This window comes from Mesorhizobium caraganae, assembly GCF_016836705.1.
In the GTDB taxonomy this organism is placed as follows: domain Bacteria; phylum Pseudomonadota; class Alphaproteobacteria; order Rhizobiales; family Rhizobiaceae; genus Mesorhizobium; species Mesorhizobium caraganae.
This window is the reverse complement of record NZ_JAFCGY010000001.1, coordinates 500,300-557,970: the sequence shown is the minus strand read 5'-3', so window position 1 is coordinate 557,970 and position 57,671 is coordinate 500,300. Positions and strand designations below refer to the sequence as shown.

General features: G+C 63.0%; 46 protein-coding genes and 2 pseudogenes (2 of these 48 running past the window's edge). 13 read left to right on the top strand and 35 right to left on the bottom strand.

From position 1 onward, the window contains the following. The 4 genes from JQK88_RS02655 to JQK88_RS02640 all read right to left on the bottom strand — a co-directional run. On the bottom strand, positions 1-850 hold the 5' portion of the coding sequence (locus JQK88_RS02655) for an ABC transporter permease (RefSeq protein WP_192259492.1). It extends 284 nt beyond the left edge of the window; 850 of the gene's 1,134 nt are visible here — the first part of the coding sequence; its start codon is at positions 848-850; its stop codon lies beyond the left edge, outside the window. Next, positions 851-1,858 (bottom strand): ABC transporter permease, encoded by a 1,008-nt coding sequence (locus JQK88_RS02650; RefSeq protein WP_203277360.1) that lies wholly within the window; start codon positions 1,856-1,858, stop codon positions 851-853. 102 nt (positions 1,859-1,960) lie between these two features. Further along, positions 1,961-4,072, bottom strand: a complete 2,112-nt coding sequence (locus JQK88_RS02645) for an ABC transporter substrate-binding protein (RefSeq protein WP_203277359.1) — start codon at positions 4,070-4,072, stop codon at positions 1,961-1,963. A gap of 97 nt (positions 4,073-4,169) precedes the next feature. After that, positions 4,170-5,636, bottom strand: coding sequence for an alpha-glucosidase/alpha-galactosidase (locus tag JQK88_RS02640; protein WP_203277358.1), 1,467 nt, complete (start codon positions 5,634-5,636; stop codon positions 4,170-4,172). Positions 5,637-5,884: 248 nt separating this feature from the next. Between JQK88_RS02640 and JQK88_RS02635 the strand changes: the two genes are divergently transcribed. After that, positions 5,885-6,727, top strand: coding sequence for an AraC family transcriptional regulator (locus JQK88_RS02635; protein ID WP_210388229.1), 843 nt, complete (start codon positions 5,885-5,887; stop codon positions 6,725-6,727). A 19-nt stretch (positions 6,728-6,746) separates the two neighbouring features. Here JQK88_RS02635 and JQK88_RS02630 read toward each other — a convergent pair whose 3' ends face one another. From JQK88_RS02630 to JQK88_RS02600, 7 genes are all read right to left on the bottom strand, one after another. Next, complete coding sequence (locus JQK88_RS02630) at positions 6,747-7,814, bottom strand: ABC transporter ATP-binding protein (protein WP_192259502.1); 1,068 nt, start codon at positions 7,812-7,814, stop codon at positions 6,747-6,749. Positions 7,815-7,817: 3 nt separating this feature from the next. Continuing rightward, positions 7,818-8,666, bottom strand: coding sequence for a carbohydrate ABC transporter permease (locus JQK88_RS02625; RefSeq protein ID WP_112562064.1), 849 nt, complete (start codon positions 8,664-8,666; stop codon positions 7,818-7,820). Beyond that, positions 8,666-9,589, bottom strand: a complete 924-nt coding sequence (locus JQK88_RS02620) for a carbohydrate ABC transporter permease (protein ID WP_203277356.1) — start codon at positions 9,587-9,589, stop codon at positions 8,666-8,668. Before JQK88_RS02620 ends, JQK88_RS02625 begins: the two co-directional genes overlap by 1 nt. 179 nt (positions 9,590-9,768) lie before the next feature. Further along, positions 9,769-11,046: an ABC transporter substrate-binding protein gene (locus tag JQK88_RS02615; protein WP_203277355.1), complete on the bottom strand. Its 1,278-nt coding sequence runs from the start codon at positions 11,044-11,046 to the stop codon at positions 9,769-9,771. A gap of 26 nt (positions 11,047-11,072) precedes the next feature. Further along, the gene (locus tag JQK88_RS02610; protein WP_203277354.1) at positions 11,073-12,269 is read right to left on the bottom strand and encodes a PLP-dependent transferase; all 1,197 of its coding nucleotides are present in this window, start codon (positions 12,267-12,269) and stop codon (positions 11,073-11,075) included. Beyond that, a complete protein-coding gene (locus tag JQK88_RS02605) occupies positions 12,266-13,000 on the bottom strand; it encodes a FadR/GntR family transcriptional regulator (RefSeq protein ID WP_203277353.1) in 735 nt (244 codons plus the stop codon). The genes JQK88_RS02610 and JQK88_RS02605 overlap by 4 nt, the downstream gene beginning before the upstream one ends. Positions 13,001-13,125: 125 nt before the next feature. Next, entirely contained in the window at positions 13,126-13,833 is a 708-nt protein-coding gene (locus JQK88_RS02600) for a DJ-1/PfpI family protein (RefSeq protein ID WP_192259514.1), read from the bottom strand. An 87-nt stretch (positions 13,834-13,920) separates the two neighbouring features. On the opposite strand from JQK88_RS02600, the gene JQK88_RS02595 reads away from it, so the two are divergent. Then, a complete protein-coding gene (locus JQK88_RS02595) occupies positions 13,921-14,868 on the top strand; it encodes a GlxA family transcriptional regulator (protein ID WP_203277352.1) in 948 nt (315 codons plus the stop codon). A 289-nt stretch (positions 14,869-15,157) separates the two neighbouring features. Here JQK88_RS02595 and JQK88_RS02590 read toward each other — a convergent pair. Both JQK88_RS02590 and JQK88_RS02585 read right to left on the bottom strand, forming a co-directional pair. Continuing rightward, positions 15,158-15,963: pseudogene (locus tag JQK88_RS02590) on the bottom strand (family 1 encapsulin nanocompartment shell protein). Then, complete coding sequence (locus tag JQK88_RS02585) at positions 15,960-17,012, bottom strand: Dyp-type peroxidase (protein ID WP_203277351.1); 1,053 nt, start codon at positions 17,010-17,012, stop codon at positions 15,960-15,962. Before JQK88_RS02585 ends, JQK88_RS02590 begins: the two are co-directional and overlap by 4 nt. A gap of 740 nt (positions 17,013-17,752) precedes the next feature. Here JQK88_RS02585 and JQK88_RS02580 point away from each other — a divergent pair. Further along, complete coding sequence (locus JQK88_RS02580) at positions 17,753-18,658, top strand: WecB/TagA/CpsF family glycosyltransferase (RefSeq protein ID WP_192259522.1); 906 nt, start codon at positions 17,753-17,755, stop codon at positions 18,656-18,658. After that, positions 18,655-19,881, top strand: coding sequence for an FAD-dependent oxidoreductase (locus JQK88_RS02575; protein WP_192259524.1), 1,227 nt, complete (start codon positions 18,655-18,657; stop codon positions 19,879-19,881). Before JQK88_RS02580 ends, JQK88_RS02575 begins: the two co-directional genes overlap by 4 nt. A gap of 93 nt (positions 19,882-19,974) precedes the next feature. Here JQK88_RS02575 and JQK88_RS02570 read toward each other — a convergent pair whose 3' ends face one another. Further along, the gene (locus JQK88_RS02570; RefSeq protein WP_192259526.1) at positions 19,975-21,123 is read right to left on the bottom strand and encodes a GNAT family N-acetyltransferase; all 1,149 of its coding nucleotides are present in this window, start codon (positions 21,121-21,123) and stop codon (positions 19,975-19,977) included. Between the two features lie 258 nt (positions 21,124-21,381). Between JQK88_RS02570 and JQK88_RS02565 the strand changes: the two genes are divergently transcribed. Beyond that, complete coding sequence (locus tag JQK88_RS02565) at positions 21,382-22,884, top strand: glucosamine inositolphosphorylceramide transferase family protein (RefSeq protein ID WP_246749724.1); 1,503 nt, start codon at positions 21,382-21,384, stop codon at positions 22,882-22,884. A gap of 110 nt (positions 22,885-22,994) precedes the next feature. On the opposite strand, the gene JQK88_RS02560 is transcribed toward JQK88_RS02565, so the two are convergent. Beyond that, positions 22,995-24,089, bottom strand: a complete 1,095-nt coding sequence (locus JQK88_RS02560) for a glycosyltransferase family 4 protein (RefSeq protein WP_192259528.1) — start codon at positions 24,087-24,089, stop codon at positions 22,995-22,997. After that, positions 24,086-25,498 carry a lipopolysaccharide biosynthesis protein gene (locus JQK88_RS02555; protein ID WP_192259529.1) on the bottom strand — a complete coding sequence of 471 codons (1,413 nt, stop codon included), beginning with the start codon at positions 25,496-25,498 and terminating at the stop codon, positions 24,086-24,088. The genes JQK88_RS02560 and JQK88_RS02555 overlap by 4 nt, the downstream gene beginning before the upstream one ends. Before the next feature lie 235 nt (positions 25,499-25,733). On the opposite strand from JQK88_RS02555, the gene JQK88_RS02550 reads away from it, so the two are divergent. Genes JQK88_RS02550 through JQK88_RS02540 form a run of 3 tightly spaced genes read left to right on the top strand, consistent with a single transcriptional unit; the run spans position 25,734 to position 30,547 of the window. Then, positions 25,734-27,878, top strand: coding sequence for a GumC family protein (locus JQK88_RS02550; protein ID WP_192259531.1), 2,145 nt, complete (start codon positions 25,734-25,736; stop codon positions 27,876-27,878). Positions 27,879-27,881: 3 nt separating this feature from the next. Then, positions 27,882-29,009, top strand: coding sequence for a glycoside hydrolase family 5 protein (locus JQK88_RS02545; protein ID WP_312037222.1), 1,128 nt, complete (start codon positions 27,882-27,884; stop codon positions 29,007-29,009). Further along, positions 29,006-30,547 carry a hypothetical protein gene (locus JQK88_RS02540; protein ID WP_203277350.1) on the top strand — a complete coding sequence of 514 codons (1,542 nt, stop codon included), beginning with the start codon at positions 29,006-29,008 and terminating at the stop codon, positions 30,545-30,547. Before JQK88_RS02545 ends, JQK88_RS02540 begins: the two co-directional genes overlap by 4 nt. Here JQK88_RS02540 and JQK88_RS02535 read toward each other — a convergent pair. The 5 genes from JQK88_RS02535 to JQK88_RS02515 form a co-directional block, all read right to left on the bottom strand. After that, positions 30,519-31,283, bottom strand: a complete 765-nt coding sequence (locus JQK88_RS02535; protein WP_192259535.1) for a hypothetical protein — start codon at positions 31,281-31,283, stop codon at positions 30,519-30,521. The genes JQK88_RS02540 and JQK88_RS02535 overlap by 29 nt on opposite strands. Positions 31,284-31,566: 283 nt before the next feature. Beyond that, complete coding sequence (locus JQK88_RS02530) at positions 31,567-33,219, bottom strand: FAD-binding dehydrogenase (RefSeq protein WP_192259537.1); 1,653 nt, start codon at positions 33,217-33,219, stop codon at positions 31,567-31,569. A 61-nt stretch (positions 33,220-33,280) separates the two neighbouring features. Beyond that, complete coding sequence (locus JQK88_RS02525) at positions 33,281-34,993, bottom strand: aldehyde dehydrogenase family protein (RefSeq protein WP_203277349.1); 1,713 nt, start codon at positions 34,991-34,993, stop codon at positions 33,281-33,283. 22 nt (positions 34,994-35,015) lie between these two features. Continuing rightward, positions 35,016-36,188 (bottom strand): alanine racemase, encoded by a 1,173-nt coding sequence (locus JQK88_RS02520; RefSeq protein WP_203277348.1) that lies wholly within the window; start codon positions 36,186-36,188, stop codon positions 35,016-35,018. Then, positions 36,185-37,474, bottom strand: a complete 1,290-nt coding sequence (locus JQK88_RS02515; RefSeq protein WP_312037221.1) for a D-arabinono-1,4-lactone oxidase — start codon at positions 37,472-37,474, stop codon at positions 36,185-36,187. Before JQK88_RS02515 ends, JQK88_RS02520 begins: the two co-directional genes overlap by 4 nt. 310 nt (positions 37,475-37,784) lie before the next feature. On the opposite strand from JQK88_RS02515, the pseudogene JQK88_RS02510 reads away from it, so the two are divergent. Continuing rightward, positions 37,785-38,899, top strand: a pseudogene (locus tag JQK88_RS02510) (alpha-D-ribose 1-methylphosphonate 5-triphosphate diphosphatase). A 19-nt stretch (positions 38,900-38,918) separates the two neighbouring features. On the opposite strand, the gene uxuA reads toward JQK88_RS02510, so the two are convergent. Next, positions 38,919-40,103: a mannonate dehydratase gene (gene uxuA / locus JQK88_RS02505; RefSeq protein WP_192259543.1), complete on the bottom strand. Its 1,185-nt coding sequence runs from the start codon at positions 40,101-40,103 to the stop codon at positions 38,919-38,921. A gap of 83 nt (positions 40,104-40,186) precedes the next feature. Here uxuA and JQK88_RS02500 point away from each other — a divergent pair, with 83 nt between their 5' ends. Further along, positions 40,187-40,972, top strand: a complete 786-nt coding sequence (locus JQK88_RS02500) for an SDR family NAD(P)-dependent oxidoreductase (protein WP_192259545.1) — start codon at positions 40,187-40,189, stop codon at positions 40,970-40,972. Positions 40,973-41,027: 55 nt separating this feature from the next. Here JQK88_RS02500 and JQK88_RS02495 read toward each other — a convergent pair whose 3' ends face one another. The 13 genes from JQK88_RS02495 to JQK88_RS02435 all read right to left on the bottom strand — a co-directional run bounded on the left by JQK88_RS02495 (position 41,028) and on the right by JQK88_RS02435 (position 54,058). After that, positions 41,028-41,864, bottom strand: coding sequence for an amidohydrolase family protein (locus tag JQK88_RS02495; RefSeq protein WP_112562090.1), 837 nt, complete (start codon positions 41,862-41,864; stop codon positions 41,028-41,030). Positions 41,865-41,915: 51 nt separating this feature from the next. Continuing rightward, the gene (locus tag JQK88_RS02490) at positions 41,916-43,445 is read right to left on the bottom strand and encodes an MDR family MFS transporter (RefSeq protein ID WP_203277347.1); all 1,530 of its coding nucleotides are present in this window, start codon (positions 43,443-43,445) and stop codon (positions 41,916-41,918) included. A 208-nt stretch (positions 43,446-43,653) separates the two neighbouring features. Further along, entirely contained in the window at positions 43,654-44,499 is an 846-nt protein-coding gene (locus tag JQK88_RS02485; protein WP_192259549.1) for an ABC transporter ATP-binding protein, read from the bottom strand. Beyond that, a complete protein-coding gene (locus JQK88_RS02480; RefSeq protein ID WP_192259551.1) occupies positions 44,496-45,419 on the bottom strand; it encodes an ABC transporter permease in 924 nt (307 codons plus the stop codon). Before JQK88_RS02480 ends, JQK88_RS02485 begins: the two co-directional genes overlap by 4 nt. Positions 45,420-45,516: 97 nt before the next feature. After that, positions 45,517-46,452, bottom strand: a complete 936-nt coding sequence (locus JQK88_RS02475; protein ID WP_192260113.1) for an ABC transporter substrate-binding protein — start codon at positions 46,450-46,452, stop codon at positions 45,517-45,519. Positions 46,453-46,788: 336 nt separating this feature from the next. Continuing rightward, entirely contained in the window at positions 46,789-47,025 is a 237-nt protein-coding gene (locus JQK88_RS02470) for a tautomerase family protein (protein WP_192259553.1), read from the bottom strand. A gap of 13 nt (positions 47,026-47,038) precedes the next feature. Continuing rightward, positions 47,039-47,749: an SDR family NAD(P)-dependent oxidoreductase gene (locus JQK88_RS02465; protein ID WP_192259555.1), complete on the bottom strand. Its 711-nt coding sequence runs from the start codon at positions 47,747-47,749 to the stop codon at positions 47,039-47,041. Positions 47,750-47,901: 152 nt separating this feature from the next. Then, a complete protein-coding gene (locus JQK88_RS02460) occupies positions 47,902-48,837 on the bottom strand; it encodes a LysR family transcriptional regulator (protein ID WP_192259557.1) in 936 nt (311 codons plus the stop codon). 226 nt (positions 48,838-49,063) lie between these two features. After that, entirely contained in the window at positions 49,064-50,263 is a 1,200-nt protein-coding gene (locus JQK88_RS02455; protein ID WP_192259559.1) for a mandelate racemase/muconate lactonizing enzyme family protein, read from the bottom strand. Positions 50,264-50,271: 8 nt separating this feature from the next. Further along, positions 50,272-50,598 (bottom strand): NIPSNAP family protein, encoded by a 327-nt coding sequence (locus JQK88_RS02450; protein ID WP_192259561.1) that lies wholly within the window; start codon positions 50,596-50,598, stop codon positions 50,272-50,274. A gap of 105 nt (positions 50,599-50,703) precedes the next feature. After that, the gene (locus tag JQK88_RS02445; RefSeq protein WP_203277346.1) at positions 50,704-52,062 is read right to left on the bottom strand and encodes a mandelate racemase/muconate lactonizing enzyme family protein; all 1,359 of its coding nucleotides are present in this window, start codon (positions 52,060-52,062) and stop codon (positions 50,704-50,706) included. Between the two features lie 64 nt (positions 52,063-52,126). Further along, the gene (locus tag JQK88_RS02440) at positions 52,127-53,293 is read right to left on the bottom strand and encodes a mandelate racemase/muconate lactonizing enzyme family protein (RefSeq protein ID WP_203277345.1); all 1,167 of its coding nucleotides are present in this window, start codon (positions 53,291-53,293) and stop codon (positions 52,127-52,129) included. 54 nt (positions 53,294-53,347) lie between these two features. After that, positions 53,348-54,058 (bottom strand): GntR family transcriptional regulator, encoded by a 711-nt coding sequence (locus JQK88_RS02435; RefSeq protein WP_203277344.1) that lies wholly within the window; start codon positions 54,056-54,058, stop codon positions 53,348-53,350. 208 nt (positions 54,059-54,266) lie between these two features. Here JQK88_RS02435 and JQK88_RS02430 point away from each other — a divergent pair, with 208 nt between their 5' ends. From JQK88_RS02430 to JQK88_RS02420, 3 genes are all read left to right on the top strand, one after another. Then, on the top strand, positions 54,267-55,745 hold the full coding sequence (locus JQK88_RS02430; protein WP_192259566.1) for an ABC transporter substrate-binding protein: 1,479 nt from the start codon (positions 54,267-54,269) through the stop codon (positions 55,743-55,745). A gap of 123 nt (positions 55,746-55,868) precedes the next feature. Beyond that, positions 55,869-56,828 (top strand): carbohydrate ABC transporter permease, encoded by a 960-nt coding sequence (locus tag JQK88_RS02425; RefSeq protein ID WP_192259568.1) that lies wholly within the window; start codon positions 55,869-55,871, stop codon positions 56,826-56,828. Beyond that, positions 56,825-57,671, top strand: partial view of a carbohydrate ABC transporter permease gene (locus JQK88_RS02420; RefSeq protein ID WP_203277343.1) — the 5' portion only. 44 nt of this gene lie beyond the right edge of the window; only the first 847 of its 891 coding nucleotides appear in the window; its start codon is at positions 56,825-56,827; its stop codon lies beyond the right edge, outside the window. Before JQK88_RS02425 ends, JQK88_RS02420 begins: the two co-directional genes overlap by 4 nt.

The window sequence follows — 57,671 nt, the reverse complement described above, 5'->3', positions numbered from 1 at the left end:
GCATGTCGGTGGCGCCGACCGCCATGGCGGCGCGTACATAGTCGATCCGCGCCAGCGCCAGCGTCTTGCCGCGCACCTCGCGCGACATCTGCGCCCAGCCCAGCGCCGACATGACGATGATAACGAAGGCGAGGAAGACATTGGTCGGCGCGGTCACCGGGATCAGCGTCGTCAGCGCCAGATAAAGCGGCAGTTGCGGGAAGGCGAGCACCAATTCGACGAAGCGCTGCACCCAGACGTCGAACCGGCCGCCGAAATAGCCCGAAACCATGCCGACGGTGGTGCCGATGACGGTGATGATGAACACCACCGTCAGCGCGATCATCAACGAGACGCGCGAGCCATGGATAGCGCGCGACAGCACATCCCGGCCGAACTTGTCGGTGCCGAGAAAATGCACCGGCAGGCCGTCGGTCGAGGCGAAGAAATGCCGGTTGGCGGGGATCAGCCCGAGCAGCCGATACTCGGCACCCCTAACGAAGAAGCCGAGCAGGCGCGGATGCTCGTAGTCCGGTCCGACGACCGGCTGGAAGGTGACCGGGTCGAGGTCAGCCGAATCCGCCAGCGCATAGACCCGCGGCTGGAGCACGAAATTGCCGTCCTTGTCGTGAAAACTCATGACTTGCGGTGGGGCGAAAGCGACATCGGTCGCCTTGGGGTCCATCGGCGCGAGGAAATCGGCAAACAGCGCCATCAGCACAAGAAGCACGACAAGGATCAGCCCGGCCATGCCGGTCCAGGAGCGCCGCAGCCGGCGCCAGACCAGCGCCATGTAGCTTTCATTGCCGCGCGGTGTCGGAATCGCTGTTGCTTCGGCCGGCGGCGGCGGGGATGGGTCGCGTGCCAACATCTAGCTCTCTCCGAACTGGCGCACGCGCGGGTCGAGCAGCGCAAGCAGCATGTCGGCGATGATGTTGCCGACGATCAGCGTCGCCGAAAGCACCATCATGAACGTCGCCGTGACATAGACGTCGCCGACCGCCATCGAACCGACAATCGCCGGCCCGACCGTCGGCAGCGCGAAGATGATCGCCGTCTCGATCTCGCCGGTCAGCATGTAGGGCAGCACCACGCCCTGATACATGATGAGCGGGTGTAACGCGTTGGGTACGGCATGGCGCATGACGACGGCGCCGCCGGTAAGCCCCTTGGCCTTGGCCGTCTCGACATACTGGGCGTTGAGCGTATCGAGCAAATTGCCGCGCATGACGCGCATATTGTAGGCGAGCCCGCCGAAGGTGGCGATCGCCACCACCGGCCAGACATGTTTGACGAGGTCGGCGAACTTTGCCCACGACCACGGCGCGCCGCCATATTGCGGTGAGAAGAAACTGCCGATCTCCGACACGTTGAACTGGAAGACCAGGAGATAGACGATGATCAGCGCCATCAGGAAGCGCGGCACGGTCATGCCGAGGAAGGAGATGGCCGACAGCGTCGAGTCGATCCAGGTGTATTGCCGGGTGGCCGCCCAGATGCCGAAGGTGATGCCGAGCACCGAAGCCAGCAGATGGCAGACCAGCGCCAGCAGCAGTGTGCGCGGCAGCCGCTCGCCGACCACGGCGGCGACCGGCTTGTTGTAGTAGAGGCTGTAGCCGAAATCGCCGCGGGTGACGATGCCGGCGATCCAGTTCACGTACTGAACCGGCAGCGGTTTATCGAGACCATGCTCGATGCGGTAGGCTTGCGCCTGCGCGTCGGCTTCGGCAAAAGACGCGCCGCCCTGGTTGATGAGCTGCGAGCGGATATAGTCGGCATAGTCGCCCGGCGGCGCCTGGATGATGGCGAAGGTGACCAGGCTCAGGATGACCATAACCGGTAACGCCGATGCTATGCGCATGGCCAGGAATCGCAGCACCGTCTCGCCTCCTCGTCGCCGGTTTCAGGGTTCTCTGCCGCTGACCTTACTCCGTCCCGGCCGCGCGCGCAGCGCGGCCGGGCGTCAGCCAGGGGAGGTAACTCAGTTTGTCGGACCCTTGTCGCCGGGCTTGCCGGGAAGCTGCTCGGGAAAGAGTTCGTATTTCTGCTGCTTGTCGGCGGCGACGAAGACGCGTTCGCGCACGATCGAATCCTCGGCCCAGTTGAACATGAAGATCGGCGTTCCCTGCGGGATGTTGGAGAAGCGCTTGTTGATGATCAAGGCGCCGGGATATTCCGTTAGGCCGACATTGTAGACATGCTCGGTCGAGATCTTCTGGAACTCCTTCATCAGGCTGGCGCGCTCGTCATTGTCTGACGAGGAGACGAACTTGTTGACGATGTCGACGAGATCCTTTTCGAACGGCATCAGGTCGACCTGGCCGCTTTCCGGCGCGCGGTGATCCCAACTGGTCTTGGGGCCGACGGGAGCGAGTTGCACAGTATTCTGCACAACGGAGGTCAGCTCCTGCTCGTTGCGCCGGATCAGCCAGTCGAAGCGGCCGGAATATTGCGTGGCATCGCGCTGGGTGCCATTGAGGCCGTTGAGCACGATCCTCAAGCCCAGCTTCTCCATCTGCGCGACGACGCCTTCCGCAAGGCTCTTGTCGGTGGTGTAGTCGTTGTTGACCAGCATCACGATCTCGACATCCTTGCCGCCGGCGGTGCCGGCTGGGAAGTTCACGATACCGTCGCCGTCCGTATCCTTGAGGCCGGCCTTGGCGAGCTCCGCCTTGGCGCCTTCGAGATCGAAGGGGTAGTAGACGGTCGAGTCGCGGTCATAGAAGCTGGTGCCGGAGGAAAAGCCGCCGGGGTAGATGGCGGTGAACGGACCCTTGACCAGCGAGTCGCCGAGCGCCTTGCGGTCGAGCGCCATGGTGATGCCCTTGCGGAAGTCCTCATTGCGGTTGAGCTCGCGGATCGCCTGACCGCGTTCGTCCGGATTGCCCCAGCCATTGGCGGAAAAATTCATGCGCAGATTGTAGCCGATCAGGCGCGGGCCGAAGGCGAGCCGGGCCGGTGCATCCTTGTCCGCCGCGCGCTTCAGCGAAGCGACGAAGTTTTCCGGCTGCTCGAGGTTGGAGAAATCGGCGGCCCCGGCAACAGCCTGGACATCGCGATCGGCCCAGGTCGACAGCTTGTAGTGCAGCTCGTTGAGATAGGGCAGCTGGTTGCCCTTCTCGTCGACCTTCCAGTAGTAGGGATTGCGGCGAAGAACGATGATGTCATCGGGCCGATACTCCACCGGCACCCAGGCGCCCATCACCGGCATATTCATATATTCCGGCGGGAACGCATTCTTGAACTGATCGTAGGTGTTCTTCGAATATTTCGGATGCTGCGGTTTCAATATATGCGCGGGGCCGGGGCAGAAAGTGCCATAGGCCATGGCATAGAGATACTGCTTGGGAAAGGCGTCCTTGAACGTCCATTCGACGGTGTAGTCGTCGATCTTCTTCAGCGTCGTGCCGACACCGAAGGTTTCCGCTGTGGCGCCGTTCAGCGGCGAGACATTGGGATCGACCACTTCGTCGTCCCAGTAGAACATGACATCGTCGGCATTGAACGCAACGCCGTCAGACCATTTGGCGCCTTCGACCAGGTGCATCGTCAGCGTGTGGCCGTCCTTCGACCAGTCCCAGCTTTTGGCGAGGTTCGGCAGCGGCTCGGTGTCCCTGGCCTCGACCTGGAACAAGGGCGCGGTGCGCGTCAGGCATTCGGAGAGGCCGATGTCGATGCCGCCCCATCCTTGCGTCTGGCCGGCGCCATAGTTCCAGCCCTCCGGCCGGCCGCCAATGACGTGGCGCATGGTGTCGCCATAGACGCCGATGCCGTCCGGCATGTTGCTGGTCTTGAACACCAGCGGCTCCTTCGGCAGGCGGTCCTTGACCGGCGGCAGCTTGCCGGTCTTGACGTATTTCTCGGTGACCCAGTCGGGCTCGTGATATTCGGGCAGCGCCTTGAATTCCAGGATGGAATCGCGGGCGACGTATTTGATCTTGCCCTCGGCTGGAAACTGCGCCGGGACCGGCGGCACGGTCGGCTCCGATGCGTATGCGCTGCTGAGCGCCGATGCCGACACGCTCAGCGCCATGCCGGCGAGAATGCCAATTCTTCGCCCGGTGAGAATGCGAATTCTGCGAAAGTTCCTCATAGTCTCCTCCCAGATGTTTCGACGTCTGCTGCTGCCTGCATCACTTCACGACGACTGATTGGCGAACCGGCCTCCCGCGGTCCGCCTGCAAGCATTCTCAGCCGGCCTGTTTCAGTGCCGTCTTTTCGGCGCGCAGTTCCTCGATCGAGCGCACATTGCGTCGCGCCGCACCCGCCCAATCACGGGTCTTCACCTTCGATTTCGAAAGCCGCTCCTTGGCCTCCGGCACGGCATCGGCATATTGCGGCAGCCAACGGGCCTGGGCGACGACCATCTCGTCGACCATCTGCCACACCTCTTCCGGCGTCGACACCGCACCGACCAGCGGATCGTGCAGCACGGCGAGTTTCAACAGGTCGATATCGCCAGATATCGCCGCATGCACCGACATGCGCTGGACGTTGATCGACGAAATGCAGGTGGCTGCGCACGCTTCCGGCAACGTGATGCCGGAAGTCATGTTGATGCCGAAGCGATCGACGAAGCCGGGCGACTCGATGATGGCGTCCTGCGGCAGGTTGGTGATGATGCCGGAGTTCTTGACGTTGAAGTGGCCGCGATAGACGCGATTCGTCTCCAGCGCTTCGAGAATGTGGCTGGCGTGCTCGTTGGAGCGCTTCGACGCGTCGAGCGGCTTCGACGCCGCTTCGAGGAATTGCGGATATTCCGTCTCAAACCAGTTGCGCGTTTCGGTGGAATAACGGAGGTAGCCGCCGGTCTCGCCGTGGATCCAGTCGGACATGTCGATCCAGCGGGTGATTTCGTCCGGCCGCTTGCGATACCAGGGCAGATATTCGGAGAGATGACCGTTGCTTTCGGTCGAATAGACCCCAAAACGCTTCAGCACGTCGATACGCAGTTTTTCCTGCTGCGAGTAGACCGGATGCGCCTCGAAGGCGGCGATCAGTTCGTCCTTGCCTATTCTGCGGCCGTTGAGGCGAAGGTCAATGAACCAGGTCTGGTGGTTGATGCCGGAGCAGACATAGTCGAGTTCACTGTGCGATTTGGCGCCGAGCACTTCGGCGATCTGTTCGGCGCCGTGCTGGACGCCATGGCAGAGGCCGACCGTGTCGACCTTGCCATATTCGATCGCCGCCCAGGTGTTCATCGCCATCGGGTTGGCATAGTTGAGGAATTTCGCGCCCGGCTCGGCGAGTTCGCGGATGTCCTTGCAGAAGTCGAGAATGACCGGAATGTTGCGCTGGCCGTAGAGGATGCCGCCGGCGCAGATCGTGTCGCCGACGCACTGGTCGATGCCGTATTTCAGAGGAATGCGAATGTCGTCGGCATAGGCTTCGAGCCCGCCGACCCGCACACAGCTGATGACGTAGCGCGCGCCTTCGAGCGCCTTGCGGCGGTCGGTGGTCGCGGTGACCTTTGTCGGCAGACTGTTGGCCTCGACGATGCGGTCGAGGATCGCCTTGATCATCCCGAGATTGTGCTCGCTGAGATCGGTCAGAGCGAATTCGATGTCGGCGAATTCCGGAACGCACAGAATGTCGGTGAACAGTTTTTTGGTGAAGCCGACGCTGCCGGCGCCGATAATAGCGATTTTGAAACTCATCACCTTCACCTCGATCCTATCGAATGCCAGGCAAGGAGCAACGGAGGAGCGTATGGCGGCGCGCCCATGGCGCGCATGCCATTCGAGCCGGAATTCCGGCTCTTTTTCCTCCCCGCCCGCTCCTCGACCGCGGGTCTTTCGCGTTCTCAGGATTTGGATTATGCCTTTATTCCAGGGCGCGACCAGAGAACGTTTATGCTTTCGAGGGTAATTTTGTGCTGCGTGACCTGATCGCCAACGGACAGTTGATGCGCACCATCTCGCTGCCGCGCGGTCGCCAGCGCCTGCATGCCATGCCGACCAGCACCGGCTATGAGGTGCGCGAAAGCGTGACCTATGACTGGGATGGGCGCAAGCGCGGCCAGACACCATTTACCGTGCTGCAGCACACGATCAGCGGCACCGGCCAGCTGCGCTACGAAAACCGCAACTACCGCCTGCAGGCGAACGACACGCTGCTGGTGCTGGTGCCGCACAACCATCGCTACTGGCTGGAGAAAGGCGACCGCTGGGAATATTTCTGGATCTCGATGAATGGCGAGGAGGCGCTGCGCATCCACAAATCCATTCTCAGCGTATCCGGGCCGGTGTTCCGGCTGCAGCCGGAGACGATCGATCATCTCGCCGATTGCAGCCTGCGCCTGATCAAGGGCGGCGCTTCGCCGGGCGCTGCTTCGGCGATCGCGTACGAGGCGGCGATGGCGCTTTACGACGATGTCTTCGGCTCGCACGCCTTCACCGAAAAACAGAGCGCCATGCAGCCGGTGATCGACCATATCAACGCCAATCTCGACAAGCCCCTGCCGGTGGCCGATCTCGTCCAGATCAGCGGCCTCAGCCGCGCGCATTTCTCGCGCTGCTTCGCCGAAAGCGAAGGCATTCCGCCGGCCGAATTCGTGCTGCAGCAGCGGCTGCAGCGGGCGGCGAAACTTCTGACCAGGGCCGATTTCCTGCCGGTCAAGGAGGTCGCCATATTGTGCGGCTTCGAGGACGCCAACTATTTTTCGAAAGTCTTCCGCCGGCTCTACGGCATCAACCCGACGCAGTTCCGGACCACCGGCATGTATGCCAGCCTGGGCAACCACCGGTAAGGAGGGACTTCAGGCACTCTCACCCGATGCGGTTGCCGCTTGCCGGATCGAACAGGTGCAGCGCTGCCGGATCGGCGGACAGCCGCACCGTGTCGCCCGGCCGGATAGTGCTGCGCCCCATGACGAAGACGCAAACCAGCTGCCCCGCGAACCTGACATAGAACTGCGTCGACAGGCCGAGCGGCTCGACCACTTCGACCTCGGCCTTGAGCGGACCATCCTCGGCGAGCTGGATGTGTTCCGGCCGCAGCCCGACAGTCAGCTTGTCGCCATCCTTGAGCGGCAGACCATCGGGCAATCTCAGCTTCTGGCCGTCGGCCAGCACCGCATCCACCTTGCCACCCTTGGCGACCGTCGCCGGCAAAAAGTTCATGCCGGGCGAGCCGATGAAGCCGGCAACGAAGGTGTTGACCGGCCGGTCGTAAAGTTCGAGCGGATGGCCGACCTGTTGGACATAGCCGTCATGCATGACGACGATGCGGTCGGCCATGGTCATGGCTTCGATCTGGTCGTGCGTGACATAGACCGAAGTGGTCTTGAGCTGCTGGTGCAGCGCCTTGATTTCGGCGCGCATATGCACGCGCAGCTTGGCGTCGAGATTGCTGAGCGGTTCGTCGAAGAGGAACACTTTGGGATCGCGCACGATGGCGCGGCCCATGGCCACGCGCTGGCGTTGGCCCCCGGACAATTGCCGCGGCAGCCGGCCGAGGAAACTGTCGAGGCCGAGCCGCTTGGCGGCAGCCCCTACCCTGCCGTCGATCGTCGTCTTCTCCGCCTTCTTGAGCAGCAGGCTGAAGCCCATATTCGACGACACATCCATATGCGGGTAGAGCGCGTAGGACTGGAACACCATGGCGATATCGCGGTCCTTCGGCGCGACGTCATTGACCAGCCGCTCGCCGATGCGGATCTCGCCGCCCGACACTTCCTCCAGCCCGGCAATCATGCGCAGCAAGGTCGACTTGCCGCAGCCGGACGGGCCAACCAGCACGACGAACTCGCCATCGGCGATTTCAAGATCGACGCCGTGCAGGATGCGCAGCGAACCGTAGTCCTTCTCGACGTTTTGCAGCGTGACGGAAGCCATCGATTATCCTTTGACCGCGCCGGCGGTCAGGCCGGTGACGAGATAGCGTTGCAGGAAGGCGAAGAAGATGCAGACCGGGATCAGCGCCAGGATCGACGCCGCCATCATCTGCCCCCAGTCTACGGCGAACTTGCCGATATAGGTGAGCAGGCCGACGGCAAACGTCTTCTGGTCGTCGCTGGAGATCAGCATCAGCGCAAACAGCAATTCGCTCCAGGCAGCGGTGAAGACAAAGCCGAGCGTCGCGCCCATGCCGGGCAAGGTCAGCGGCACGATCACCTTGCGCATTGCCTGCGCACGGGTGCAGCCGTCGATCATCGCGGCTTCTTCCAGATCTTTCGGAATGCCGTCGAAAAAGGACTGCATCAGGAAGGTGGCGAAGGCCGTGTTGAAGGCGGTGTAGATGATGATCAGCCCGACCAGGCTGTTGGTCAGGCCGAGCTCGCCCATGACGCGGTAGATCGGCGGGATGACCATCACCAGCGGAAAGGTTTGCGTCAGCAAAAGCATGATCGCCAGCGTCGCCTTGCCGCGAAAGGTAAAGCGCGACATGGCATAGCCGGCGAGCGTGGCGATGACGGTGACGAATGCCGCCGTCGACACCGAGACGATGACGCTGTTGAGGAAATAGCGCGGGAAATCAGAGGCTTCGAGCACGGTGATGAAGTTGCGGAATGTCGTTTCCGAGGGCCACAAAGTGATGCCTTCGGAATAGAGCAGCCGCTCCGGCGTCACCGAGATCTTCAGTGTCCAGAAGATGGGAAACAGCGCGAAGATCATATAGGCGGCAATCGCCGCGTAGAGGCCGATGCCGCTGAAAATGCGCGAGGAGGTGGAGCGTCCGGCGATCATCAGACGTGCCTCACCAGCAAGCGGCGAATGGCGATCAGCGCGATCGCATAGGCTATGAGCAGGACCAGCAGTAGCACCGCCACCGCCGAGGCATAACCCTTGTCCAGCGACTTGAAGGCGCTGACATAGATGTAGACCGGCACCGTACTGGTCGAGCCCGCCGGCCCGCCTTCGGTCATGACGAAGATCAGATCGGCGAAGGTGGCGATCCAGATCGTGCGCAGCATGACGGTGATGACGATGGTCGGCGCCAGGAAAGGCAGCGTCACCTTGGTGAAGCGCTGCCAGGGCGAAGCGCCATCGATGGCTGCCGCCTCATGCAATTCCGATGGGATCGACTTCAGCGCCGCCAGCAGCGTGATGGCGAAGAACGGGATGCCGAACCAGATGTTGGCGATGATCGGCCCCCACATGGCGGTGGCCGGATCGGACAGCACATTGGTCGGCTCGGCCTTCAGCCCGAGGGCAAACAGCCAATGCGGCAGCGGCCCGATGATCGGGTTGAACAGCCAGGCCCAGGTCAGGCCAGACAGGAAGGACGGCACCGCCCAGGGCAGGAACACAACCGCCTGGACGAACTTGCGGCCGATGAACGGCCTGTCGAGCAGCAGCGCCAGGCCAAGCCCGAGGAAGAACTGGAACAACAGGCTGGCGACGGTCCACCACAGCGTGTTGACCAGCGCCTGCCCCAGCACCTGGTCGGAGAGCATCGCCTCATATTGGCCAAGGCCGACATATTCGGATTTGAAGGCTGAGAATTTGCGGAAGGAATAGCTGATGCCGATGATCAACGGCACCAACAGCACCACGACGAGCAGAACGATCGCCGGCGAGAGATAAAGCCAGGGTTCGATGGCGGCATGCGTCAGCCGCTTCTTTCGCGGCCGGCCTGCTGGTCGTATTGTGGACACGGCATAGGTCATCGGCTTCTGGATCGTCTCCTGGAGCAGCGTCGGGGACAGCGTCCTTCTCCCCGTTCACGGGGAGAAGATGCCGGCAGGCAGATGAGGGGCAGCGCGAGCCTTCGGAGGATAGCGCTGCCCCTCATCCGTCACTTCGTGACACCTTCTCCCCGTGAAACGGGGAGAAGGGAAAAGGGCGCCTACTTTTTGTTCTTGGCCATCCAGTCCTGCTGTTCCTTGGTCAGGAACGCGGCCCACTGGTCGGCAACGTCCTTGGCCGACTTCTGGCCGAGCAGCACTTCCTGGAAATTCTTGATCGCCACCTGGTCGACGAAGTTGCCGAGGTTCTCCAGATGCGTCGGCGGCGTCACCATTTCATATTTGGAGGTGTCGCTGAGCTCGGTGAACCAGCCCTTGAACTGCTCGGTCTTGAAATGGGCGTCCTGGTCAGCGCCGTTGTGGATCGGCACGACGCCGACTTCCTTGGCCCATTCCAGATTGTCCTTGGGCGACAACAGCGTCGCCATCAGCTTCCAGGCATCGTCCTTGTGCTGCGAATTGGCAAACATCGCCCAGCCGGCATAGCCCAGCGTCGGATAGGACTTGCCGCTCGGCCCGACCGGCAGCGGCGCCACGGCAAAATCGTCGGCGCTCATCTTGTCGGCAATGCCGATCAGCGCATCCGGATCCTGGTTGAGCATGGCGCAGGTGCCGGAATAGAAGCCGGTGACCGTTTCGTTGAAGCCCCAGCTCACCGCATCCTTCGGCGCCAGCCCGTCCTTGTACATGTCGGCCAGCATCTGCAGGCCCTTGACCGAGCCTTCCTCATTGATGGTCGAGGTGCCGTCCTCGTTGAAGTAGCCCCCCTTGCCCTGAGCGATGTTCATGAACATGTGCATGCCGTTGAAGGCGCCCGGGCCGCCACGCAAGCAGTAGCCATATTTGCCGGGAATGGCGGAGATCTTCTTTGAATCGGCAATGAAGTCGTCGAGCGTCGCCGGCGGGCCGTCGAGACCGGCTTCCTTGAACAGCTTCTTGTTCCAGAACAGCGCGTTCACATAATAGCCGTAGGGGATCATGAACTGGGTGTTGTTGACGGTCGAGCCGAACTGCTTGGCGCGCTCGCCGAGCGTCTTGGCATCGTCCCACTTGGCCATGTAGGGGCCGAGATCCTCGAGCTGGCCGTTGGTGGCGTAGAGACCCATCCAGCGCTCCGGCATCTCGACGATGTCGGGCGTATCGCCGGCCTGCACCATGGTCAGGAATTTCTCGAACGCCTGGCCCCAGGGCAGCGAGACCACCTCGACCTTGACGCCCGCATTGGCGGCCTCGAACTCGGCGATCTGCTTCTTCAGGAATTCGGTGCGCTGCGGGCTGGTGATGACCTCGACCAGTTTGAGGGTGGTGTCGGCCAGCGCGCCGCTGGCGGAAATTGCCAGGCCGGCAGCGGTGGCAAGCATGATGCTCAGTCTTTTCATGTTCAGAACTCCCATTTTGAACCCAGTTATTTTTTTGCTTTGTCGAAGGCCTGGGCGATGTCGGCCCAGAGATCCTCGACGCTTTCCAATCCGACATTGAAGCGGATGGTTCGGGGGCTGACGCCGAAGCGCGCCATCGAATTCAGACCCGGCGTCTGCTCGAGCGAGGCCTTTGCCGGCACGACCAGGCTTTCATGGCCGCCCCAGCTGACGCCGATGCGGAAGAATTTCAGCGCATCGACGAAAACCGGAATGTCGACATCCTCCGTCACCTCGAAGGAGAACAACCCGGCATAGCCGGCAAGCGTCTTCTTGCCGGGATGGTTGGAATAGGCGGGATGATTGACCCGCTCGACCTTGTCATGCGCCTTGAGGCGCTCGGCGATGGTCAGCCCGCTCTTCATGTGATGCGGCAGCCTGAGCGGCAGCGTGCGCAGGCCGCGCAGCAGCAGCCAGCCCTCGAAGGGCGACAGCTTGGCGCCGAGCTGGGAGTAGGTCTGGTCGTTGATGTGCTTGATGTGGGCGGCCGAGCCCGCCACCACGCCGGCGACGGTGTCGCTGTGGCCGCCGAGATATTTGGAGGCCGAATGCAGCACCAGATCGACGCCGTGCAGGATCGGTTTCTGGAACACCGGCGTCGCCCAGGAATTGTCGATGGTGGTGACGATGCCCTGCTCTTTCGCCAGTCGCGCCAGATGCGCGATATCCTGCAGCTCGAACATCATCGAGGTCGGGCTTTCCAGATAAAGCAGTTTCGCGCCGGGCAGTGCCGCCGCGATCGCGTCCGGATCCGAGCCGTCGACATAGTCCACCTTGATATTCAGACGCGGGAACAGCCGCTCGAACAGCCGGTAGGCGTCGCCATAGCAGTTGCGCACCGCGACAATGCGCTCGCCGGCGCCGACGAAGGCAAGCAGCGTGGAGCTGATTGCGGCCATGCCGCTGGAAAAGCCGCGCGCGGCTTCAGCACCTTCAAGCGCTGCAACGCGCGCCTCGAACTCCATCACCGTCGGATTGTCGCCGCGCGAATAGATCGGCTGCTTGCGGCGGCCGGCAAAGGTGTCGGCCATCTCGGCATAGCTGCCGAAGGTGAACAGCGAGGTCTGGTAGATCGGCGGCACCACTGCATTGCCGGGGAACGGATCGTCATGCGCCAGCAGCGTCGCCGCCTCGGCGAGATAGTCGCTGCCGGAAATGCCTGGGTCGAAGCTGTGCTCGTTCATTTGCGGTCCGCAAGTTTGAGGTTGGCCGCGCCGCGCTTCAGGTCGTCCTCGACGGTAGCGATCAGCTTCAGCGCCTCGGCCCGGGCGCCTTCCGGGTCGTGCGCGGCGATGCAATTGAAGATGGTGCGGTGGTAGGGAAAGCTGGCATGGCCGAAATCGCGAACACCGAGCGGATGCTCCCAGAAGCGGTGGAACAGCTCGTGCATGGCAGCGATGATCTGCTCGAACAGCGGATTGCCGGAGGCGCGATAGATCGCCTGATGGAACTCCCAGTCCTCGTCCGACGACATGCCGGCGCGCATCTTGAAGGCGTCTTCCATGATGTCGAGCTTGCGCTCGATCTCGGCGAGGTCGTCCTCGTCGGCACGGACAGCGCAAAGTGCGGCGGCTTCCGCTTCCAGTGCGCGGCGGATTTCCAGCGTGCGCATCAGGCCGGTGAAATCATTGCCGCCGGCGAGTGTCAGCGGCATGTGCAGCATGTCGAGCGAGACGGCGGCCTTGAGATAGGTGCCCGAGCCCTGCCGGCGCTCGACCAGGCCAAGCCCTTCCCAGCGCGTCAGCGCCTCGCGCACCGTGTTGCGGCTGACCTTGAGGCGCTCGGCGAGGATGCGTTCGGTCGGCAATCTCTCGCCGGGCTCCAGCTTTTCGCGCATGACGAACCCGGCCAACGCCTTCAGCACCGCATCGTCGCGGGCCGTCGTCTGGATCGGCGGAAGGCTGAATTCGGTCACGCCTGTGCTGCAAACTCAAAGTGGTTCAATGGTCCAACCAATTTCTGCACAGACGAAGGGACGTGTCAACAGTCGAAACGTAGCGGGCCGAAGGGCCAGAGAGATGCTCCTTCGGCCCTGCCGCTTCAGCCGTGGATCCGCGCCGGCGCAGCGGCCGCGCGAGCCTTGCGCCAACGAGCGAACATCTCCTCGCGAACCCGCCTCGAACCAGAGAGGCGCTCCTTTGCCTGCGCCAACACGGCAGGCGAAGCCTCGGCGGGCGTGCCCGACTGGAAAGGAGGCGCGGGGGCGTATTCGAGCGAGAGTTGCACGATCTCAGCTTCCTCCTGTCCAAGCAGCCTCGCAACCAGCTCCAGGCCGAAATCGATCCCGGACGTGACACCGCCGGCGGTAATGAGCTTGCCGTCCTCGACGATACGCTCATCGACGGGGATCGCCCCGAACTCCTCAAGGAAATCATGTGCATACCAGTGCGTCGTCGCCCGCTTGCCCCTGAGCAGCCCGGCCGCGCCGAGCACCAGGGCGCCGCTGCACACCGAGGTGATGTAGCGCACCTGCGCCGCGCGCTCCCACACGAAATCGAGGACTGTCTGGTCCTCCAGCAGCGGATTGACCCCACCCCCGCCCGGAATGCACAGCACGTCGAGCGGCGGACAATCGTCGAAGGTCGCCGTTGGCGTGAGAGACAGCCGTGTGGAGGACATCACCGGATTGCGATCCTTCCAGATCAACTCCACTTCCGCGCCCTTGGCTGTTGCCAGGACTTCGTAGGGACCGGTGAGGTCGAGCTGCTGGACGTTGGGGAATACGAGGATGCCGAAACGCAGGGGCATGGAAATCTCCGTGGGTTGACTTCAGCCAATCTACGGCATCATGCTTTGGCACGATTGCCATTCATCCCTCGTTTCAGGCCAAACCCGATGCGCCGTATCGAAGTGCTTGCCTATCCCGACATCCAGCTTCTCGACGTCAGTGGACCGCTCCAGGTCTTTGCCAGCGCCAACGACTTCAAAAGGCAGGCCGGCGAGCCTGCTCCCTACGAGGTCTCGGTCATCGCCGCCTCGCCGCGCATCCGCACATCGGCCGGCCTTGTGCTGGAGGCAGCAGCGCTGCCGGCGCACGGAGGCGAGATCGATACGTTGATCGTGCCCGGCGGATGGGGCGTCAACGCGGCCTGCGACGATCCCGTGCTGGTCCAGTGGATCGCCGGCCGCTCGCGCGATGCCACGCGAACCGCCTCGGTCTGCAGCGGCGCCATGCTGCTGGCGCAGGCGGGCCTGCTCGACGGCCGTCGCGCCGTGACCCACTGGGGACGTTGCGCGGAGTTCGCCCGGCGCTTTCCGGCAGTCCGCCTAGAACCCGACCCGATCTTCATTCGTGACGGCAATGTCTGGACGTCCGCCGGCGTAACGGCGGGGATCGATCTCGCGCTCTCCCTCGTCGAGGCAGACCTTGGCCGGCATACGGCGCTTGCGGTGGCGCGCGAGTTGGTGGTCTTCCTGAAACGCCCCGGCGGCCAGGCGCAATTCAGCCAGACCCTCAAGCTTCAGCAAGGCGACGGGCGCTTCGATCGGCTGCATGGTTGGATCCTCGAAAATCTGGCTGGCGACCTGTCGCTGGCGCAGTTGGCCGACCACGCCAATATGAGCCCGCGCAGCTTCTCGCGGCGCTATCGCGAGGCCACCGGCCGGACACCCGCCCGGGCGATCGAGGAGATCCGCATCGAGGCGGCGCGACGGATGCTGGAGCGGGGCCAGCCCGTCAACCAGACGGCACGCCGCTGCGGTTTCGGCTCGGAAGAAACCATGCGACGCGGCTTTCTGCGCGTGCTGGGCACCAACCCGCGCGCCTATCGCGAACGTTTCTGATCGCGACTGCTCGCGCCATCAACGCGGTGGCCGACGCCGTGGGGATAGAGCCCTATCCCGGCAATCTGCCCAGGCGGGAAGCGAAGCGCTCCACCATTGCGAGGCCGACTTCGCTCGGCCGCATCGCCGGCGCCCTGTCGTGTATCGGTAGACCCGCGCGGGCGCCAAACAGCCGCTTGCCGTAACAGATCAGGTTTTCTGGCGCAGCCCGGTCTGGCGCCACAAGGACGGCTCCTTCGCCGAATGGTAGCCTGGCCGCTCTTGCGGCCAAGCCGTTACGACCTCGTGTTCACTTTGGCGGCGGTGCAAGCGTAACGCAGGCCTCTGAGGTCAGCAGCCGGAAGGTGAACGTCTCCTGCAGATAAAGCTCGACGCTCGTGCTGGAATGCGAGAGGTAGCCGATCGACAGGTCCTGGCCGATATCGAGCTCGAAATCCCCGCCGCGCGTGGAGAGCACGAACCCACCTTCGATGGCCGGCGCCCAGATGATGCCGCCATCGACCATGCGCTCGATATGATGGAGACCGGGTAACCCTCGTCGCTGCCGCCGCTGACGGCCGTGTAGGCCGCCGCACCCAGCACCAGCGCATAGGGGCCGTTGACCCCGGCGAGCCGCAACTGGCTGACCGCCTGGGCAACCGCTTCCGGATAGCCCATCATATTGGCCGGCAACGCCACGACCGGATTGCTGGTGCCTTCACGAATGCCCTGGATACCGGCGGCGGCGTAGCCGTCGAACACCGAGCGATCCTCGGCAAAAGCGATCTTGCGCGCCGCTTCCTTCACCGCGGACCAATCCGAATCCGTGGCACCCCGGTCGACATCGTCAATCGCCTGGCGCGTCAAGTCGAACGGAACCCGCAACTCGACCAGCGCCTTGACCTCGCGCTGTGTCGATTGAACCCCCTCGCCTGGCGCCGTGATCGGCTTGGTATGGCCGGTGCCGACGGAAGACAGGTCAAAACCCTTCGGGCCGACGACGTCGACGACGCGCCGCGCCGCCAGATGTCGCTTGAGCGTGCGCGATGCCTCGTCATCGATCTGCGCCCAAGCGCCGTCGGAAATGGGAGCGAGTTCCCGGTAAAGCGTGTTCATGTCTGCCTCATATCCTTGAGAGATCCGATACCGAGTGAACCATCGCGCGGGCGCGACTGGGTTTGATCCGTCGCCTCAGGCTCGGTCGACAGCGGAGCAGCAGTCGCATCCGCCGCAACACCGTCAAGAAAACTCGCAGACGGCACGAAAAACAGTGTGCCCGTCACCGCGCGGCTGAAGTCGAGCAGCCGGTCGTAATTGCCGGGGGGGCGGCCGATGAACATGTTCTCCAGCATCTGTTCGATGCGCCGCGGCGAGCGGGCATAACCGATGAAGTAAGTGCCGAACTCGCTCTTGCCGGCATCGCCGAACGGCATGTTGTCGCGCAGGATCTCCAGCTCTTCGCCGTCCTCGGTGATCGACGTCAGCGCATTGTGCGCCGATGTCGGTTTGACCGCGTCATCGAGTTCGATGTCGGAAAGCTTGGTCCGGCCGATGATCTTCTCCTGCTCCGTCACCGGCACCTCGTTCCAGCGCGTCAGGTCGTGCAGGTATTTCTGCACGATGACGTAGCTGCCGCCGGCAAAGTCAGGATCCTCCTCGCCGATGATGGTGGCGTCGATTGCGCCCTGATCCACGGGGTTCTCGGTGCCATCGACGAAACCGATCAGATCGCGGTTGTCGAAATAGTTGAAGCCCTGCACCTCGCCCGTCGTGGCGACAGCGCTACCAAGCCGCGCCATGATCTGCGTCGCCAGTTCGAAGCAGAGGTCCATTCGCGCCGCACGGATATGAAACAGCATGTCGCCCGGCGTCGAAACAGCGTGATGCTGGCCGCGGATCTCGCGGAACGGATGCAGATCCCTAGGCTTTGGGGTTGCAAACAGCCGGTCCCACGCGTCGGAGCCAATTGCCATGACACAGGACAACCCGCCCTCGAGGTCGCGAAAGCCGACCGCTCGCTTGAGTGCGGATAGATCGGCACACAGACCGCGTGCGGTCGCGTCGTGTTCGGGGCCGGGTTTGAGCGTAACGACAAGAAAAATCGCGGCCCGCGTCAAGACGGCGACGACCGGTTGCGAAACAACGGCTGGCAAACTGGACTCCATGCTTGATCCGTTCGGTATCCTCTGACGCGGTGCCTGAATCAAGCAGCATCTTACTCAGGTTGGTTCACAGGATTTGGCGCTTGCGCCTGCCCTCGACGATACGGTATTCCCGCCGCAATGGGCATCCCTCCAAGGGATAGGTCGGAAGGATTTTTGATCCGATTGCTTCACGATGCGCCTGCCCTTTGGGCAGGTCCGACAGGGCGAAGCGGGTTATGAAAAGCAGCGGCGTCGAATTCTCGACGCATGGCACGAGAACGATGTCTGCAAGTAGATGCAACCAGAACAACATAGTTTTACCAACAGCGGTTGCTTGCAAACATCGGATCGGTTGATGCTTTTGACATCCAATCTAAAGCAATCGCTATCCACGGAACATGACGGAAATCCGATTCTCATCGACCTTTTCTTGACGCAGGCCGCGTCGACATTTCCATGTCGTCCGCGGCTGCGTAGGCGTTCGCGACGCCAAACTCCCCGCCACACTGCAATCGAATTCTGTGGGCCGACAAAATGCAAAGAGCGCGTTGATCCAATTGGGTTTTTTGCTTCAGGACCAAAAAAAACCCGACCTGAAATGGTCCGTTCTCCGCGATTTTGACAACGCTTCGCTGCGGCGATGCAACACATTGATTTATCTGTCAATTTTACGAAAAATTTACCCGTTAACTAACTATTAACGTATCGCTTAACTTTCCCCTCGTTTTACTTAGAATACTTCGAAATGGGTAACTTCCACGATGCGTGACGTTTCAAAAGAGTCTCAACAGGGTAAGAGCGCGATCCGCGAAGCGGATGCGCGGCGCCCCGAAGCGTCCGCAGCAGGTGAGGTTTCCCATCCTCGCTCGCTTGGCGAGACCGCATCCGCAGGCGTGACAACCGGCGCGCAGCTTCCCGCCTTGCCGACGGTTGTGCTCGGCGGCCTGCCGATCACCGTAATCGATCGGCAAGACGCCGCCCGGCTGATGATCGCGTCGGCGCGCGGGCATCTGCCCAACACCCGCCCCTATTATTTCACCTCCGCCAATGGCGATGTCATCGCCCAGGTGGGGCAGAATACGGAGGTCGCCGGGCTGTTTCGCCGGGCCGACCAGATCTTCGCCGATGGCCAGCCGCTGGTTTTCGCCTCGCGCCTGCTGTGCAGCGTGCAGCTGCCCGAGCGGGTCGCCACCACTGACCTGTTCCATGATGTGGCCAAGCTCGCCGAACAGGACGGCACGACATTCTACCTGCTGGGTTCGACGGAGGCGGAGAACAACAAGGCTGTCGCCCGCATCAGCGCCAAATACCCTCGCCTGCGTATCGCCGGCCATTGTCACGGCTTTCTCGCCGGCCAGGCGCTTGAAAGGAAACTCGACGAGATCAACGCGCTTGCGCCCGACATATTGTGGCTGGGCCTCGGCGTGCCGCGCGAGCAGATCTTTATCCGCGATTATGCATCGCGGCTCCACAATGTCGGCCTGATCAAGACGTCGGGCGGGCTTTTCGACCATATCGCCGGCAAGGTCCGCCGCGCCCCGCTATGGGTGCAGAAGGCTGGCTTCGAATGGCTCTGGCGTGTGATGATGGAGCCGCGCCGGCTTTTCTGGCGCTACTTCACGACCAGCCCCCGCGCCGTCTACGCCCTAGTGAGGTATTCCAAATGACTGCCGAGCACCGCCACAGTCCACTGCCGGAAGGGACCGATGCCGAGATCGCCATCGTCGGCGCCGGACTTTCCGGCACCATTGCGGCGAATGTGCTCGCACGGGCCGGTTACAGCGTCATCCTGATCGATCGCCATTCGGTCTTTCCCAGGGAATTCCGTGTCGAGAAAGTCGCCGGCGACCAGATTGAAAAACTGCGGCGGCTTGGCCTTCTGGACAGGCTTTCGACGGCGGCCGTGGCCTTCGACGACATCGTCAACATTCGCAGGGGGCGTGTCCTCGACCGCACGCATGCGCGCCACTACGGCATTTTCTACGATGACCTCGTAGCCGCCATGCGTGCCGAACTGCCCGAAAATGTTCGCTTCATCTCCGGCCGCGTCAACGGGCTGGAGACAGGAGCGGAACGCCAGCGCGTGTCGATCCTCGATCATCACGACGTGACGGCGCGGCTGCTCGTGCTGGCCACCGGCATGGGCGACATTCTGAAGCGTGACGTCGGCATCGAGCGCCACTTCGTTCACCAGAAGCAGTCGCTGACCTTCGGCTTCAATTTGCGCCCGGTGGGAATAAGCGCCTTCAAGCACGCGGCCGTCACCTACTACGGCGAGCGGGTCTCCGACGGCATCGACTACCTCACCCTGTTTCCCGCCGCCGACGTCATGCGCGCCAATCTGTTCGTCTTCCGCGATCACCGTGATCCCTGGGTAAAGGCGCTGCGCGAACGTCCACGGGAAACGCTCATCGAAACACTGCCGGGGCTGGTTAAGACATTCGGCGATTTCGAAGTCATCAACCGTGTCGACAGCTGGCTTACCGACATCACCGTGGCGCAGAACTGTGTGCGCAACGGTGTCGTTTTGATCGGCGATGCCTATCAGACCTCTTGTCCGGCCGCTGGAACCGGCGTCAGCCGGCTGCTCACCGATGTCGAACGGTTGTGCACGGTGCATGTACCGCAGTGGATGGCTTCGCCCGGCATGACGGCGGCCAAGATCGCAACATTCTACGACGATCCGGTAAAGCAGGCGATGGACGAACACGGCCTGCATATGGCTGATTTTCGCCGCAGCCTGACCATCGACACGGACCTGCGCTGGCGCGCGCGCCGGCAGCTTCATTTCAGCCGCCGCCGCGTCATGCAGAGGATCGCCACTCTAAGCCCCGCTTTCGCCGCCAGGCTGCAGAGTTTCAGAAAGCCAGGCATAGAAGCCACGACCTGAAACAGCTCTATCTTTGTTTTTACGCAATTCCGCGGCGAAAGCGCTGGCGCGCTTTTCCCGCGAAAAACGCTTCACCTTTTTTCTGTAATTGTTCTAGGAGCCGGCCGCCTCGTCGCTGGGCGCCTGCGGCAGCACGGTACGGCCGGACTTGGGCTTCTTGCCATGCGACCCGACCAGCCGTCGCGCCAGCACCTTGGCCGCCGGCAGTTTCTCGACCGTCATGTGCGCGGCATAGCCGAGCGGGCTGCCGGCCCTGAAAATCTGCCACATCGGCGATGGCCGGCCACCAAAGGTAATCTTGTAGGGTTCGTCCCCAATCGTGAAGTCGAGCGAATGGTCGCCGCGCTCGATGCAGTCGCGGGCGATCTGTTCGAACATCAGGCTGCCGATCGACTGCTTCCGGTAACCCGCCTCGTCAAAGCCGCCGAGAATGACCAGCAGCGAGCCGCGATGTGCGAGACCAAGCGCGCCGGCGATCGCCCGATCGTCCATCCAGAACGTGTAGGTGCGGGCAAAGCCGCCACATCCCTCGGCCGCCACGGCCATATAGAACTCGAAATAGGACGGCGACTGCAACAGGTCGGCCGGGCCGTCGCTGCCGTCGAAACGCTTGCCGCGGTAAAATTTGAGCGCATCGAATGTCGTTCGGATGGCGTCGATACTATCCGAACATTCAAATCGTGCCTGACCCATCCGGCCGAGCTGCCGCGACTTCTTGTCGAGCTCCTTGCGATATGAACTGTCGAGCTGATGTTCGCGCCACGCTGCGAATGTCGTCTCGAGCTTGCTGGAATAGGCGCTCATGCCCATGCTTTCACGCTTGTCGATGCCAAACAGGCGCTCGATTGCCAGCGAGCGGTCGGCCAGCTTGCCGATGCGCAGCAGGTCATAGGGCTTCAGATGTTTTCGGATGGCGGCCACAGTGCGGCCGTCTGCCACGATACGCGAAAACGTCTCCTCGTCGGCGACCGGCGATATGTAGTCGGAAACACGCATGTCGGCGAATTCCACGACTTTCAAGAGCGTGTAGCGACGCCTGACCAGCGGCAGGACCATCGCCAGTCTTCCGCCTGCACGCACGACGATGATCAGCGGCGTGGCCGCACCATGCCCGACGATCTTCTCGTACAGCAGGGCGAGCCAAATGGGGTGCTGAAAAGCGGTCGCAGCCGAGCTGGCGAAAAGCTCGGCATATTCCTTCGAACGAAAATCGAACGAATCCTCGACTGTGACTTCAAACATGTATGGTCCGAACCGGCTGGGCATGGTCTATCGACGCTGTCTTGCGTTCCACGTCAAGGTCAACCGCATGGAATGTTGGAAACTTGGTATATGCGGAGCCTCAAGCGCTGATTGCATATCTACCGTCAATCCAGCATTGCGCGGCTGCCCGGCAGGTTGGTCAAGTTCTTCCCGTAAAGCGAATGGCCAGACTTGCAAGTAACCGCAAGGTAAGTTTTTTCAGTCAGTCATTTGTTTGTACCGGTCATTTCTCTTCAAATGTCCAGGCCGGGTCCCGATACAATCGCGAACTGGTGCGACATGCTGGCGATCGACGTCATTGTTCCACAAACTGCACCGCGCCTGTGGCAGAAGATTGTCATCGAGCAACTGCAATCGGACGGCCACGATGTCGCCGTGCTGCAGCAGCCGGGAACGGCAGGCTGGCCAGGTTCGGCCAAAGCCGCGTTCGCGTTCGAACAGCGCCTGTTTCGGCGCCGCCGTCCCAATCTGGCCGCGGCGTTGAACGAGATTCCGGTCCAGCCGGCCGGCCGGTCCGCAGCACTCAGGCTGGACCTTGCCGGCAATGCGCCGCGATCCGATGTACCAACCATTGGCCTCCTTTTCGACGGATCTCGGTCCGATCTCGCAGTGGCAACAGTGGTCGCGGCCGGAAAGTTGCCTGTTATCGACGCCGTCCTTGATGGAAAAGTGGTCGGCCAGGCACGGCCGATGGTGGACAAGCGGGAATCGGTGGCGCTCGGAACCGAAGATGTGCTCGCACGCGCCATTACCCTGATCGTCTCGCTCGCCAAGGCTTTTGCCGACGGCCGGCCCTTGCAGAACGAACCGTCGTCTGAAGCTCGTAACGCTCCGGTAACGCAATTCCTGCCCGCCTATCTCGGTTCGGCGCTGCCGCGGCTTGGCCGTGAAATCATCCGGCGCGTCAGCTATCGCCACGCGCATTGGCGGGTCGGCTACCGCTTTGCCGATACCCCCGGCGTCGTGGAAACCGGCAGGCTGGGCAGCGGCTGGTCGGTGCTGCCCGACCCCGGCGACCATTTCTACGCCGATCCGTTCCCGTTCGAATGGCAGGGCCAGTCGTTCCTATTCGTCGAGGACTATCCCCATGCCACCGGCAAGGCTGTCATCTCGGTCGTTGCGTTCGATGCCAACGGGGTTCCGGAGGCGCCGCGGGTGGTTCTGGAGGAACCGCACCACCTCTCCTATCCCCAGGTGTTCGAGCGCGACGGAGTAATCTGGATGCTTCCCGAAGCCAGCGCCAGCAGCAAGCTCACCCTCTATCGCGCGTCAGCTTTCCCGGATCGCTGGACCGCCGAGACCGTTTTGGTCGAGGGCGAGATTTCCGACGCAACGCTGCTCGAACATGATGGGCAGCTCTGGCTGTTCGCCACCGACCGCGACGGCTACGGCAGCACCTCCGACACGCTGGTGGTGTTTTCGGCTCCTGCCCTCACCGGCCCCTGGACGCCACATGCCGGCAACCCGATCGTGATCGACCATCGCATGGCGCGTCCGGGTGGCGCTTTCGTACACAGCCGCGACGGCCGTATCGTTCTTCCCGTACAGGACGGAACGCTCGGCTATGGCGGTGGCCTCGGCCGGTCCGAACTGTTGCAACTCGACCGGCAGACGGTGCGGCTTTCAGCACCTCGGCCGATCGTCGCCGATGGCGACTGGCCATACCCGAAAATCCACACGCTCAACCGCGCCGGCAGGCTGGAAGTGATCGACGGGATTGCGGCGGTGCGGAGGCGCTAAGCAATTCCAGGAAAAGTGTGAGCGGTTTTCCCGGGAAAAGCGCGCAGCGCTTTCCTTTGGGAATTGCGCAAAATAAGACATAGAGCGATTCGCCGTTTCCGTGAGCCGCTCTAGGAAAGCAGTAGCGCCTCGTAGCCGGCACACATCTGGGCGGGCGAGTACTTGTCCTTGAGCCGCCGACCGGCCGCCGAAAGCCTGGTCATGAGCTCCGGCCTGGCGATCATCTCGGCAAGCCCCGTGGCCATGCCGGCAGCGTCGGCCTCGACGAAGATCGCAGCCGGTTCGCCGTCTTGCGCGGTCAGCACCTCGCGCATCACCGCAAGATTGTTCGCCACCACCGGCAGCCCGGAAATCGCCGCTTCGACGCAGGCAAGACCGAAGGTCTCGCTCGTCGACGGAAAGGCGTAGACATCGCCCGCCGCCAGGAATTCGAAAATCTGCGCCGGCGGAACTTCGCCGACCAGATGCAACCGGTCCGCCACGCCCCGCTCCCTGGCAAAGGTGACAAGCGTCTCGAGTTCCGGTCCCACGCCGGCAAGCGCTACATGGATGTCGGACAACCGTGCAAGTGCCCCGACCAGCGCGATCTGGTTCTTCGTCCGCGTCAGGCGTCCAGACGAGACGGCAAGCCACGCATTGCCTGGCAAGCCGAAGCGGGCGCGCGCAGCAGCCTTGTCGAATTGCTCACGCGGCGCCGATACACCGTGATCGATGCGATGGAGGCGGCGCCGGTAGGCTTGCGGGTAGTGATCGAATTGGGCTTCGGTCCAGGCCGAGTTGACGATGTTTGCATGGTAAAGGCCGGTCACGCCCATAAGCTTGTCGATCTGGGAGAGCAGGCCCATCGTGCCCTTGGTGTGCGGTGCGCCGCTCTGGTTGGCGACGATGTGCCTGACCCCAGCCAGTCGCGCGCCGATCGTGCCGAAGATGTTGCCATAATGCTGATAGGTGATGACGGCATCCGGCCGCGCCTTGCGCAGATAGCTCACCAGTCCGATGGTCGCCCGAATCTGTCCCGGCAAGCCTTTTGGCGGCTCGGTAAGGATGAAATCGGCGCTGGCGTCGTGGTCGAATGCGTCGGTCTTCCGGTACATGAAGACGGTGCGGACATCATGGCCACGCGCCCGCAATCCTTCACCCAACATGTCGGAAACGCGTTGCGCACCGGCCGCCTCCGCCTGCGTCTGGACCTGCACGATCTTCACGTGCGGTCTCTAAGCACAGGACGGGAAACGGCTGCCGCCTTGCCCATCGCGAGGCCGAAGATGGACGGGTTTATGCCTATTCGGCGCCGCGCGATCGACACTGCGAGGGCAGTCCAGGCAATCACCGTTCCGGCGATGGTGACCGCCGCGCCGACCGGCCCGAAATAGTAGGTCGTCGCGGCCGTCGCGGCGAGCCCCAGCACGTTGACGATGATCAGCACCTTGAACAGTGCATGCTGAAGGCCGGTCAGTTGCAGCAGTATCTCGATCGGGCCGCAAGCGGTGGCGAAGGTCGCGCCGATGCCGAAGATGACGAGCGTCGTACGCATGGTCGGCGTGTCATAGGCCGGATTGAAAATGGACAGGATGAAGCCGCCGAAAAGCCAGAACGCCGCCAGCACGCAGAGCGCAATGGCGAAGCTGCCGAGTGCCGCAAGACTGGTGATGCGCTGCACATGCGCTCTGTCGCCGCTGTAGAAGGCGCTCGAAATCTGCGGCGCCAGCGCCTGGTTGATGCCGTTGAGCGCCAGCGCCACGAAACGCGTTGTCCGGTCGGCCACGAAGATGGCGCCGGCCGGCACCGGCCCCAGGATCATGGCCACCAGCAAGGTGCTGACCTGGCCGAGCGCCGGCGGCAGCGAGGTGACGCCCCACAGGCCAAGTGTCACCGTCTTGAATTCCTGCTTTTGCGCTTGGCTGAGCGGGCCGCGCTCGGCGCGCGTGGTTTCGCGCAGCAGAAGCATCGTCTGCGGCACGACCGAAAGGATGAGCAGCCCGGCGGTCAGAAAGGTCGCTGCGACCGCACCCATCTCGATATGCAGGAAGCGGCACCCGAGCATGGCGGCAATGGTCGCCGCCCGCCATATGATATCGCGCGGCAACAGGCCGTAAATGAGTGCATGCTTGGCGCGGAAGGCGCCGGAGGTGAATTCCGACCAGCCGAGCGAGAATGACAGCACCGCGGCAGCCAGGCACAGTGATAGCCATTCGGGCGTGCCGCCGCCGACGAACGGCAAAAACCCCGCTACCAGGATGAGCAGGCTGGAGACGACAAGCCCGAGCAGCGCCACCAAAATGGCGCGCGCCATCATGCCATGCGCCGAATTGAGATCGCCGAGGCCGGCATATTGCGGCCAGAACCTGAGCACGGTGCTCTGCTGGCCAACCGATGCAAAGAAAGAAACCAGGCTGGCGCCGGCATAGGTGGCGCTGTAGAGGCCGAACTGCCGCTCGTCCATCACCATCGCAACGGCCACGAACATCAGAAACGACAGGCCGGCACTGGCGAGCTTGATCACACCCGCGACCGCCCCGCTCCTGGCGAGCGCGGGGATGGACATGCGCATGTTGGCTGCCGGATTGCCGCTCCCAGCCATTGCGGCTTTTTTGTCGCTTATGTTGTCATCCAAGATCGGCTCCCGTGACGATCGGCAATGGCCTTGCCCCCGCGGCAGCCGAACCGACCCTGAAACCTGTCCCTGAATAGAACAAAAACTCACGCAAGCGCCAGTGCCAACGCGACGAATGGTTACTGGCGCCCCCTGCATACAAAAGGCGAAACGCTTTGGTAACCTTAACGAAGGGCTAACGATAATGGGAAATAGTGCGAGGTGTAGAGTGATGTGACTCTGCAGAGGAAAAATGATGAGTCCTGCCAGCATCGACGATCGCACGCTTCCACCGCTGTTTGATATCGCGGCGCTCTGGGCGATTCTTTGGGGCCGTCGCCTGATGATTTTTGTCATTACAGGTGCCGTGCTGCTGCTGACGGTGCTCTATCTCGCCGTGACCAGCCCGAGCTACACGGCAACAGCCTCGATCCTGATCGACCCGCGCGATTCGCGTTCCACCAATTTCAACAATGTTCTTCCCGGCATCGGCTCCGACAGCGCCGCCATTGCCAGCCAGGTCTTCGTCATCGAATCGCAGGATCTGCTGGGAGATGTATTCGACGGTCAAAAGGTGGAGAACGACCCCGAATTCTCGGGTCGCGGCCTGGTATCGCGGCTGTTTTCCATATTCGGATCGGACAAGAAAGCCACGCGCGACGCGACCTTCAAGCGCTTTCAAAAAGCGGTGACTGTGGAGCGCGAAGGGCTCACCTATGTCATCAATGTCAGCTTCACGTCGAAATCGCCGGAGACGGCCGCGCGCATCGCCAACGCCATCGTCGAGCGCTACAGGACCGGTCTTGCCGGAGAGCGCGAAGGCGCCAACAGCGATGTGAACTCCCTCCTCAACGACCGGATCAAGGGCCTGCAGAAGGACGTCAGCGACGCCGAACGCGCGGTCGAGGATTTCAAGACGACGCACAGGATCGTCGACCCGACCGATGGCGGCACGCTGCAATTCCAGCTTGACCAGCTGACGACGCAGCTGATCACCGCCCAGGGCGACGCCGACCAGGCAAGGGACCGCTACAATCAGGCGCTTGCCGTGGGCAGCTCGCCTGCGGGTCTGGCCAGGCTGGCGGAAATCCTGTCCTCCAACTCGGCCATAAAATTGCGCGACGACTATAACCAGCGCGCCGCCGAACTCGCCAATCTCGAAACCATGTATGGGCCGCGCCATCCGGCGATCGCGCGGCTGCGGTCTGAGCTGGAACGGATGAATCGGCTCATGGGTGCCGAGGCCGACCGCATCAGGCAGCAGTTGAAGGCCAGCTACGATCTCGCAGCGCAAAATGTCGGCAAGTTGCAGGCCAAGCTCGAAGCTTTGCGCCAGCAGTCTTCCGACTCGAGCCTTGCCCAGGTGCAGTTGCGGCAGCTGGACTCCAAGGCCCAGGCCGCTCGCGGCGTCCTCGACGAGTATCTGAAGCGCGCCAAGGAAACCTCGCAGATGGAGGGCGTCCAGACCTCCGAGGCGCGCACGATCGCCAAGGCTTCGCCGCCACTGCAACCGACCTGGCCGAAGCCGGCCCTGCTGTTGCCAGTGAGCGCGGTTCTTGGCCTTCTCGCCGGATGCGGTCTCGCTCTGGCGTTCGGCCCGGTCCGCCGGCCCGAAGACGAACCGCAGGCGCCCAAGGAAGAAGTGGTGCCGGCGGTCCAGCCGAGGCAGGACGCACCGCGTGCCGCTGCCCAGCCGGCTCCGCAGCCGCTGCCGGCCAGTCTGGGCGAATACCGCGTGCCGGCCAGCGGTACGGCGCTTTCAGGCATCAAGACAATCAGGGCCTCACTGTTCCAGGACGGCGACGAGGCGCTTTCGCGCGACGTGCTGAAGCTGATGCGGCAGATCATCCTGCGCCTGCACGACCATCCCAAACCCTTTGTGCTGGCCGTGTCCTCGACGCGCGGCAGCCTCGAGGCAAGGCTTGCCGGCGCATTGATCGGGATCAGCCTGCAGCGCGTCGAGCAGAACGTGCTGGTCGTCGAGATCGAAGGCCAACCATCCGCTTCGGCGGACCATGGCCCCGGCATATTCGTCGACAGCGCCAGTGGCCTCAGAACCGCCATCTGCAGCCCGCAGGGGCAAAAAGGCGGCCGGACCTTGGGCGACGTCCTGACCGAGGCTGGAAATGCCTTCGACTTCATCCTCGTCAGTGCCCCGGCCTTCAGCGAAAAGGCCTGGTCCCCGGAGTTTTTCACGCGGGCCGATCTGACGCTGCTGGCGCTGACCCCGTCGGAGCAGGCAGCCGACGCTGCCGCCCTGTTGGCGCAACGGCTGGGCGTCGCCCAGATCGGACGCAGCGCCACGCTGGTGATCGCACCGCAGACCGCGCAGCCGGCCGCGCGCACGCCTGTGCCGCCGTCCGGCGCCGATTGGCGCCGCAGTTTGGCTGCGAGGAGCTGATCCGTGCCGGCGGAGCTGACATCGCTGCCGGTGATGTCACGGCGGCAGGCGCTCGCTCTGGCCGGCGGGGCTGTGCTTGCCGGCCTCCCCTTCCCGGCCTCCGCCACGACGACCGCGCGCAGCATTCCATCACGTGGCTTCAATCTTCCGGGATGGCTCGATCGCGAGGCAGGGACCGCTCCCGCCGCTGCGACGCTGGAAAAGCTGCGCCAGTCGGGGTTCGAAACCATCCGCTTGCCGGTGAACAGCGATCTTATCTCGGCCGGCGACACGGCCGGGCTCCGCCGTATCGGTGACGGCGTCGCCGACCTTGCCGGGCTGGGCTTTGCCGTTCTCGTCGACATGCACCCGTCCGCCGACCTTCACGCCGCTTTCGAGCGCGATCCGGCAGCCGCAAGCGAACAGGTGGTGCAGGCGTGGACGGCCTTGCGTCCCGTCATCGCCGATCTGCCGGCGGCCTCGGTCTATCCGGAACTGCTGAACGAGCCGCCGATGGAACGCACCGTCTGGCTGGCGTTGCGCGACAGGCTCGCCGAGACGCTGCGCGCAACATGTCCGCGCCACACACTGGTCTGGGGCCCAGCACGCTTCCAGGGCATATGGGAGATAACCGATACGCCGCCTCTGGCCGACGACAACCAGATCGCCGCCATCCATTTCTACGCACCGATGGCGTTCACCCATCAATGCGAGAACTGGGATACGTCGCCGCTGGCGCGCATGGCCAACCTGCCCTTTCCCGCGACAAGGGAGACTCCGGCGGTCCGCGAGCTCATCGCTAGATTGCGCACTGCCGGCGACGAAGAAGCCGCTTCCCTGCTCGAGAACGAACTTTCGAACCCATGGACGGCGGCCGCGATTGCTTCGAACTTTGCCGAGGCCGCACGCTGGTCGGCGGCTCATGACTGCCCGGTGATGCTGAACGAATTCGGCGTGCTCAATTTCTGCGTCGATGCGCAAAGCCGCGCGGCCTGGGTCCGCGCCGTGCGCGAGGCCGCCGAAGCCAACCATATCGGCTGGACCTATTGGGAGCTCGACCAGGGCTTTGGCTTCATCGCCAGCAGGCAGAGCACGGAAGGTTTCGACGCCTCGATGATGGCTGCCCTCCTGGGCGAGGCGGGCCAGCTATGAGCGTCACCGGAGCCTATCCGCCAGTCGGCCTGCGCGCGCAAAGCGTGGGAGCCCCGCGCGACGCACTGCTGCATGTCTGCGTGTCGCTGATCGTTGTTGTCTTGACCGTTTCGGCCTTTGCCGTCTGGACCCCGTTCGGCATTGCCGCGACCTTCCTCCTGACGCTAATCGTGTCCAACGCCCTGCCCGCGGGCGTTCCCGTCCTGATCATCTGCGCCTTCCTCTACCAGAACCTCGTGGTCACCTGGTACACCCCTTACATCCCAGACAACGATACGTTCGATTCGCTGCGCGGTACCAATTTCGTCATCCTGATGAGCGCCTTCGGCATTTTCCTTGCCGCGTCGTTCCAGCACCGCGTGCGCGCCCTGATCGAATTGCGCTTCTGGCTGCTGCTCAGCCTCGTGCTCTGTGGAACCATCACCTTCTATCTCGCCCTGGGGGTCGTGCACGGTCAGCCCAAGGACGCGGTCGTCTATTTCCGCAACACGATCACGCCGCTTGCCTGCTTCCACATCGCCGTGCTCGCCGCCAGCCTCTATCCGGTCGACCTGCGCAAGAGCATGTTGTGGCTCGGTGCCGGCGCGGTCGTCTACGGATATCTGGAATTGATCTTCACGATGAATTTCCTCAGCCTCTTCCATGGCGACCTTTACATCGAACGCAGCATATCGCGGCAGATCGAGACCGGCGTCTGGGAGAAGGCGCTGCAGGAGACCGGCTTCGTTTTCCGTGGGCTTGAGGACGTGATGACCACGACCTTCTTCAACACGCCGTTCTTCAACGACATCCTGCCCAGCGTCTTTCGTGTCGGCGGCCCGAATTTTCATCCGATCAGCTATGCCTATGCCCTCAGCATCATATCGGCCTGGCTGCTGTTCAAGGGACGCTGGGTGCTGCCGATCGCGGCCTTGCCGCTGCTGCTCGTCATCGGCTCCAAGGGCGCGACGTTCCTGCTGCTCATAGCGCTCGCCACGCGTCTGATCTACAGCCCCTCCCGTGCCGGTTTTACGCTCACCGCCGTCATAGTCCTGGCTTTAGCCTGGACGACCGCGGCAATCGGCTATGGCGCGACGCATGGGGACTATCACGTGCTTGGCCTGACGGCCGGCCTGCGCGACTTCCTGGCCAACCCGCTTGGACAGGGACTGGGCTTTGGCGGCAATTTGTCGAGCACCAGCCTCAATCTCAGCTGGGCCAACGCCCAGGCGGAAGGTGTCGCCTCCGTTCCCGTCGAGAGCGCCGTCGGCGTCATGCTCTATCAGATGGGCATAGGCAGCTTTGTCTTCTTCGGCTTCCTGGCGGCGCTCGCCATGGCGGCGCGGCGTCAACTGATCGAAACCCGCGACCCGGATTTCCTGTTCGGTTTCGTCGTCATCGTTACCATCTCGGCCAATGCCGTGCTGCAGGAAGAAGCCTTCTACTCGCCGCTTGCACTCGGCTTCTGCCTGCTGCTCGTCGGCGTGTCGCTGGGCACGCGCTGGCGCGAACTGGCGATGCAAAGAGCAATTACGGCCCGAACACCACAAGCTCGGTGAAGGTTAGGTCGCCGGGCGCCGGCGGCTTCGGACCCTTGAAGTATTTTATCCCCCGGTTGGCGAAGTAGCGGCCGAACAGGCCAGGGATGGGCTCCTTGGCGTCGACGAGGCAAAGCAGGATCCCCCTTCGCAAGACAAAGCGCCCCACGGCGCCGGCACACCGGCTCAGATCCGCCAGGGAGCGGCAATAGACGATCTGGGCGCAGGGGATGAGACCATGCAGTATTCGGCGCGGCATCAACACCAGCGGAGACGCCACCCCGTCGCAAATGCAGACCAGAGAGATGCAGCCCAGCTCGGCGTGTTCCAGGACGATGTATCTTTCGCCGTCGGAGAGCATCGCCAACTCGGCTAGATCGGGACGAACCTCAAGCACCCGACACGACCGCCGCACCGAATTCAAGGCGGGCAGGAAGGCAAATTGTCCATTGGAAAAAAGCTGAAAGCCGAGTGCCTTGTTGGCCTTCAATGTCGAGGGCGCCGGCGAAATGTTCGTGAAGGTCACGTCCCTGCGCCTGAGGATCGCCCAAATCAACTTCATGGCCTGGGGACGGTACCCTTCGTCCACGGTCCAACTGGAAATGTTGCAGCGGATTTCATCGCCTTCACGGCCAGGGAAGCGGGCGTAGAGCGTCAGCACAACGCCAACGATCCGGCCGGCATTCTCCAAGGCAAAGCCGTATTGTGGAAAATCGGCGACGGCCGGGCGTTGCGACAAACGGGCAAGCGCCCGCATCCAGTAATTGCGGCTGCGTTCTGGAAAGCCCCGGAGCAGGCAATCGGCTACGCCGTCCCAATCACCCTGGTGAATTGGCCGGCAGCTGAGATCGGGAGGAACGGTACCAAATACTGCCATAGTCGACCCGTGAACACGATCAGATTACCAGATCCATTCACCCCCCAGACTGCCATTAGCGCAGGACGATTAACAATCTCCTCTGTCATCGGAAATATCCCCATCATGGCACCGGATGACGGTCCGTCTCGGTGTCGATGGCAGCGTTGGCCGGTTCGCGGCGTCACCTGCCCGCCGCGTGCCGGCCTGCATTCCTGCCGGAAAAGATGCAGCTGCCGAGAAATGTCCCTTCAAGCGCATTGTAGCCGTGATAGCCGCCACCGCCGCCGCCGGCCACCTCGCCCGCCGCATAGAGCCCGGCAATGGGCTCGCCATTGCCGTCGAGAACCTGTGAATTGAGGTTGGTGTGCAGGCCGCCCAGCGTCTTGCGGGTCAGGATGTTGAGGCGCACCGCAATCAGCGGCCCGTGCCTGGGGTCGAGTATCTTGTGCGGTTTGGTCACCCGGAAGATCTTGTCGCCGATGTAGTTGCGAGCACCGCGGATGGCCGTGACCTGCGCGTCCTTGGTGTAGGCATGCTCGACCTCGCGGTCGCGCGCCACGATCTGCGCCTTGAGCCGGTCGTAGTCGAGCAGATTGTCGCCTGACAACGCGTTCATCCCGGCGACCAGGTCGGCCAGATTGTCGCGGACGACGAAGTCCTCGCCCTTTTCCAGAAACGCCGCCACCGATGGCGGCGCCTTGCCGCCGCGCCGGTTCTTCAGCACGGCCCGCCAATCCTTGCCGGTGAAGTCGAGGTTCTGCTCGGAGCCCGACAGCACGAACTCTTTCGAGCCGATCGTCTTGGTCAAAACGAACCAGGAATAATCATGCCCGGTCGACAGGATGCGCTTCAGCGTGCCGAGCGAATCGAAGCTCGGAAAGAACGGCGCCTCCATGCGTTGTCCGAGCGCGTCGAACCATAGCGGCGACGGCGCCGACAGGATGCGGATGCCATGGTTCGGCCAGATCGGATTCCAGTTCTTGATCCCCTCGACATAGTGCCACATGCGGTCGGCGTTGATGACGGCTCCGCCGGCTTGCCGGGTGATCGCCACCATGCGGCCGTCGACATGGTGCGGCACGCCGGCGACCATACGCTTCGGCGCCGGCCCCAGCCGCTCGACCGGCCAGACCTTGCGGACAAGATCGTGGTTGCCGCCAATGCCGCCGGAAGCGACAATGACCGCGCTGGCCGAGAGTTCGAAGTCACCAACGACCGTGCGGTTCGACTGCTTGCCGCGCTCGACGTTGGACGCCTCCAGGATTTCGCCAGCGACACCGGTGACCGCGCCGTTGGTCTTGATCAGCCGGCTGACCTGATGGCGGAATTTCAGTGTGATCAACCCCTTGGCGACGTGATCGCGCACGCGCCTTTCGAACGGCGCGACCACGCCTGGCCCAGTGCCCCAGGTGAGATGGAAGCGCGGCACCGAATTGCCGTGGCCATTGGCCAGCGCGCCGCCGCGCTCGGCCCAGCCGACCACCGGCCACCAACGCATGCCCATTGCGTGCAGCCAGGGCCGCATCTCGCCGGCGGCGAAATCGACATAGGCTTCCGCCACTTTCCTTGGCCAGTGATCCTCGGGCCGGTCGAACTGGGCCGAACCCAGCCAGTCCTGCCAAGCGAGGTCGCGGCTGTCCCTGATGCGCAAGCGGCGTTGCTCGGGCGTGTTGACCAGAAACAGGCCGCCGAGCGACCAGAATGCCTGACCGCCGAGAAAACCGCCGCCTTCCTGCTCGACGATGATTACGCGCTTGCCGGCATCGCCGAGTTCGGCGGCAGCGGCCAGACCGGCCAGCCCGCCGCCCACAATGATTGCATCCGCGTCAGCCATTGTCGTAACTCCTGTCTCGCCTTTGCGATGCTGCCCTGGGATCGTCGCTTGCCACTCGGCACTATCCCAGCAGCGCGTTCCAGATGATACGCGGCAGTTTCAGGACGCTCGGCCGGTAGTGAAACTCGGTGATCAGCCGGCCGACGATGTGCGCCCTTTTATGTGTCAGGAACCACGCCGGTTTCGGCATGATGCGGAACGGCGCTTCGAGCACGCTGCGCTCGGGCTTGTCGAACAGGTAGGTGTTGTGGACGACGCCGATGCCGCTCTGCACGTCGTCGAGCGTGTGACCGGGGAAAGCGCCCCAGGTCGGCCGCAGCAGCGCAAACAGAACGCCGCTCCAGGAATTGATGCCGATGCCGCCATAACGCAATTCGGCAACGATTTCCTCCAAGCGCGGTCGGCCGATTTCGGCGATCGTCTTGGGATGGATGAGAATGTTGGCGGCAAGCGTGCCGTGCAGCTTTTCATTGGCGTAGGCGACCGCGGCGCGCAGGTAGGATTCGGCGTTGCCCGCCGGCAATCGCATGACGCTGAGCGCCGGCGCAAACACTTCGGCGTTTTCGAAATAGGTGTCCGTGCCTGACCGAAACGGTACCACCACGCAGGCCGGCCCGCCGGGCCGCTCGAATTTCTGCACGCTGTCGGCATGCGCTTCGAACGCGGCGAGGCGCTCGGTGGCACCGGGATAGTAGGCTGGCCGCGACGGCGCCTTCTGCATCACCTCTTCGAGTGCTGCCAGCAGCGCATCGGATTTGTTCCAGCTCTCCGGCAGCACCAGCATCTGGCAAGCGATGCAGTTGAAGCCGGAATTGTTGAGTTTCTGGGTGGCGATCAATTCGGCGTGGTAGGCGATGTCGGCGTTCGACCATGGGCCGGGCACCACGATGGTCGGCGCCACGCCGCCGAGTTCCGAGGTGATGCGCCGGCTGTTCCTTGGCGTGCCCGATGCCTTGTTCTTTCGGCCCTCCTCGCCCGGCCCCCAGACGATCGCATCGTGCGAGGCGGCGGCACCGGTGATGTGGATGTCCTCGACCAGATCGTGATTGCACAGATAGGCGCCGACATCAGCGCCGCCGCGCACGATGCGCAGCGCGCCGAATTCGATCAGCGGCCGCAGCGCCGGCCGCAGGAAATCGATGAGATAGTCGTTGACCGGGTTCATCTTGAGAAGCACCACCTGGTGTTCGACCAGGAGCTTGTGCAGGCAGTCGAGCGGCGCGATCGAGGCGACATTGCCGGCGCCGAGCACGAGGCCGATCTTGCCCTTGCGGCTCGTCGCCGGCGCGTCATAGGCCGAGGCGGTGCTTGCGGCGAGGTTGGCCTTGGTCACGCCGGGCTGCATCCAGATCTCGGCCTTCAGACCAGTGAACAGCACCTTGTCCCAGACCGAGTTCGGAACCACCGTCACCGCCACCTGTCCGTTGGGCAGAGTGCGGACCGGCAGCCTGTCGAGGAATTTCTTGCCCTCCATCAGGCTCAGCGTGCGGATGAACTGGTTGCAGCCATCCATCAGCGCCGCCGGGCCGGCCAGCCATTCCTCGCCTTCGAGCGACGAGCCGGTCGGGATGCCCTTCTTCCGGGTGGCGGTCTTGACCCATGCCTCGGCGACCTCGCGGATATGCTCCTTGATCTTGCGCAGCAGTGCGATGCGCTCGCTGTTCGAGGTCTGCGCCCAGTCATCCTTCTTGCTGTCGAGATCGGTAAGCGCCAGGTCGAGTTCGGCTGCCCATTCAGGCTGCACGGGGTGGGTTTTGACTGCCGTTGCGACCATCGTGTCCTCCTCCATTTCGATTTTACGAAAACGGCAGCGCGGCCCATTGCGCGGCGATCTTACCGCCGGAATAGACCTGGATCGACCCGAACTGCTGTAGCACGAATTCGCTCTGCGTCGGACGCAGGAAGGCGTAGTCGTCGGGCCTGATATTCGCGTCGTCGGGCAGCGCCATGAATTGCTGATTGGTCGAAAAGCCGAACGTCTTGTCGGCCTTCATCCCGGCGGGATGGACAGGCTTGGCCATCCACTTGCCGCCATAGAGGAAACAGCCGCGCCGTGGCAGCAGCCCGAGCTTCTGCAGCAGCCATGAGCGCTCGTCGAGGCCCGGCAACCGGACATCGACCACCTTCAGGATCGGCGTCGCGATGAAAGCGGCAGGCTGTAACTGGCTGAGGCTGGGCACGTCGAAATCGGTCGGCAAGACGAAGGCCGATCCAATGGACAATTCATTGGCGCCGACCCAGCTGTCATAGAGCAATGCCGTGCTGCTGCCGCCAAGGTTGAGGATCTTGCGCTGGTCGGGGCCAAGGCAAGCGACATACTGACGAAACAGGCTGACCGCCTTGGCGCGCGCCTTGGCCGGTCCGCCGAGCAGTTTGGGGATGTGGCCGATATGCGCCTCATAGGCCATGACGCCTTCGCATTTCAGCCGCGGATGGGCGGTGAGCAATGCCACCGCCCGCGCCAGTGCGTTGGGATTGCCGATACCGCCGCGATGCAACCCGACATCGACCTCGAAGCAGATGCGCAGCTCGCGGTCGAGCTCAACGGCAAGGGCGCCATAGGCGGCCAGCCGTTGCTCGGTGTCGATCAGCCAGACGATGCGCGACGTCGCTTCGCCAAGACCGGCGAGAACACCCTTGGTCAGTGCGTGCCTGGCGCCGGCGACCGGCATCGGCTTGCCAAGCAGGAGATCAACATCGGGAAAGGCTTTCAGCATTTCAGCGCTGATCGGCAGATGAAAGTTCATCAGCCGGTCGGTCGCGAACGCCGCACGGATGTGCTCGATGAGCGGCAGGCAAGGCAGCGACTTGTCGACGAGGCGCAGAGCGAGGCCGTCGGCGAATTTCGCCTTGATCGCAGCGATGTTGTGATCGAGCCGGTCGAGATCGAGCACGAGGCACGGCCGATGGATTTCGGCCGCCCTGAGCGCGCCGGATAGTTCGGCGAAATAGGTGTCGCTCAGGCTCATGCCGCGACGCCGAGCAGCCTGGCCATATAGGGCGACACGAAACGGTTGTCCGGATCCATCTCGCGGCGGACCGCCATCGCATCGTTCCAGCGCGGATAGAGCGTGCTCAGCTCTTTGGCGGTGAGGCTGTGCATCTTGCCCCAATGCGGGCGGCCGCCGCGCTTGCGGAAGATCGGCTCGGCGGCATTGAAGTACGCCATCGGATCGCGCTCGACGCCGTGATGGATGGCGATGGAACAGGTCGGGCGCTTGTAGAACGGGCTCAGCCAGATGTTGTCAGGCGCGACGACGCGCACCTCCATCGGAAAGTAGACCTCTGGGAACCGCGTCTCGAGCATCGCAATGATCTCGCCGAGCGCCGCCGCCCCCTCCTCGAACGGAAGGTGGTACTCCATCTCGTTGAACTTGACGTTGCGCTCCGAGGTGAAGACCTTCAGCCAGTCCTCGACGTAGTCCTCGGCCGGCACCTTGGCGAAGGCCGAGCCGATGAGACGGCGGCGCAGCCACGGGAACCAGCTGAGATAATCGCGCAGCTTCCTGAGCGTGGTGACGGCATCGTCGTCTTCCGTCGGCGGGCGCACGGTCGCCGGCGCTTCGGTGATGTCGCTGGCGATCAGCAGCGCCTGGCCGGAAAACGGCACGTAGTAGAACTCGGCCGAGCGATGCGCCGTCATCGTGCTTTCGAATTGCGCAAGCACGTCGGCAACCGGCGCCGTCCAGCGGCGGTGCCGCATGCGGTAGCTCGCCATGTTGCGGATCGTCACTTCGGTGACGGCGCCGAAGGCGCCGAGCGAGGCCCCCATGGCATCGATCATGTCGGCGTTTTGGGCACGGTCGAACTCCTTGACCGCGCCACGCCCGTCGACGATCTGCATCGCCTCGAGCTGGGTATGATAGGCGCCGAGCGTGATGCCCGAACCATGCGTGGCGGTGCCAAGCGCGCCGCCAAACGCTTGCTTGTCTATGTCGCCCATATTCGGCAGCGCTTGGCCGACGCCGTGCAGCAGCTTCGCCAGCGCGCCGATCTTAGTGCCAGCGCCGACCCTCGCCGTCAGTCTTTCGGGATCATGCGCCTTCAGGCCTTCGAAGCGGTCGAGCGACAGGATGGTTCCGTCATTCTTGACCAGTGGCGTGAAGGAGTGCCCCGTGCCAGCGAAACGAACCGGTCCCGGCGAATTGCGAATGGCGACGCTCAACGCATCGAGAGTTTGCGGTTCGGCAAAAGCCTGCGGCGTGGCCGTGACATAGCCCGACCAATTGCTCCACTGGCTGATAGCCTCTCCCACAATCGCCTCCCTGGGACGGCCGGTGACCGGTCTTGATCGCTGCATGGAATAATATGATACATAGTCAGCTTTTTGGATATGATACATTGTCAGCTTTCTGTCAAGCTGGCAATCGAACGGTACGCTGCCTTGAGCCGGCTTGAGAAGAAAGCGGCCGTGAACTTTCATGAACGGTGACTTTTCGCGTCAATCACAAGGCCCGTCGCTGACTGTCATTTTCGGGGGTAAGCAGCTGTTATGGGACGGCTGTCCCTCGGTCTTGCCGACCGGCAACCCGTCCTGAACCGCCTGTCCCCCGAAGAGAAATCGTATGTGGCTAAGTGAATTCGAAATTGTCCTGCGCGACCGCGTCATCCCGAGCGGCGCCATTCGCATCGAAAACGGCCGGATTGCCGAGATCCGCAACCAGCCGGTCGAGAATGCCGACATCTCAGGCGGCGGCCGCCTGCTTCTGCCCGGCTACATCGACATGCATGGCGACATGGTGGAAAGGGAAGTCGAACCGCGCCTCGGCGTGCATGTGCCGATGCAGATCGGCATTGCCGAGCTCGACAAGAAGCTGGCGTCCTGCGGTGTCACCACCGCCTATGCCGCGCTCTCCTTCATCGGCGCCAGCGTCACCAGCGGTGTGGCGCGCTCGGAAGAGCACACATCGGCGATCATCGACACCATTACCGGGATGAAGGACCATTTGCTGGTCGACCACCGCATCCACGCCCGCTTCGAAGTCACCTTCACCCCGGCCATTGCCATGCTGCAGAAGTTGATGGATGCCAGCAGGCTGCATCTGATCTCGCTGATGGACCACACGCCCGGACAGGGCCAGTATCGCGATGTCGAGCTTTACATCGCCCGCATCGCCAAGGAGCGCGGCATGTCGGTTGCCCAGGCGTCCGAGGTCGTCGGCCATCGCATGGCCGGCCGCGAGGGCCAGGGCGATGTGCTCAACGCACTGCAAGACCTGTCGGCGCGTGCACAGGCCAATGGTGTAGCGCTTGCCTCGCATGATGACGACACGCTGGAGAAGGTGGAACTGGTTCACGGCCTTGGCGCCACGCTGAGCGAATTCCCCGTGACCCTGGAAGCGGCGCAGGAAGCCAGGAGGCTTAGCATGCATACCGTGATGGGAGCGCCCAATGCGCTGCGGGGCCAGTCCTATTCCGGCAATCTTTCCGCGCGGCAGGCTTATGAGGCAGGACTGCTCGACATGCTCGCCAGCGACTATCACCCGGCCTCGATCCTGCCGGCATTGCTCGGCCTGGCGGAACTGCACTAAGGCAGTCTCGTAACGGCGGCAGCGCTGACGAGCGCCAATCCGGCCACGGCACTCGGCCTGACCGCCAGCCGGTGGCGCGGGTACGGGCGACATTCCGTGCCGGCCGGATGATCTATAGCGACGGCACGTTGAGCCGGCACCGGCATTGAAACGCAGTTCGTTTGCCCCTCAAGCCAGCCCGAACGTCTCCACGGCGCGCATGATGCCGCGCAGTTCGGCGAGGCCCTTCAGGCGGCCGATCAGCGAGTAGCCGGGATTGATCCTTGTCTTGCCGATATCGTCGGCGAGCAGATGGCCATGGTCCGGCCGCATCGGGATTTGCCAGTCGGCGCGGCCTTCTCTGTGGCGGCGCGCCTCTTCCTGCATCAGCGCCAGGATGACATGCGCCATGTCGGTGCCACCCTCGAGATGCTCAGCCTCGTAGAACGAGCCGTCCTTCTCGATGGTGATGTTGCGCAGATGGGCGAAATGGATGCGGTCGGCAAATTCCTTGACCATGGCGACAATGTCGTTGTCGGCGCGCGTGCCGTAGGAGCCGGTGCAGAACGTCAGTCCATTGGCCTGGCTGTCGACAGCACTCAGGATGAAGCGCGCATCCTCGGCGGTCGAAACGACGCGCGGCAGACCGTAGAGCGAGAAGGGCGGGTCGTCTGGATGGATGCACATGCGCACCCCCTCCTCTTCCGCCACAGGAATGATCTCGCGTAGGAACCAGGCGAGGTTGTCGCGCAGCTCCTTCGGCCCGATCCCCTCATAGTCCGCCAAGGCCTCGCGAAAACTCTCGCGATCATATTTGCGCTCGGTCGCCGGCAGGCCGGCAATCAGATTGCGCTCGATCTGGTCGATCTTCTCGGGCGGCAATTCCTTGAGCCGCTTCTCCGCCTGCGCAATACGCGCCGGCGTATAGCTGTCGGCGCCGTCTTTGCGCTTCAGCACGAACAGATCGTATGCGGCGAAATCGATCGCGTCGAAACGCAGGGCATAACCCGTCGTCGGCAGCCGGTAGGCAAGATCGGTGCGGGTCCAGTCGACCACAGGCATGAAATTATAGCAGATCGTGGCGATGCCGGCCTTGGCCAGCGCGCGGATGCTATCGCGATAGTAGCCGGCATAGCGCTCGCGCTCCGGCGCGCCGATCTTGAAGGAATTGTGGACCGGGATGCTCTCGACCACCGACCAGGTCAGTCCGGCTTCCTCGATGATGCGCTTGCGCTCCAGCACGTCGGCTTCCGGCCACGCCCTGCCGTCGTAGATATGGTGAAGCGCCGAGACCACGCCGGTGGCGCCAGCCTGCTTGACATGATCGAGTGTCACCGGATCGTCAGGTCCATACCAGCGCCAGCATTGTTCCATTTTCGGCTTTCCTTCTGCGAGAGGTTGGCAACTTATTGTTGGACCGCGACGGGAGTCGATAGAAAAGCAAGGAGTTTTCGAAAATGACGGATTTCGAGGGCAAGGTGGCCCTGGTGACGGGGACGACCGGCATTGGCCTGGCGACCGCCAGGCGCCTTGCGGCCGGCGGCGCCGCAATCATCGCCTGCGGCATCGACCGCGCCGCCAATGCGGAGATGAAAGCGCAACTGGAAAGCGCTGGAGCACCAGCGCTGGTCATCGACACCGACGTCTCCGTCTTCGACCAGGTGCGCGACGCGGTGGCGGCCGGCGTGGCGAAGTTCGGCGGTCTCGACGTCATCGTCAATTCGGCCGCGGTGCATCCGTACGGGACCGCGACGACGACCGATTGGGAAACCTGGAACCGGGCAATGACCGTCAATGTCGGCTCGATCTATCTGACCGCGCATTTCGGCATTCCGGAAATGATCAAGCGCGGCGGCGGCGCCATCGTCAACGTCGCCTCCGTGCAGGGCTTCGCCTGCCAGCAGAACGTCGCCGCCTACGCCACGACCAAGGGCGCCATCCACACGCTGACCCGCTCGCTGGCGCTCGACTATGCGGCGGCCGGCATCCGGGTGAACTCGGTCAGCCCGGGCTCGATCCGCACGCCGATCCTGGAGAAGGCCGCACGCGGCAACAATGGCAGCGATGCCGATGTCGAAGAGGCCTACAAGCGCTTCGGCGCGGCGCATCCGCTCGGCCGCATCGGCGAACCGGAAGAGGTGGCCGAACTCATCGCCTTCCTGTGCTCGTCGAAAGCCGGTTTCTGCACCGGCGCCGACTACAAGATTGATGGCGGCCTGACGGCAGGCATTGGCGTGAAGTAAGGCTGTGATGGCGTTCTGCACCCTTGCCGGCAATCGCGAGCCTTGTCGGATCGCCCTATAGCTTCCACATCCGCCTGGCATTGCCCGACAGCAATTTCATCCTCTCCTCGGGGCTGGCGCCCGCGATCAGTGCGTGCGTCGCCGCCACCCAGGTCGCGAGCCCTCCGCCAAGCGTGCACACCGGCCAGTCGCTGCCCCAGACGACGCGATCCCAACCGAAAGACCCGATCGTGTGTTCGACATAGGGGCGCAAGTTCTCGACACTCCACGAGCTGGGGTCCGCATAGGCCACGACGCCCGAAATCTTGCCAATAACATTGGGGCGCCGCGCGATCTCGGCCATGTGCTCGCGCCATGGGTGCTCGGCGCGGCCTTTGATATCGGGCACGCCGCAATGGTCGAGAACGAACTGGACGTCCGGCGCGAGATCGGCGAGTGCAATCGCGCGTGGAATCTGATGCGGCAGGACCACGAGGTCGAAGGTCAGCCCACTGCCGGAAAGCCGTTTGATGTTGTCGCGAAACAGCGCACTGTCCGAAAGCTCGTCCGGCATGACATGCAGCACGCGGCGGAACCCCTTGATGAAGGGATCGGCCTGTTGGCGTTCGAGATAGGCGGCAAAGCCGCCCTCCTCTGGACGACAAGCGGCAATCGCGCCGCGCAAAAGACTGCCCGCCTGCTGCGACTGCGCCTTGACATGGCTGGTCTCGGCCTCGATGTCGGCTTGATCGACATCGACCTCCATATGCAATGCCGCCTCGATGCCGGCGCGGCGGGCCTGGGTCGCATACTCCTCATGCGGGAAATCGCGATTGAGCGCCGGTGCGCCGGCAAGCCAGGGATAGCGCAGCGCCGACAGATCGATCAGGTGCAGATGGGTGTCGATGATCATGCTTTCCTCGCGAGTCGATTTCGTATCGTCGCCAGATATTCCAGGCCTGGTTCAATGCCGCTTCGGGATCTCTTTGTCCTCAAGCAGCAACGTCAGCCCCATGGCAACGAAGTAGAGCGCCGCCACCCAGATGAACATCACGTTGAACCCGCTGGAGTAATGGTCGAGCACCACTTCGCGGATCGCGCCCGGCAGGCTTGACGCGAGGTGGGGGGTCAACCCGTTCAGGCCCTGCGGCAGCAGGGCGGCGGCATCGGCGGGGAGTTCGGCAGTCTGCCGGTTCAGGGCCCAGATCATCACAGCGCCATTCAGCGCCAGTCCCAGTGATGCTCCCAAGGTCCGCGCCTGGGTGATCAGCGACGTCACCGCGCCGATGTCCTGCAGGGGTGCCGCCGCCTGGATCGCCACGATCAACACCTGGAACTGCAGACCCATGCTGATGCCGAACACAGCCATCATTGTCGCCAGCACCCAGATCGGCGTGTGCTGGTTGGTGACGACGAAGCCCAGCATCAGGAACCCGCCGATAGCCATGGCGACCACCGGCATCCATTTGTAGCGTCCGGTTGCGGCAATCACGCGACCAGCGACGATTGAGATGACCATCGACGTCAGCGACGCCGGCAGGAACAGGAAGCCGACTTCGGCCGGGCTTAGACCCGTCAGCGTCTGCATGTAGAGCGCGAAATAGAAGAACATGCCCAGCGTCACCGTTCCGGCGACCAGCGACACGCCGGAGACGATGCTGACCGTCGAGTTACCGAACAGCCGCAACGGCACGATCGGTTCTTCCGCCCGGCGCTCGACCATGATGAACAGGACGATGGCGAGCAGGGCGACCAGCGGCAGCGCGAAGGTGATGAGGTCCGGCCCGGTGGGGTCGAGCACATGATAGCCCCAATAGACGATGGCCGTCGTGCCGATGGCGAGCAGCGCGCCGCCGAGATAGTCGATGTGGTGCTTTCTCTCGTTGAACCGGCTGCGCATGGCGAAGGCCAGCACCGCCATCACGATAATGCCGATGGGCAGGTTGACCAGGAACACCCAGCGCCAGCCGAACAGACTGGTGATGTAGCCGCCGGCCAGCGGACCGAGTACCGACGACAGCGCAAACACCGCCGAACTGTACCCCTGGTATTTGGCGCGGTCGCGCGGCCCGGACAACTCGCCGATCATGGCGAAGGCCGAGACCATCAGCCCGCCGCCGCCAATGCCCTGCAGCACGCGCGCGGCGATCAGGCTCTCCATCGACCAAGCCATGCCGCAGACCAGCGACCCTACGAGAAACAGGCCGATCGCCGTCAACACGACATTCTTGCGGCCATACATATCGCCGAGCTTGCCATAGAAAGGCGAGACCGCAGCGGTCGACAGCAGATAGGCGGCACCCACCCAGCCGAACAGATGCAGGTTGCCGAGTTCACCGGCAATGGTGGGCAAGGCGGTGACGACGATCTGCATGTCGATGGTGGCCATGAACATGGCGATCAACGCACCGAAATAGACGACGAGTGTCGTCAGATCGGGCCTGGCCTCGGCCTCCACGGGCGCCGCATCTGGCAGCGTCTGGTCGACAGTCATCGGGGTCTCCGTAACTTGGGGCGCGATTTATGTGCCCACGGCCGAGAGGTGTCAAATAGGCGATGACGCCATGCCTGGACGCAGTCCGTCCGGTTAACAGGAAGAGCCCCAGCGCCGGAAGCGCCCCTCCTCCTCCCGCCCGGCTCCTGCGGGAGGATGTCGACGTGCGGAAGCCTGACCGGAGGCGTTGTACACAGAGACGTTGAGATCAACTCGACGCCGTCTTGCCCGCCCTTACCGCCGCTGCCTGCTTCGCGCCCATCCCGAGCAGCAGATTGTCGTCGGAGAGTTCGTCCCCTCTCGCCTGCCGGAACAGGTTCAGCATATCGGGAACGTCGAGGCTTTTGCGCTGGTCGCCGGCAATGTCGAACACAATGGTGCCCTCATGCAGCATGACGGTGCGGGTGCCATGGTCGAGCGCATCGCGCATCGAGTGCGTCACCATCAGCGCGGTCAGTTTCTGCTCCTCGACAATGCGGCGCGTGAGGTCGAGCACGAAGGCCGCCGTGCGCGGGTCGAGCGCTGCCGTGTGCTCGTCGAGCAGCAGGATCTTCATGCCGGTCAGCGTGGACATCAGCAGGCTCACCGCCTGGCGCTGGCCGCCTGATAGCAATCCCATCGAATCGCTCAGGCGGTTCTCCAGACCGAGACCAAGCATCGACAGCTTTTCCCGAAACAGCGCGCGGCGGGAGGCATCGAGCGCGCGGCCAAACCTCCGCACGCTGCCGCGCGAAAAAGCGAGCGCCATGTTTTCCTCGATCGACAGGCGCTCGCAGGTGCCGGCCATCGGATCCTGGAACACGCGGGCGATCAGCTTCGCCCGCTTCGGGGCCGACCAGCGGGTGACGTCGGTGCCGTCGACGATGATCGAGCCTCGCTCCGGCCTTGCCGTGCCGCTAAGCACATTGAGCAGCGTCGACTTGCCGGCGCCGTTCGAGCCGATGACGGTGACGAACTCGCCTTCGGGGATGGTGAGGTCGAGGCCACGCAGCGCGCGATGCTCGAGCGGCGTGCCGCGGCCGAAGGTGACGTGAACGTCGCTGAGGCTGATCATGTCGCGCTCCTTTTCAGGAGACTGCGCATCGGATTGGCGACCTTGGGCAGGATCAGCGCCATCGCCACCAGAACCGCGGTGACCAGATTGAGGTCGGAGGACTGCAGGCCGAGCCAGCCGGTGTTCAGCGCAAGCGCAATGGCGATGCGATAGGCGATGGCGCCGAAGACGCAGGAGAATATCCCGATCACGATCGACCGCGTCCGGAAGATCGTCTCGCCCAGGATCACGGCGGCAAGGCCGGCGATCGCCGTGCCGGTGCCGACGGTGACATCGGCAAAGCCGGCGGTCTGCGCAAACAGCGCGCCCGCCAGCGCCACCAGCCCATTGGCCATTGCGACGCCGATATAGGTGTGCATCTCGGTTGGAATGCCTTGCGCCTGCGCCATGCGCGGATTGGCGCCGGTGGCGCGCATCGCCAGGCCGAATTCCGAGGTCAGGAAGCGGGCAAGCAACGCGCCGACAACACTGACGATGATCAGCAGCGCCAGCACCTTGAGCGTCGGCCGTCCTGGCAGTCCGGAAGCCTCGACCAGCGGCCGCAACCACGCAAACAGGTCGATCACCGTCGGCTGGTTCATCAGCGGAATGTTGGGCCTACCCATGATGCGCAGATTGACCGAAAACAGCGCCGTCATGGTGAGAATGCCGGCGAGCAAGTGCAAGATGCCGAAGCGGATGTTCAGCCAGGCGGTGACGATGCCCGCAAGGCAGCCGGCGACGATCGCCGCAAGCGTGCCGGTGATGGGATTGATGCCGCCCGAGATCATCGCCGCGGCGACCGCAGCGCCGAGCGGAAACGAGCCGTCAACCGTCAGGTCGGGAAAGTCGAGGACGCGAAACGAAATGTAGACGCCGAGCGCCACGAGCGCGAAGACAAGCCCGATCTCGACAGCGCCGATCAGGGAAATCAGGTTCATGAACCGCTCCGTTGGTCCTAACAGATCAGGCGAGGCGCTTGCGCGCCACGCCTGATCCTTCTGTGCTGCAGGGCGCTTTCGCGCCCGTGCGGTTGTCCTATTCGATGACCTGCTTGGCGCGGTCGCGCACGCTTTTCGGGATCGTCACGCCCATGGCCTCGGCTGCCTTGGCGTTGACCATCAGGTCGGTGCCGGTGGCGTTGCGCACCGCAATGTCGCCCGGCTTCTCGCCCTTCAGCACGCGCACCACGATCGCGCCCGTCTCGAGGCCGACCTGGTAGTAGTCGAAGCCGACGGACGCGATCGCCCCGCGCTTGACGGTGTCGTTCTCGGCCGAGAACACCGGCAGTTTGTTCTCGGCGCCGACGGCCAGGATCGTCTCCAGCGCCGAGATGATGGTGTTGTCGGTCGGCAGGTAGATGACATCGACCTTGCCTACGAGGTTCTGCGCCGCACCCGCGACATCGGCCGACTTGGACGCCGGAGCCTCGACGATCTCAAAACCCTTGGCCTTGCCCAGGTCCTTCAGTGCCGCAAGCAACGCGATGCTGTTGGATTCGGCCGGATTGAAGGGCACGCCGATCTTGGCGGCCGACGGCAGGAATTCCCGGATCAGGTCGAGCTGCTGCTCAAGCGGCGAGAAGTCGGAAATGCCGGTGACATTGCCGCCGGGATGATCGCGGTCGGTGACGATCTGCGCCGAGACCGGATCGGTCACCGCGGTGAAGACCACGGGGATGTCCTGCGTGGCCGACACCACAGCCTGCGCCGACGGCGTAGCGATGGCGACGATGACGTTGGGCTTCTCGCCGGCGAATTTCTGCGCGATCTGCGCGGCGGTCGCCGGCTGTCCCTGCGCCGACTCGAACTCGAAGGTCAGATTGTCGCCTTCCTTGTAGCCGGCATCCTCCAGGGCCTTCTTGACGCCGGCGCGCGCAGCGTCCAGCGACGGATGCTCGACGATCGCGGTGACCGCAACGGTGACCTTGTCGGCCGCCAACGCGCTCGCGCAGCCCAAAATCGCCAGCGCCATGACGCCTCCGGCGAGACTTGAGATGAAACCCTTCAATTCTTCCTCCCACTGCTTCTGCTGGACGTCGCCTGACGTTCAGTTGCCAATCGCGAATCTATCGCTTTCCCGGCCGCAAAGCGACCGGAAGCCTTTCGAAATCCTGCTGTCGATGCCCGGCAGCAGCGCCGCCAGGATCAAACGGCGCCGCCGCCCGTCTGATAGCAGGCAGACCGGCTTGCTTGCTAGGTTGATGCTTTATGCCACCCACTTGGGCGGCCAATTGATCGGCGACCTTCGGATCGCCTCAGAAGAATTGAAGACTGACGGAGGGCCGCCACACTGTGGCGGCCCGGTTGGTCAGCTGTTGCTGGCAGCTCGGCGCCGTCGATACTCCGGCACCGGCAATCCGCCCCAGCCCCAATTTTCCAGCTCGACCTCCTCGATGACGACAAAGGTCGCCTCCAGCGGCTTGTGGAGAACGTCGAGCAGTAACTGGCTGACCCCCGCGATGAGTGCGGCCTTCTCATCGGCGGTGACGGAATCCCGGCCTGGGGCAGACCCTTCACGCGTGACTTGAATGGTGACGATGGGCATGGTGAGACCTCCCCTAGTGACCGGCGCTCTGGCCGCCATCGACATGCAGGATCTCACCTGTCACGAAGCCGGCGGTTTCGAGGTAGAGCACGGCGTCCACGACATCGCGCGGCTCACCAATGCGCTTGACCGGATGAAGTGCCGCCAGGAACTCATGGCTCTCAGAGGCGTGCATCGAAGTATTGACGATACCGGGCGAGACGGCGTTCACCCGAATGCCTTTGTCGGCGTATTCGATAGCCAGCGCCTTGGTCGCCGAATTGATGCCGCCCTTGGTCAGGTTTGCCAACACCGTCGGCACGCCGGCGATGGCGTGATCGGTCAGGCTGGTGGTGATGCTGACGATGTGACCGGAGCCCTGCTTCAGCATCTGGGCGGCGACCGCTTGGGTGACGTGAAAGAAGCCGGCCAGATTTGTCGAGATCTTGGATGTGAAGTCCTCGGCGGTATAGTCCGTGAACGGCTTGGCAATGAAAATGCCGGCATTGTTCACCAGCGTATCGATCCGTCCAAAACGCGCCATCGCTTCCCTGACGATACGCTGCGCCGTCGCGGGATCGCCGACATCGCCGGCAATGGCCAGGATGTCCTGGTCGCTGCCTTGCTTGATCGAACGCGAGGTGGCGACGACCCTGAAATTGCGATCGCGATAGGCCTTCACCAGGGCGCCGCCGATGCCTTGCGAGCCCCCGGTAATGATCGTGACTTTCTGTTCGTTGCTCATGATCTGTCCTGTCCTGAAAAAGAGGTCCGGCAGGCCAATTGCCGCCGGCGACCCATCGATGTGGTCGGACAGGAATATCGGGCCGATCGGGAATCGACTGAATAACCGCTGCTCGGCAGGCATCCTTCCCAAACGCGGAAGAATGAGCGCTGTCAGTCCTTCAGAGCGTCGGCTTGCGCGGACAGTCTTGCAAACTCGGCGCGCAGCCTGGGAACCGCGAAATCCACAAAGGCACGGACCTTTGGCGCCAAAGTGCGGCCTTGGGGCGTGAGCAGGTGCACGGGCAAGGCGGCGGGTTCGGCATCACGCAGCACGATCTTCAGCGAGCCGTCCTGGACGCGCTCGGCCACATGGTAGGTGTAGAGGCGCGTGATCCCATGGCCGTTCACGGCCGACGCCAGCGCGGCGCGAACGCTGTTGACCACCAGCCGAGGCTTGAAGTGGACCGAGCGGGCGATCGTGCCGCCCGGCGGCGGCGGAAAGATCCACGCATCATGACCAAAATGCGTGGTCGTCACGATGCGATGCCTGGTCAGATCCGCGGGCTCGACGATGCGTGGATGCGCGGCGAGATAGCGCGGCGACGCCACGATCACGCGCTTGACGTCACCGCCGACCCGCACGGCAACCAGGGAGGAATCCGGCAGCTGCGCGACGCGAAGGGCAACGTCGATCCCCTCCTCGACGAGATTGGCGTGGCGGTCGATGAGGATGAGATTGACCGACACGGCCGGATAGGCGTCGAGATAGGCGTCGATGACCGGGCGCAGAATCTCCTCGCCGCTGATCGGAGGCGCGCTGATCGTCAGCGTTCCGCGTGGCGCGGCGCGCTCGCCGGCGACCGACATATCGGCTTCCTCGAGATCGATCAGGACACGACGGCAGGCCGAGGCGTACCGCTCGCCCGCCTCGCTGAGCTTGATCGACCGCGTAGAGCGATGCAGCAGCTCGGCGCCGACATGCTGCTCGAGAAAGGCAATGGCCCGGCTGACCGCGGCGGGCGAGCGCCGCAGCTTGCGCCCCGCGGCCGCCAGACTGCCCTCGTCCAGCGCCGTCACGAACACCCGCATGGCTTCGATACGGTCCATCCGTTCTTCCCCAATGCGCAACATTGCCGCCAGATTCTCAATGAGAAATCCGGTTTTAGCAACAATCTAGTCCGCATCGACCCTTGCGATATGCCGCTATCGGGAAGGGTTTCCGCCGCGCGCCGGGATTCAGCCGATGCGGGCTTTCGCATGCCCCTGTCTATGCGGGTGAACGGACCTGATGGGTTAGAACCGGTCGGCGGCCGATCCCACCGGCTGCCTTACGCTAGTCGAAGAAACCGGCGTCCTCTTCCGCAAGATACTTCTTGGCGCCCGCGGCATCGATGTCGACACCCAATCCCGGGGCTTCGAGCACGTCGATCATCGAATCCCTCACGATCTGCCCCTTGGGCAGCCCGACCACGATATCCTCCCACCAGGGGTCGGAGGCGCTGGGATATTCGAAGGCGATGTAGTTGGCGGGCAGCGTGGCGCAGACATTGATCAGCGCGCCGAGGCCGAGCAGGCCGTTTGCCGTACCGTGCGGCGCCATCATGATCGAATGCATGTAGGCATGCTCGGCCACCCATTTGAGCTCGGCAATGCCCCCTATATCGGCAGGGTCCGGGCCGATGACGCGCACGGCCTGCGTTTCGATCAGGTCCTTGAAGTTGTGCCGCAGGTAGATCTGTTCTCCGGTGTGGATGGGAGTAGACGTCGATGTCGTGAGTTCGCGGTAGGCCTGCGGATTGACCCATGGCACGTAGTCGCCGGTCAGCATGTCCTCCAGCCACATTAGATTGTACTTTTCCACCGCCTGCGCAAAGCGGATCGCATCCGGCAGGAACCAGCCGGGACCGCAATCCAGCGCCAGCGAGACCCTGTCGCCGAGCACCTCCTTCATGGCGATGACGCATTCGATCATGTGCGCCATGCCGCGCTCGCTGATCTGCCCCTGGTCCATCGCGCCGTGATAGGTCGGCGGCTGGCGCACGCCGTAATGGAAGTCGGGCACGCTGGCCTTCATATTGGAGTGGAAGCTGATGCCTTGCTTGACCATGAAGAAGTTTTCCGGCCGCTCCATCATCCATTTGACGTCGGCCGCGTAGTCCTCCGGCCTGTCGCCGGTGCGCTTCTTGCGGATGGAGCCGTTATAGACCCGCACCTGGTCGCGCACCTTGCCGCCGAGCAGCTTGTAGACCGGAACGCCTGCCGCCTTGCCGGCGATGTCCCAAAGCGCATGCTCGATGGCGCTGACGGCGGCGCCATAGGGCTTGAACGAGCCCCGCTGGCGGATCTTCAGCATACAGCGTTCGACATCCGTCGGATCCTCGCCGATCAATGCCTCGCGGAAATGCAGCACCCAAGGCTTGAGATAGGGCTTGGTGTACTCGACCTCGCCGAGGCCATAGAGGCCTTCGTCAGTGACGATGCGGACGATGGGATGCTTGCCGATGACGGCGCACCGGAGATCGGTGATTTTCATGATGTCCTCTACTTCACCGACGAGAAGGCGGTTGGCGCGAGAAACTGGCTGGAAATATTGGCCAGGATTGGGCCATCGCGCTCGGACTCGTCGCGGACCTTGAGCCATGCCGGATCGGTGGTGAAGGCCTTCCATTTCACTTCGCGCTCGGCAAGGGATTCCCAGGCGACGAAATAGGTCAGTCGATTGCTGCTTTCGCCGACCGCCGTGGTGAAGAACCCGGCCTGGCGGATGCCATGCCTCTCCCAGATGGCCAGCGTTTGGTCGGAAAAGCGCTTGAGCAAAGCCGGCAGCCTGCCCGGCAGGCAGTCATAGATACGCAGTTCGTAGATCATGGTCTCGTCCGTTTCTTTCTTCGCCTCTCCCTTGGGAGAGGTCGACACGAATGGTCGGTCGTTGGCCCCTGTGAGCCTTGGGGGAATGAGGGCGGGGGGTCTGGGCTAACTCCAGGTCCGGTCCCAGCTATGTTCATTGTCCCAATGCTCGGTGGATTGCCATATCCCCGTGACACCGGACTGCAAATGCTGGCTGATAACTTCGTCGACGACGTCGTCTATGCCGAGGCCTGGCTTGTCCGGCACGGTGATGAAGCCGTCCTTGACCAGCGGCCTGGGCAGGCCGGTGACGATATCGTCCCACCAGTCTACTTCGACGCTGTGATATTCCAGCGCCATGAAGTTTTCCGTCGCCACCGCGACATGCGCGGCGGCCATCGCGGCGATCGGGCTTTCCGCCATGTGAATGGCCATGGCGACGCCATGCTCCTGCGCAGCGTCGCCGATCTTCTTGGTCTCGAGAATGCCGCCTGACGTCAGCAGGTCCGGATGGATGACCGAGATGCCTGCGTTGAGCAGCGGCTCGAATGCTTGCCTGAGGTAGATGTCCTCGCCTGTGCAGATCGGCACCGACGTAGCCTGCTGCAGCTGCCGATACTGCTCCGTATACTGCCAGGGGATCACATCCTCGAGCCAGGCCGGTGCGTATTTCTCGATACGCCGTGCCAGACGGATGCCATCCTGCAGCGAGATGTGGCCGACATGGTCGATGGCGAGCGGGATCTCGTAGCCAATCACCTCGCGGACTTCGTGGATATATTGATCGAGCAGGTCGATGCCCTTTTCGGTAAAGTGCAGGCCGGTGAAGGGATGCGGCACGTTCTGCGCATCATAGGCGGCATTGCGCGCCCGCCGTTCGTCCAGCGTGCGCGCCGGACCACGGGCGGCATGGCTGCGGAAACCGTCGAGCACGCCGGCCGGCGCCACCACCGCGCCCGGTATGTGCGAGATCTGCGCCAGCCCGAGGTCCATCTTGAGGAAGGTGAAGCCGAGATCCATCCGCGCCTTGAGCCGCTTGCCGGTCTCGGTGCCACTGGGCTTGTCCGCATCGGTGTCGCAATAGACCCGCACTTTGTCGCGGAACCGTCCGCCGAGCATCTGGTAGATCGGCACGCCATAGGCCTTGCCGGCGAGGTCCCAGAGCGCGATCTCGATTGCCGAGACACCGCCACCTTGCCGCCCATGGCCGCCAAACTGCTTGATGCGCCGGAACAGCCTGTCGACGTCACAGGGATTCTCGCCCAGCAACCGGCTCTTCAGCATCAGCGCATAGGTCGCGCTGGCGCCGTCGCGCACCTCGCCCAGGCCGACAATGCCCTGGTTGGTGTAGATCTTGATGAGTGCCGAGGTGAACGGCGCGCCGACGATCTCGGCGACGCGCAGGTCGGTGATGCGCAAATCGCTCGGCCTGGAGTTCGTGCTCACCCGATTGAGCGCCTCACCGGCTGCGTCCGTCTTTAGCATGATCTATCCTCGTTCTGGTTGGCTGCGCTTGGCGGGCCCGCACGCTGCGCCGGGCAGAGCATTGCTAGCCCAGCTCAATCTCGTGGGCCTGCAGGTACTCGCGGTTCATCTCAACACCCAGACCGGGTTTCGACGTCAGCTTGAGGTTGCCGTTTGATACGTCGAGGGGTCTGTCGATGAGGTGATCGTATTTCCCAAGGTTCCACTCCGACGTCTCAAGCTTGTAGAAGTTGGGAACGGTCATCATCACCTGCGCTCCCGCGACCACATTGATCGGCCCGGCAGCGTCATGCGGCGACACCGGGATGTAGTAGGCTTCGCACAGAGCGGAAATCTTCTTGAGTTCGGTAATGCCACCGGTCCAGGTCACGTCCGGCATGATGTAGTCGGCGAGCTTGTTCTCGAGCACCGGCACGAAATCCCACTTGGTGTGACCGCGCTCGCCCCACGAGATAGCGGCGCTGACTTTCTCGCGCACCTGTTTGAGGGCGTTGAGGCTCTCGGGCGGACAGGGTTCCTCGAACCAGTCGATCTGGCCGGCTTCCTCGAGGCTCCGGCAGAGGCGAATGGCGGTGGGAACGTCGAAGCGACCATGCGCGTCGATGAGGATGTCGACATCGGGCCCCGCCGTTTCGCGGATCAAAGCCGTGAGTTCGGCTGCTTCGCGCTCGTCCTTGCGGGTCATGCTGCCATCGAGATAGCCGTCCCGCTGCTCGCGCGATTGCCCATCGGCGGTGCAGCCCTGATGCGGGAAAGGATCGAACTTCAGCCCCGTGTGTCCGGACTCGACGATGTCTCGAATTTCGCGAACCACAGCCTCCTTGCTGGTAAACTTGCGTTGATCAGGATGGGTATAGAGCGCGACCTCATCGCGTACCGGACCGCCCAGCAGCTCGTAGATCGGCTTGCCAAGGACTTTGCCGCGGATGTCCCAGAGAGCTATGTCGATGGCGCTCACGCATTCGACGGCGGCGCCGCGGCTGCCCATATAGGTGAAGCTGCGGAATATCTTGTGCCACAGATACTCGATACGCGCCGGGTCCTCGCCTGTCACGGCGGCACCGATCTGCCGCAGGATCGTGCAGAGCGCGCGGTTGGCGAGCCTTGTGGTGGTGGTGATCTCTCCCCAGCCGCTCACCCCCTCGTCGGTCGTCACTTCGACGAACAGGAACTCTCCCCAATAAGAAGCACCGGACTTGATCAGCCACGGCCGAACGCTCGTGATTTTCATCTCAACTGCCTTATGCGAAGTGGATCGGGATAGCTGCGTTCCGGACCGGATGTTCTATCCTGCCCGAGCGGCGCTGCGCGCGCGCATGTGTTCGAGGACATGCCGGCCGGAGCCTTCGACATGGCGCGCAATCAATTCGGCTGCCTCGTCGGCATTTCCCGCTTTTACATGCGCGATGAGCTCGCGGTGCTCGCGAAGGATCGCGGCACGCCGGGCGAGCGTGAAATTGAAACGCCGGCTCACAGCCCGCAGCACTTCGCGATGCTTCCACCAAAGCTCGGCGGCATGGCGGTTGTAGTGCCTCTGGTACATCACGGTGTGAAAGGCGGTATCCAGCTCGCTGTGCCTGAACGTGTCGGAAAAATTGTTCTCTTCGATCAGGCCTTGGATACGTTCGAGTTCGGCAATGTCCTCGACGGTAGCCATATTCACAAACCATCGCGTCAGTGCTGGCTCGATCAGGACTCCGATCTCGTAGATATCCCGGACAAAATCCTGGTCTATAGGCCGGACGCGCGCCCCACGGTTGGCAACAAAGGTGACAAAGCCCTCGCCCCGCAGCAGCTGCAGAGCCTCGCGCACGGGGTTGGTCGAGGTACCGTGACGGCGGGCGAGATCGGTGACCACAAGCCGTTCGTTGGCAGCGAGCCGCCCCTCGATGATGTCTTCCCTGATGAGTTGATAAAGCGAAGCGCCCTCGCTGGAGGCCCCGATAGGGTCGATCCCTTCGGGTGGCTCTGCTTTGAAATCGCTTGCTTCGGCCAAGGCTGCCCCCAATCAATACACGCTTTAATCGATATCACGCACGGTTTCCATAAACAATGTACGATTTGGCGCGTTGACAGACAATCCACGATCTGAAAACGTATGAAGCGCTCGAAGGGATACATCGAACGGTACGTTCGGCCACCGACGAGCAGGACCGCTCGCCTCGACGCAGAGCGGCGTGGGAGAGAAACCTGGAGGATACCCTATGACGAGGATTTCACTCGGCGGTGCCGTCCTGCGCGGCACTGTCTCCGCTGCTTTGATGGTATCGTTGATGTCCGCATCGGCGCTGGCCGAGGCGCCGGTCGACTTGAGCAAGTGGTCGCCGGAATATGTGCGCTCCATTGCGGGCACGCAGGATTTCGACACGGCCGCCGATTGCGGCAAGGTCACCCCTCTCGACTACAAGGGGCGACTGACTTTCTGGTATCAGGGCGTGTTCGAGGGCGACCCCGACCTCCTGCGCCAGTACTACAAGGATTTCTTCGAAACCTTCCGCAAGACCTACCCGAACATCCAGCTGGAAGAACAAGCCCTCACCTACAACGATCTCCTCGACAAGTTCCGCACGGCGCTCCTCGGCAATGCCGCGCCGATGGCGGTGCGCCTGCAAATCCTGGGTGGTACCGAGTTCGCCTCAAAGGGCTATCTGCAGCCGCTCAAGCCCGAGGATGTGGGTTATTCGACAGAGGATTTCTGGCCCGGCGCCATGAAGGCAGTGACCTGGGACGGGGTGACCTACGGCATTCCAACCAACAACGAGACGATGGCGTTCATATGGAATGCCGACATCTTCAAGCGTGCGGGTCTCGATCCGGACAAGGCTCCGGCAACTTGGGACGACGTCGTCAAATATTCCAAGCAGATCCACGACAAGCTCGGCATTGCCGGTTACGGCCTCGTGGCCCGCAAGAACGCCGGCAACACGCCGTACCGTTTCATGCCGCAGCTGTGGGCCTATGGCGGCGGCGTCTTCGACGAAGCCACGGCGAACCCGACCTATAAGGAGGTCGAGCTCAACAGCCCGCAGAGCAAGGCGGCGCTGCAGGCCTCCTATGACATGTATGTCCGCGACAAGTCGGTTCCGGTTTCGGCGCTCACCAACCAGCAGGCGGACAACCAGCCCCTGTTCGTCGCCGGCCAGCTCGGCATGATGATCTCGCACCCGTCCGATTACAACGTGATGCTCGACCTGCAGAAGAAGGCGACGGGTGCCGACAAGGACAAGGCGCAGACCGTCATCGACAATATGCGCTACGGCCTCATTCCGACGGGCCCGGACGGCAAGCGCGCCGTGGTGTTCGGCGGCTCGAACATTCACATCCTGAAGCCCGAATATGTCGAGGGCGGCAAGGTGGACGAGCCGGCGGCAAAGGCCATCATCTGCATGTGGACGAGCCCGGAATGGTCGCTGAAGATGGCCTATGCTGGCTCGAACCCGGGCAACCTCAACGGCTTCAAGACCAAATGGATGAAGGAACGTTTGGACAGCATCAAGTTCCTCGATGTCACGACTTCGATGCTGCCATACGGCATCCCGTTCCCGGCGCTGCCGCAGTCCCCCGAGATCATGAACATAATTGTCCCGGACATGCTGCAGAATGCCCTGACCGGAGCGATGACGGTCGACCAGGCAGCGGACGACGCGGCCCAGAAGGTAAAGGATCTGATGGGCGGACTCTAGAGCAGCTTTGACGCAATTCCGGACGGAAAGCCGTTTCACACTTTTCCTGGAATTGCTTCAACCTGACCGGCTGTGCCGATAGCAAGTGCAGCCGGTCGTCCCGAGGAACAAGGGCTCGCCACAGTGACGATCGTAACCGGCAAGGCCGAGACTGGCCGAAGATTGCAACCCGGCCGGTCCGGTGTGCTGCGGAATGTCTGGCAGCATCGCGCCGACTATGCGTACGTGCTTCCCGCCATCGCCGTGATGCTCGTCGTCATCGCCTATCCAATCTACTACACGATCGAGCTGTCGTTTTTTAAGACGCCGCCAGGCCTGCAGCTCCGCGACAAGACCTTCATCGGCTTCGACAACTACACGGCCATTCTCACCAGTCCGGTGTTCTGGAAAGTCACCTGGAACACCCTGATCTGGACAATCGGATCCACTTTCTTTTCCTTTGTCCTGGGGTTTGGCGCCGCGCTGGCGCTCCACCGCGACTTTGTCGGCCGTGGTGTCCTGCGCGCCATCCTGATCATTCCCTGGGTCATCAGCGCGGTTGCCGCCTCTTATATCTGGAAGTGGATCTACCATTCGGACTTTGGAATCATCGGCGCGGTGCTGGTCGGCCTCGGATTGGCCGACCAGCCGCCGAACTTCATCGACAACGTCAGCACGGTGCTGCCCTCATTGATCGTCGTCAATATCTGGCGCGAGTTTCCGTTTGCCATGATCATGATGATGGCCGGCTTGCAGACGGTCCCCGAACAGTTGCTGCGCGCCGCGGAAGTCGACGGGGCCAACGCATGGCAACGTTTCTGGCACGTCACCTTCCCGCATTTGCGCAACGTCTCGACGGTGACGATCCTGCTGCTGGCAGTGGCCAATTTCAATTCCTTCATTATTCCCTGGATCATGACCGGCGGTGGGCCGTCCAACGCGTCGCATATCTGGATCACCCACATTTATGAGCTCGCCTTCGGCCGGCAGCGCTGGGGCGTCGCATCGGCCTATTCGGTGCTTCTGTTCCTGATGCTGATGGTGCTGGGCTATTTCTACGTCCGTGCGCTTGCCGGTAACGAGCGCAAGGAGGGGGGCGCATGAGCACGATTGCGGCGACAGTCCCTCGAGGCCGGACCCGGCGGCGTGTGCGCGTCGACGGATGGCGGTGGGCCGGGCGCATCTTTCTCGTGTTCATGCTGCTCTACACCGCGTTGCCGATGATCTGGATGCTGATCACATCGATCAAGTCCGGGTTCGCGGCGATGCAGTTCCCGCCGCAATGGTGGCCGGAAGAACCTACCCTCGCCAGCTACCAGAAGCTGCTCGATCCGCAAAACAGCGTCGGCCAGGATTTCCTTCGCTTCTTCTGGAACAGCCTTTTCGTGTCGACGGTCACGACGATCCTTTCGGTGATCGTGGCGGTCCCCGCCGCCTACGCATTTTCGCGCTTCCGTTTCCCCGGCCGGAACTTCCTGTTCTTCGCCGTGCTGCTGCGCAACATGTTCCCGGCGGTGATCTTTCTCGTGCCGCTCTTCATCCTGATGCGCGCGATCGGGTTGGTGAACACGCATGGCTCGCTCATTCTCACCTATCTCACCTTCGGCCTGCCGCTGGCGATCTGGCTGCTCAAGGGTTTTTACGACAACATTCCGGTGCAGCTCGAGCAGGCGGCGCGCATCGACGGGGCGACGCGGTTCCAGGCCTTCATCCTGATCGTGATGCCTCTGTCGACGCCGGGCATCATCGCCACCGCAATCTATTCCTTCATCGGCGCATGGAACGAGTACATCTATGCCTACACCTTCCTTTCGAAGAACGAGCAGTTGACCCTGCCGGTCGGCATCCAGCGCTTCTTTTCGGAAAACACGACGGACTTTCCAGGCCTGATGGCGGCGAGCTTCATGATGAGCGTGCCCGTCGTGGTGCTGTTCCTCGTCCTGCAGC

What these genes read in the sequence shown, in the direction of transcription:
- JQK88_RS02645 (WP_203277359.1), bottom strand. Translation starts at nt 4,072, where the DNA reads ATGAGGAACTTTCGCAGAATTCGCATTCTCACCGGGCGAAGAATTGGC.
- JQK88_RS02640 (WP_203277358.1), bottom strand. Translation starts at nt 5,636, where the DNA reads ATGAGTTTCAAAATCGCTATTATCGGCGCCGGCAGCGTCGGCTTCACC.
- JQK88_RS02635 (WP_210388229.1), top strand. Translation starts at nt 5,885, where the DNA reads ATGCGCACCATCTCGCTGCCGCGCGGTCGCCAGCGCCTGCATGCCATG.
- JQK88_RS02630 (WP_192259502.1), bottom strand. Translation starts at nt 7,814, where the DNA reads ATGGCTTCCGTCACGCTGCAAAACGTCGAGAAGGACTACGGTTCGCTG.
- JQK88_RS02625 (WP_112562064.1), bottom strand. Translation starts at nt 8,666, where the DNA reads ATGATCGCCGGACGCTCCACCTCCTCGCGCATTTTCAGCGGCATCGGC.
- JQK88_RS02620 (WP_203277356.1), bottom strand. Translation starts at nt 9,589, where the DNA reads ATGACCTATGCCGTGTCCACAATACGACCAGCAGGCCGGCCGCGAAAG.
- JQK88_RS02615 (WP_203277355.1), bottom strand. Translation starts at nt 11,046, where the DNA reads ATGAAAAGACTGAGCATCATGCTTGCCACCGCTGCCGGCCTGGCAATT.
- JQK88_RS02610 (WP_203277354.1), bottom strand. Translation starts at nt 12,269, where the DNA reads ATGAACGAGCACAGCTTCGACCCAGGCATTTCCGGCAGCGACTATCTC.
- JQK88_RS02600 (WP_192259514.1), bottom strand. Translation starts at nt 13,833, where the DNA reads ATGCCCCTGCGTTTCGGCATCCTCGTATTCCCCAACGTCCAGCAGCTC.
- JQK88_RS02595 (WP_203277352.1), top strand. Translation starts at nt 13,921, where the DNA reads ATGCGCCGTATCGAAGTGCTTGCCTATCCCGACATCCAGCTTCTCGAC.
- JQK88_RS02585 (WP_203277351.1), bottom strand. Translation starts at nt 17,012, where the DNA reads ATGGAGTCCAGTTTGCCAGCCGTTGTTTCGCAACCGGTCGTCGCCGTC.
- JQK88_RS02580 (WP_192259522.1), top strand. Translation starts at nt 17,753, where the DNA reads ATGCGTGACGTTTCAAAAGAGTCTCAACAGGGTAAGAGCGCGATCCGC.
- JQK88_RS02575 (WP_192259524.1), top strand. Translation starts at nt 18,655, where the DNA reads ATGACTGCCGAGCACCGCCACAGTCCACTGCCGGAAGGGACCGATGCC.
- JQK88_RS02570 (WP_192259526.1), bottom strand. Translation starts at nt 21,123, where the DNA reads ATGTTTGAAGTCACAGTCGAGGATTCGTTCGATTTTCGTTCGAAGGAA.
- JQK88_RS02565 (WP_246749724.1), top strand. Translation starts at nt 21,382, where the DNA reads ATGTCCAGGCCGGGTCCCGATACAATCGCGAACTGGTGCGACATGCTG.
- JQK88_RS02550 (WP_192259531.1), top strand. Translation starts at nt 25,734, where the DNA reads ATGAGTCCTGCCAGCATCGACGATCGCACGCTTCCACCGCTGTTTGAT.
- JQK88_RS02540 (WP_203277350.1), top strand. Translation starts at nt 29,006, where the DNA reads ATGAGCGTCACCGGAGCCTATCCGCCAGTCGGCCTGCGCGCGCAAAGC.
- JQK88_RS02535 (WP_192259535.1), bottom strand. Translation starts at nt 31,283, where the DNA reads ATGCGGGCGCTTGCCCGTTTGTCGCAACGCCCGGCCGTCGCCGATTTT.
- JQK88_RS02530 (WP_192259537.1), bottom strand. Translation starts at nt 33,219, where the DNA reads ATGGCTGACGCGGATGCAATCATTGTGGGCGGCGGGCTGGCCGGTCTG.
- JQK88_RS02525 (WP_203277349.1), bottom strand. Translation starts at nt 34,993, where the DNA reads ATGGTCGCAACGGCAGTCAAAACCCACCCCGTGCAGCCTGAATGGGCA.
- JQK88_RS02520 (WP_203277348.1), bottom strand. Translation starts at nt 36,188, where the DNA reads ATGAGCCTGAGCGACACCTATTTCGCCGAACTATCCGGCGCGCTCAGG.
- uxuA (WP_192259543.1), bottom strand. Translation starts at nt 40,103, where the DNA reads ATGGAACAATGCTGGCGCTGGTATGGACCTGACGATCCGGTGACACTC.
- JQK88_RS02500 (WP_192259545.1), top strand. Translation starts at nt 40,187, where the DNA reads ATGACGGATTTCGAGGGCAAGGTGGCCCTGGTGACGGGGACGACCGGC.
- JQK88_RS02495 (WP_112562090.1), bottom strand. Translation starts at nt 41,864, where the DNA reads ATGATCATCGACACCCATCTGCACCTGATCGATCTGTCGGCGCTGCGC.
- JQK88_RS02490 (WP_203277347.1), bottom strand. Translation starts at nt 43,445, where the DNA reads ATGACTGTCGACCAGACGCTGCCAGATGCGGCGCCCGTGGAGGCCGAG.
- JQK88_RS02485 (WP_192259549.1), bottom strand. Translation starts at nt 44,499, where the DNA reads ATGATCAGCCTCAGCGACGTTCACGTCACCTTCGGCCGCGGCACGCCG.
- JQK88_RS02480 (WP_192259551.1), bottom strand. Translation starts at nt 45,419, where the DNA reads ATGAACCTGATTTCCCTGATCGGCGCTGTCGAGATCGGGCTTGTCTTC.
- JQK88_RS02475 (WP_192260113.1), bottom strand. Translation starts at nt 46,452, where the DNA reads ATGGCGCTGGCGATTTTGGGCTGCGCGAGCGCGTTGGCGGCCGACAAG.
- JQK88_RS02470 (WP_192259553.1), bottom strand. Translation starts at nt 47,025, where the DNA reads ATGCCCATCGTCACCATTCAAGTCACGCGTGAAGGGTCTGCCCCAGGC.
- JQK88_RS02465 (WP_192259555.1), bottom strand. Translation starts at nt 47,749, where the DNA reads ATGAGCAACGAACAGAAAGTCACGATCATTACCGGGGGCTCGCAAGGC.
- JQK88_RS02460 (WP_192259557.1), bottom strand. Translation starts at nt 48,837, where the DNA reads ATGGACCGTATCGAAGCCATGCGGGTGTTCGTGACGGCGCTGGACGAG.
- JQK88_RS02455 (WP_192259559.1), bottom strand. Translation starts at nt 50,263, where the DNA reads ATGAAAATCACCGATCTCCGGTGCGCCGTCATCGGCAAGCATCCCATC.
- JQK88_RS02450 (WP_192259561.1), bottom strand. Translation starts at nt 50,598, where the DNA reads ATGATCTACGAACTGCGTATCTATGACTGCCTGCCGGGCAGGCTGCCG.
- JQK88_RS02445 (WP_203277346.1), bottom strand. Translation starts at nt 52,062, where the DNA reads ATGCTAAAGACGGACGCAGCCGGTGAGGCGCTCAATCGGGTGAGCACG.
- JQK88_RS02440 (WP_203277345.1), bottom strand. Translation starts at nt 53,293, where the DNA reads ATGAAAATCACGAGCGTTCGGCCGTGGCTGATCAAGTCCGGTGCTTCT.
- JQK88_RS02430 (WP_192259566.1), top strand. Translation starts at nt 54,267, where the DNA reads ATGACGAGGATTTCACTCGGCGGTGCCGTCCTGCGCGGCACTGTCTCC.